This is a genomic window from Methylomusa anaerophila (assembly GCF_003966895.1).
Lineage (GTDB): Bacteria > Bacillota > Negativicutes > Sporomusales > Sporomusaceae > Methylomusa > Methylomusa anaerophila.
Window position 1 is genome coordinate 3,974,625 of the sequence record NZ_AP018449.1, and the last position, 57,671, is coordinate 4,032,295.

Below are 57,671 nucleotides of genomic sequence, written 5' to 3' on the forward strand. Positions count from 1 at the left end.
AATTGCTAAGCTTGATGCCGGCGTTGAAAGCAAGTTATCCAATGCCGCCATGGAAACGCTGGCAATTATTGCATTTAAACAGCCAATAACCAAGTTAGAAATTGAAACTATACGAGGAGTAAAAATTGACAGGGTGCTAAATACATTACTGGACCGCATGCTAATCAAAGAAATAGGACGTAAAGACGCAGTCGGTCGCCCTATATTATACGGAACTACCAGTGAATTCCTGCAATGCTTCGGACTGCGAAAACTTGATGATTTACCGGATCTAGCTGCATTACTGCCCGAAGACAGTCCTTCATAGGACTGTTTTTTTTTTTCGTTCAATGCTGTATATATATCAAAAATTAAAGGAAAATTAAAAATTGACTGCTCGCAAATAAAGAGGTGGGAAAGTATGAACATTTGGCTAATTACCTTAGTATCCTTTGTAATCCTAACGCTAGTGCTTTCCCGCATAAATATCTACATAGACCTTCGCTTTCGGCGCAAGTCTGGTGATGACTATCTGGAAGTTTCTGTTTATTTATTCCGTCGCTTAATTTTATATACTCTTCAGATTCCGTTAATTGAGCTTATTAATCAGCACGATTTATTGTGGCTAAAATCGCAGATACGAGTAAATGACCATAAAGAGGAAAGCATGTCCGACCGTGAGCAGCGCTTTACCAGCAATCTTATTGTGACCTATTTAAAAAATCCTGGCATGTTGCGACGGATATTGCAAACTATCAAACGCTATTCAAAACTATACAATAAATTTATGAATAGACTATTGGAATCCATTTATTGTGAAAAACTTGACCTTCATCTTAAATATGGTCTCGGTGATGCAGCTGCAACAGGAGTAACTCTTGGATTATTCTGGACTTTGGCCTATACGGGCATGGTTGGCTTATATAACCGTATTCATTTAACTCAAAAACCCGTCATCAACATTATTCCTTTCTTTCACAGAGAGTGTCTGGAAGTCGAATTCTGGTGCATATTGCGGCTAAGACTGGGCAATGTTATTAGTGCTACAACAAGTATTCTGAATATATCAAATCGTAAGGAGGTATAGCAATGGCTGAACACCCGATTCAAGGACTGATGAAAACTGCCATGGAAAGTATTAAGGGTATGGTGGACGTTAACACCATTGTCGGTGATGCAGTCGAAACTCCTGATGGGACTGTAATTGTTCCCATTTCACGTGTTGCTTTCGGCTTTGCTGCCGGTGGCGGAGATTACGAGACAGATGATTTAGATGGTCAGCATACTAATAATTTACCATTTGGCGGCGGCAGCGGAGCCGGTGTCAGTGTTAAACCGGTAGGATTTTTAGTATGCTCGCCGACGAATGGGGTTCGTTTCATGTCGGTAGAAAGCAACCTTCTGTATGATCGGATTATCGATATGGTGCCTCAAGTAATGAATAAGTTGCAAGCTTTATTTGAACATAACCATGAGTCATACGAGTCACACGAGTCGCACGAAAACAATTTAAATCAAAATGATAAACTTGACCAACTTGCCCATACAACCCAAACCCAATGATAAGATTAGTGTTTTTCTCCCTGAATCTTTTACTATTAATATATAAAAATAAAAACCGCACCCAACATATCGGTGCGGTTTTTTGCATATAATGCTGATGATACAGCTGACCAGTTAACTTAATTCACCTAATTTATTTTTTATTTGGGTAGCATGAAGAGCCTCTGCTTCGGCAAAATGTTTGAACATTTTAGCTACTTCCGCATCGTTAATGCGATCCGCATAAGACTGATAGTCACGCACCAGCTCCTGTTTTTGCGTCAGAGTAGTTCGCAAAGCGCTTTTTACATCAAATGTTTCCATTTCCATGCCGCTCACCTCCTTAGTATTTATAAAATATTATTTCCTGTTAATCTATAAAACATGTAATACTTTACAAAATATCAACAGTAATTTAGATTAATGGTTTATTATTAAGAGTTATTACTTTTGACGGAAACGAATAATACGATTATAATAGTTTTGGTCGCAAACATTATTCATATAATTAATATAATTAATATAATTAATTATTTACAATATAACTAGGAAAGGAAAAAGGTTAAACGATGGCACGCCAAGTAGCATACCTGGGATTGCTGATTCTGATGCTGGTCTATTTTACACCATCGGCCGGAGCTTCGGCTGCGTCTGAAAAAAAACCTGATGTCACAGCACAATCGGCTATCGTTATAGAAGCGTCAACAGGAAAAGTTTTATATGCGAAAAATGCTGATCAGCGCCGCTATCCGGCAAGCACAACCAAAATAATGACTTTGATAACGGCATTGGAACACAGTCAGCTTGATGAATTGGTGACAACTAGTGAAAATGCAGCAGCTACTGAAGGTTCATGTCTATGGCTGGCTCCTGGCGAACGACTAAAAATGTTGGACATGTTGTACGGAATAATGCTTATATCAGGCAACGATGCTACCGTAGCAGTAGCAGAACATATCTCCGGAAGTGTAGATAAATTTGCCAAATTAATGACAGAAAAGGCAAAAGCTATCGGGGCCAGTAATACGCACTTTACCAACTCAAGTGGTCTCCCTGACAAAGAGCATTACTCTACTGCGCGTGACCTGGCCCGAATAACCGCATATGGATATCGTAATCCAATATTCACGCAAATAGTCTCGACCCGAAATATTGTCATTCCATGGCCAGGCAAAAACCATGACAGAGATTTATATAATGAAAATAAGATGCTTTGGCTGTATGAGGGTGCAAATGGTGTGAAGACCGGATATACTGAAGCTGCCGGACGCTGCTTGGTTTCGGCTGCCAAAAGAGATAACATTCAGTTGATTTCCGTCGTGCTGGATAGCGAACGAATGTGGGATGATTCCATAGCCTTATTGGATTATGGTTTCACCCAATTAAAACTTGTGACCTTAATTCAACAGGGTGACATAATGAAAACCGTAAAAATCAACGATGGAAAAGCGGAAAGCATTAGGCTGGTGGCTAATGCCGACATCATGATACCTATGGCTGAAAATGAGCAAAACCAGTTTTCAACTGTTATCAACGTTCCAAATAAAATTAATGCCCCTATTAACAAAGGACAGAAAATTGGGGTAGCTAAAGTCATGTATAATAATGCGGAAGTGTCCAGTGTCGATCTGGTCGCTGATTATGGAGTTGAAAAAAGAACTTTTTTTGGTTTGCTGTGGGGGTCGGTGTGGAACTTACTAACTTATGTTATCCGAAACTTAGCTTAATAATCTCACCGGAGATTTGGCTTTAGACAGCCAAGTCTTTTTTTGTTCTAGTTCATTTGAATATTTCATACCCTCATAATAGGTGATAATACATGATTAATCTTATTTGGCTGGTAATGATTGCAGGGGGCATTCTTTACGCGGGCTATACGGGAAAAATAGATGTGGTTACGCAAAGTTCAATTAACTCAGCTAAAACAGCGGTAGATTTAGCACTAAATTTAACAGGTGTAATGTGTTTATGGCTGGGGATTCTGAAAATTGCCGAATTATCAGGTATTGTAAAGCTGATATCCCTACTGATGAGCCCTATTATACGGTTGCTATTTCCGGGAGTACCCAAAAAACACGCTGCTTTAGGAGCAATTGTGATGACTATCAGCGCTAACATGCTGGGGCTTGGGAATGCTGCTACACCATTAGGGATTAAAGCCATGCAAGAATTGCAAACACTAAATCCAAAGAAGGATACGGCGACAGCGGAGATGTGCACTTTGCTGGCTTTGTGCACTACCGGTTTTACGCTCATTCCTGCAACTATTATTGCCCTGCGCTCAGCTGCGGGTTCAGTAAATCCGACTGAAATTTTGGCCCCTACTATCCTCGTAAGTTTAATATCTACTGTTGCCGTACTCATCGTCGATCGGATATGCCGCATTCTTTACCGGTAAAAAACGTATACAAGGGGGGTACGTTGTTTGTTCGCGGAAATATGCCAGCAATTATCCAATTGGGCCATACCGGTGGTTCTTTTTCTAATTCCTGTTGCCGGGTATTTGCGTGGGATAAAAGTTTATGAAGCATTTGTGGAGGGGGCGAAAGAAGGATTTCAAACAGCAGTTCGAATCATGCCGTGTCTTGTCGCTATGTTGGTTGCAATCGGTATATTTCGCGCTTCAGGTGCGATGGAGGCTTGCATCGCTCAGTTACAGCCATTGCTGACCACGCTGGGAGTTCCCCCTGACCTCGTGCCAATGGCTGTAATGCGGCCGCTTTCCGGCACCGGATCATTAGGACTGGCAACGGAAATATTGAATACTCACGGTCCGGACTCAATAAACGGCCGAATAGCCTCAACAATATTAGCAAGTACGGATACTACCTTCTACGTTTTAACCGTGTATTTTGGCGCGGTCGGCATCAGTAAGTCCAGGTATGCGATTATTGTGGGACTGACAGGTGATATAGTCAGTTTTCTGGCATCGGTATACATATGTAAATTAGTGTTTTTTTAAAAACACGCTTTAGAACTGGCAGCAATGCGCTGTCAGTTTTTTCCTGCTGCTGCCTGTGTCACTTCTGCTATGAAAGAATAGACTGTATTGTGATTAAGCAGGGAATGGAGGGGACCCCATGATTAAAGTCGTAGTGGTCGGTGGCGGATGGTCCGGCTGTGCAGCCGCCCTGTCGGCGGCAAAAGCAGGCGGGCAGGTAGTTCTGGTGGAACGTACTGACCTATTACTTGGCACCGGGCTGGTCGGTGGAATATTCCGCAATAACGGAAGGTTTACTGCTGCCGAAGAAGCCATTGCAATGGGAGGTGGCGACTTATTCGTCGCTATGGACGCCAACACAAGACATCGCGGCATTAATTTTCCAAGTCACAACCACGCTTCTTTCTATGATGTAACGACTATGGAGCCGTTGGTAAAAAAAATATTGCAAAACTATGGCATTGATATTAAAACCACAACCAGAATTGTTGATATAGTGAAATATGGACGAAAGATTCAGTCAGTAGTAGATGATAAAAATGAAGTTATCAAAGGGGATGTGTTTGTCGACACGACCGGATCAGCAGGGCCCATGGGAAATTGCCTTAAATATGGAAACGGATGCGCAATGTGCATTCTGAGATGTCCTAGTTTCGGGCCGCGTGTCAGCTTGGCTGCTAAAGCGGAAATCAAAGAAATTATGGGGCGTAAAACCGATGGAACTTTCGGAGCTATGAGCGGATCCTGTAAGTTGACAAAAGACTCCTTGAGCAAAGAGCTGAAGGATGATTTGGAAAAACACGGAGCAGTAGTAATCCCGCTGCCTCAACATCTAAGAAAAAATGGGTTGTTGGGTAAAAAAGCTTGTTCTCAATACGCGATTGCGGAATATGCTGAAAATCTTGTATTGCTTGATACCGGTCATGTGAAGCTAATGGCCTCATATTTTCCCCTTGATTCGTTAAGAACTATACCGGGGTTAGAGCGCGCCCGTTATGAGGATCCGTATTCCGGCGGAATTGGTAATTCAGTCCGCTATTTAGGCATGGCGCCTTGTTCAAATTCTCTGCAAGTTGAAGGTATGGACAATTTGTTTTGCGCCGGCGAGAAAGCGGGAATTTTGGTAGGCCATACGGAAGCAGTGATTACCGGTCTGCTGGCGGGCCATAACGCGGTACGATACGGTTTAGACATGCAATATTTGCAACTGCCACGGGAATCAGCCTGCGGCGACTTTATTGCATTCATCCATGAGCAAATGGAAAAGGAAGACGGGCTTACGATGCGATACACCTTTTCAGGTTCAGTATACTTTGAACATATGAAACGCGAGGGCCTTTATTCCGCCAACCGGACGGAGATTACCGAACGGATAAAAAAGACCGGTTTAGCTGATATTTACAACACTTGCCTCATATGAAGGGGGGGCCAAAATGTCTGGAAAATTAAATTTAAGGTGTATTGATATCAACTCGCCTTATTGCCCGTGTCTTTTGGCTGAAACAAATCACTGCGTTTTTTGCAGTCATTTAAAAGGTGAGAACCTGTGCAATTGTAACTGGATGGGCGTCTGCATACTATATGAAAAGCAGTGGCAGTATAAAAATAAAGAATGGTTGTCATTCGAAACTGACAACGGTGTACGCACGGAAATCGAGACTGAGCTTAGTATTGAACAACTATGCGAAAATACCTACCTTTTAGCATTTGATGTTACCTCAGATCTGGCCACAGCAGTCGATAAGCCTGGCGCCTTCGTGTTCTTAAAAAAAATCGGGGATCCGACATTCTGTCATTTTCCGGTAGGAATCATGAAGGTAACTGGCACTACTATCCAGGTTGTGGTAGAGACTATCGGACCAAAATCTGCCCGTCTTTTTCATGACAACAACCGCAAGCTTTTGGTGCGGGGACCCTATTTTAACGGTATTTTTGGTCAGCCATGGATTGACAATATAAATAATGGTAAAATATTATTGGTATCTGGTGGCATGGGCCAACCTCCCGCCATCCCCATAGTCCGCAAATTGACCAGTTCCGCCAATCAGGTCGAAGCTATTTTAGCTCCCGGTAAAATTGGCTGTGTATTTATCGATAACGAACTACGTGACCTGGGGGTGAAGGTTACGGTTGTACCTTCCCTGCGTCATACTGGCATGCAGATTGTAGCGGAACGTCTTTCAAACCGGGGCGTCCTCCCGGACTTAATCGTCAGTTGTGGCCCGGATGATCAGCACTATGGCGTTATTGCCGCCATGCAGACTGCCGGAGTCAATATACCTATGGCAGCTACCAATAATGCCACCATGTGCTGTGGCGAAGGATTATGCGGCAGTTGTGAACGGGGAACTAAAGGCGGCCAGAAGGTTCGGACATGTAAAGTTCAAGCTGATTACACTGAGTTCATACAAGATTAAATTGATATTTAGGAGTTTGATCCGTACATATGTTGGAACGTTTGCAGAAAGTAATTGCCAAAGCCGGCATTGCCTCTCGACGCGATGCGGAAGAATATATTACAACAGGTCGGGTAACAGTGAACGGCAAAATTATCACTGAACTTGGAACTAAAGTCGATCTGCAGCAAGACAGAGTTGCCGTTGACGGGCAGGTGTTGACTGCTGAAAAGTATATTTACATTTTACTAAACAAACCCAAAGGAGTTGTAACAACTCTGGCTGACCCCCAAGGACGGAAAACTGTCATAGATTTAATTACCGGCATAGCGGAAAGAATATATCCGGTGGGACGCTTGGACTACAACACTGAGGGTCTCTTACTCTTGACGAATGATGGGAACTTAACTCATGCCTTAACTCATCCTAGTCATGAAATAACCAAAACTTATATCGCCAAGGTCCATAGAATACCAACTGAGGAGAAATTAGACCTATTGCGCAGCGGAATTCATTTGTCGGATGGATTAACTGCTCCGGCAAAAATTCATCTTCTCGGTGCCGATTTGACAAATGAATTGGCGACCATTGAAATTACTATTTATGAAGGCCGAAACCGGCAAATTCGCAGGATGTTCGAAGCAATCGGCCATCCGGTGAAGAATCTAAAGCGTATACAATACACCTTTTTAGATCTGACAGGTGTTCGCCGGGGGCATTACCGCCATCTGCTCCCGGCTGAAATTGATGAACTCAAGCGAGCTGGCCGAATACCACTGAAATAATGAAATAATAGTCTCAAAAAAGAACAAAAGATAATGAGGGGTAACGGTTTACCACACAGACACAGAGGACGCAGAAGGAATGTAAAGAATGTGGTGAACGTTCCCCATTTTCATTTTACTTTGTGCTACTATATAGTTTTCAAAAATGATTTACAATCGTAATGCTAGGATAAGCGTAGGTTAAGCGGCAGCGTCGAAGCGTTCCTAGCATTAAGATTAATAGAAAATCATTTTTGGATTCCATATAAATCTCTTTTAGATATAAATTGCAATTAGCAAGAAGAAGGTTGATGAAATGGGACAAGTTGTTATCGTTGGGGGAGGAGCAGCAGGGCTAATGGCTGCTGTTAGCGCTGCCAATCAGGGCGCTAAAGTAACTGTACTAGAAAAAATGCCCCAAATAGGCAAAAAGTTGTTAATTACCGGCAAAGGGCGCTGCAATATTACAAATAACTGCGATATTCCCGAACTAATAAAAAATATGCCTGGGAACGGCTTGTTTTTGTATAGTGCTTTTAACATGTTTGATAACCATGACATAGTAGATTTTCTGTCCCAATGGGGACTCGAAACAAAGGTGGAAAGAGGCGGACGGGTCTTCCCGGCAACCGACAGAGCTAAAGATGTTGTAGATACTTTTTCCAACATTTTAAAGACGTTAGCAGTACAAATAATAACCGGTAAAAGAGTGAAAAAGATCATTGCTGCAGACAATACAATTACATCACTAGTTACCTGGCAAGGTGAAGAATATAAGGCAAATGCTGTTATTCTTGCTACCGGTGGAGCGTCTTATCCCGCCACCGGCTCATCAGGCGACGGCTATGATTTTGCACAAAATCTGGGCCATACAATCATACCAATAAAACCCTCCCTTGTCCCTTTGGAAGTTTCCGAAGAATGGGTCAGCGAACTGCAGGGATTATCCCTTAAGAATGTATCGGCTTCTGTGCTATGTAACGGGAAAAACCTGACAACGGAATTTGGTGAAATGCTATTTACGCATTATGGATTGTCCGGTCCAATCATATTATCTTTAAGTAAAAAAGTATCCGAACTGCTTGCCCAGGGAGAAACGGTGTTCATAGATATTAATCTAAAGCCGGCGTTAACGGAAGATGTATTGGACAGGCGTATTCAACGTGATTTTGAAAAGTTTTCCCGCAAACAGATAAAAAACTCCCTACAAGAACTGTTACCAGCAAAATTAATACCGGTCATTATCGATTTAGCCTATATTGACCCGGATAAACCGGTACATCAGATTACAAAACAGGAACGGCAGCGACTCTTGCATGAATTACAGCATTTTACATTTACCATTAGTAATACTCGTCCGGTCAGTGAAGCTATTGTTACCGCCGGTGGCGTAAATACAAAAGAAATAAATACCAAAACAATGGAATCCAAACTGGTGAAAGGTCTGTTTTTTGCTGGTGAAGTTATCGATATTGACGGTTATACCGGCGGATTTAACCTTCAAGCAGCATTTTCAACAGGCTATGTGGCAGGAATGTTCGCAGCAAAATAGGTTAGAAATCTCTTTATTTCGTTGACGAACTATTACTATAGTAGTTGGAGAACTATTACTATGTATATGAAAGAAAGAAAAAATAAAAAAAATAAAGGAAAGCAAAGATCCTATGCAATAATAGACCGGCTTCTTGTCCATTTATGTACCGGTTTAATTGCAGCTTTGTTAGTCTCACAATGTTTGCTGTTGAATCAAGATACGCGGCAGTACCTTTCCCTGGTGGACAAACTGGAAGGCGAGCAAATTGCTGCCGTATTGCCTTCCCAGGCGGAAAACACACCTTATATCAAAGAGGAAGATAAAATCAGCTCATTTGTTTCAAGATCATTACTCTCATTAAGACCTGGTAAAAATCTCGTAATTCGTATGATTAATCCCCCTGCCAATACAGATGTATTTGTTACCATAAATGGTGAAAACGCCGGAAATTTTCATGAAGGCAGTCTTAAGCTAACTGTATTTGAAGGAGATTACGTGGAAATTGACGTTACGGCACTCAAACAGCAGCCCGCAAGGTTCGTTATTGACGCCTCACGGGAGGATGTCATCACGCCTCAACCCGGATTACTGCTGGAAGCAACTGAGCCGATAATCGTAGTTGGCAGGGTAAAGTTAAAATAACAGGAAAGGGTTAACATCTTGCAGGTATGTTAAAAAAAAGTAATAATTTCTGCTCTACCAACCGACATGGAGGAAATTGGTTTAAAAAAGTGAATTATACTGTATGGAACGCATTGCTTCGACGCTGTCGCTTAACCTCAGCTTATCCTAATACCCGGATGTCAATTCTTTAATCGGCATAATATATTATATTTTTGAACTTTGGAGGCTCCAAAGATAATGATTATAGTGATGAATGCTCCTACACCCGATCAGGTTAACCGTGTACTTAACAAGCTAAAACAACATAACCTTGCTACTTATTGCATTTCAAGCGGGGGCAATACAATTGTAACCGCGAAGGGAGACTTGTCTGCCTGCAATCCAGAATTGTACGAGCGAATGCCAGGCGTTGATCGAGTATTAATTGTCAAATCACCCTTTAAATTAGCCAGTCGTGAATTTCAGGCTGATGATACAGTTGTTGCCGTAGCAAATTCTACTGTATCATCTTTCGGCGGTAGCCGTTTGTCTGTCATTGCCGGCCCTTGTGCAATTGAAAGCTACGAGCAACTATATGAGTCGGCAGTAGGCGTCAAAACAGCGGGCGCAACAATGCTGCGAGGCGGGGCCTATAAACCCAGGACTTCACCGTATACCTTTCAAGGTCTGGCCAAAAACGGTTTGGAAATTCTAAAAGCAGTCAAAGATGCGGTAAAACTACCGGTGGTCTCTGAAGTTACCGATCCGCGAAATGTGGATCTCATGGTTCAATATGTAGATGTACTGCAAATCGGAGCACGTAATATGCAAAATTTTATTTTGTTACAAGAGGTCGCGATGGCGAACAAACCTGTCCTTCTTAAGCGAGGTAATTCGGCAACCATTGAAGAATGGCTGATGGCTGCCGAATATCTTATGGCTGGGGGTTGTTCCCAGGTTATACTTTGTGAACGCGGTATACGCACTTTCGAGAATTATACTCGTAACACTTTAGATCTAAATGCTGTGCCGGTCGTTAAACATCTTAGTCATTTACCGGTAATTGTTGACCCTAGCCATGGAACCGGAAGTTGGCGTTGGGTTGGTCCTATGGCCAAGGCGGCAATTGCCTGCGGCGCCGATGGTTTGATTATCGAAGTGCATCCTTGTCCTGAAGAAGCGTTATCTGACGGACCTCAATCCTTAACACTCAATAATTTTACCCAGTTGATGGATGAATTGCGTATATTATCTGCTGCTCTTGGCCGACCAGTGAACACTTAATTTTTACATAAATGGGGTATGATTATGAACAATATTATTGAAATTAAACCCGTAAAAGGGTTAGTGGGGACAATAAGTATTCCTGGGGATAAATCCGTATCGCATCGCAGTGTAATGCTAGCCGGTCTGTCTGAGACACCGGTCACTATCACCAACTTCTTACACGCTCAAGATTGCTGGTCGACAATCAACTGTATGCGGGCTCTGGGAGTATTGGTTGAACAAGACAACAGCGGCGTGTTGACCGTTCAGGGAAAGGGATTACATAATCTTTCCGAGCCGGACAATATATTGGATGCCGGTAATTCCGGCACAACGCTGCGACTACTGACCGGGATACTGGCGGCACAGCCTTTCTTCAGTGTGTTGACCGGTGACTCATCCCTGCGGCGACGCCCGATGAGCCGGGTAATAAGCCCTTTAACCATAATGGGATGTAAAATAATTGGCAGGAGCCAGTCACGGTATGCTCCAGTTGCCATTAGCCCTGCCGAAAAAGTGAGCGGAATTGAATATGATACACCTGTCGCCAGCGCGCAAATTAAGTCGGCTATTATGCTGGCATCACTGTTTGCCAATTCGCCGTCAACGATAACTGAACCTTCTATATCCAGAGACCATACTGAACGTATGATGGCCACGTTTGGAATAACAGTGACCCGCTCCGGATCGTCTGTAACTGTTCAGCCGGCGCAAAAGTTAGCCGCTCCTCAAAAACTTTACGTCCCCGGTGATATAAGTTCAGCGGCATTTTGGCTCGTTGCCGCCTCTATTATTCCTCACAGCCAGTTAACGCTCACTAATGTTGGGATCAATCCGACACGAACCGGTATCTTGGATGTTCTGGTTCGTATGGGAGCTGATATTGCCGTGATTAATGAACACCGGAGCGGCGAGGAACCTGTAGCCGATATTCATGTTAGATCTTCCCAGCTAAAGGGAGTTGAAATAGAACCGGAAATCATTCCCAGGCTGATTGACGAAATTCCCATACTCGCTGTCGCCGCATTATTCGCCGAAGGAAAAACTGTTGTCAGAGGAGCCGAAGAACTTAGGGTTAAGGAAAGTGACCGGTTAGCCGCAATTACAACAGAATTAAGTAAAATGGGGGCGAATATTCAAGAAACTCCCGATGGCTTCAGTATTGTAGGTCCGCAACGTATAACCATGGCGAGCTGTGACTCCCATCATGATCATCGAATGGCTATGGCTGCCGCAATCGCCGGAGCGGCAGGCAACGGGGTGAAAATTTCCAATGCGGAATGTGTCTCCATATCATACCCTTCTTTCTTTAAGATAATAGATGAAATTTCAGTAAACCCACTTAGCTAACTTTATTCTCTCATGGAGGAACCAATGAAGCCAAAGCATTTAGTTATTGCCATTGACGGTCCCGCCGGCGCTGGAAAAAGCACGGTTGCTCAGATTGTTGCTCAACGTCTCGGCTATACCTATATTGATACCGGCGCCATGTACCGCGCGGTCGCCTGGGAATCCATACATCGCGGATTATCGTCCTGTGACTCTGGCGGTATTGCTAGTATTGCCAAAAATATCAATTTAAAGTTATCTTATGTCAATGGAATGACAAATGTAACTATCAACGGATTAGATGTAACAGACGCCATCCGTACACCCGAAGTTTCCAAAACGGTTTCATCCGTCGCCCAAATTCCTGCTTTACGCCAGGTCATGCTAAAAATGCAACGTGATATGGCCAGCTCCGGCGGAGTCGTAATGGATGGAAGAGATATTGGAACCCATGTGTTGCCGGGAGCTGATATCAAAGTATTTTTAACCGCTTCCATTAAAGAACGAGCCAAACGCAGATGGGAAGAACTTAGTGATAAAGGATTCGATGTTGACTTGTCGCAATTGGAATCTGAGATCGCCTCCAGAGATAAACAAGATTGTGAAAGAGAAGCGGCGCCATTGGTTAAAGCCCCGGATGCTATTCCTATTGATACTACAAACTTATCGATAGACGAAGCCGTACAACAAATATTGTGTTTATGTGAGGAGAAGATGAATGTTTCTTAGTCTGGCCCGTATTTTGTTTACTGCTGTTTTTACCATATTTTTTCGCTGGCGAGTATATGGAACGGAAAACATTCCCACAACTGGCGGGGTGGTAATCGCCTCTAATCATATTAGTCTGTTTGACCCGCCTGTAATTGGCACAGCTGTTCCGAGACTCATTCATTTCATGGCCAAGGAAGAACTCTTTCAAATACCGGTTTTCGGTTGGCTCATTAAGAAATTTAATGCTTTTCCCGTTCGTCGCAGTACTGCAGACCGGACCGCCATACGCACCGCTCTGTCTCTTCTTGCAACCGGCAACATCGTAGGTATTTTTCCCGAAGGAACACGCAGTAAAACCGGGAAATTAGGTTCGCCGGAACCGGGAATAGCAATGATAGTTGCGAAGGCCGGCGTTCCGGTGGTTCCTGCCGCAGTGATCGGGACAAACAGAGTATTTCGTAACGGTTGTTTATTTCCCCAATTTATCGTGAAATTCGGGCCGCCTATCATGGTTACAAAAGGTAAGACTGACAAGGAATCAATGGAATTTATCACTACCCGCATTATGTCGGAAATATCCTGCCTGCTTGAAAATCAGCCAATGTATCAATAATATATATCGCATAAGAGAAGTTCAAAAAAACCTGGGTAATTTTACCTGGGTTTTTGTCTTTTTTACGCGGTTGTATTGCCATTCAGTACAATTTGATATATTCTAAATATATAAACTTCCAAAATAGGTAAATTTAGTAAAAATACCTACCTGTCGATTCCAATATGAAAAGGGGGAGAAACGTTAAAGTGAATTCAATTAGTCTTCTTGTAATTGCAATATGTGTGTTTGTACTTGCATACCGTTATTATTCATCGTTTATTGCCACGAAAGTATTAATGCTCAACGACGCGAATGTCACGCCGGCGCATCATTGCAACGACGGCCGGGAGTATGTTCCTACCAACAAATGGGTGCTGTTCGGCCACCATTTTGCGGCAATTGCCGGCGCCGGTCCGCTGGTAGGTCCGGTTCTGGCTGCTCAATACGGCTGGGGTCCCGGCTTTGTCTGGATTTTATTAGGTTCTGTTTTCGCCGGGGCGGTCCACGACTTTATTATTTTATTTGCATCTACCCGTCATAACGGTCAATCACTGGCGGTCATTGCCCGCCGTGAAGTCGGTCCCGTCACTGGTATTGCCAGTTCGCTGTCCATCTTGTTCATCATCATTGTCGCTCTGGCCGGCTTAGCTATCGTTGTTGTGAACGCCTTGTTCAAGAACTCCTGGGGTGTTTATACTCTGTCCATGACTATTCCCATTGCTATTGCCGTGGGTTTGTATATGTTCAAGATTGTTCCCGGTGCAGTTCGTTCCGGTTCAATTGCCGGATTCTTATTAGTAATAGCAGCCGTAATTACAGGACACTGGCTAAATCCGGGACAGCCATGGGCCGGCATCGCCGGCATCTTCGATCTGACAAAACAGCAGTTGTCCATAGCACTGCCGCTTTACGGCTTTTTCGCCGCCATATTGCCCGTTTGGCTGCTGCTGGCTCCCCGTGATTATTTGAGTTCTTATATGAAAATTGGCACTGTGCTCGCGTTAGCTCTTGGCATCCTGATTGTTCAACCGGCGGTGAATATGCCTGTTACTACCCGGTTTCTCGATGGTGGCGGACCGGTAATTCCCGGTCCCTGGTGGCCGTACGTGTTTATTACCATTGCCTGTGGCGCTATTTCCGGCTTCCATGCCTTGATTAGTTCCGGCACCACCCCTAAAATGATGGAACTTGAGTCTCATGCTCGTCCAATTGCCTTTGGCGGCATGCTCACGGAAGGATTTATCGCCGTCATGGCCCTCATTTCGGCAATAGTGCTGATGCCCGGCGACTATTTTGCCATTAATACCTCTCAAGCTATTTTCGCGAAACTTAACATGCCTACGGTTGAGTTAACAGAACTTTCCCGCCTGGTAAATATTGATGTTTCCCATCGGCCGGGCGGCGCGGTTTCACTGGCGGTTGGCATGGCTCATATTTTTTCAAGTATTGGCGGCATGAAATACTTAATGAATTATTGGTACCAATTTGCCATTATGTTTGAGGCGCTGTTTATTTTAACAACTATTGATGCCGGTACCCGGGTGGCAAGGTATATTTTGCAGGATATCGCCGGTGAATACCTGTATGCGCCGCTGAAACAAGCCAACTGGTGGCCGGGAATTCTGATTACCAGCGCTATTGTAACTTGCAGTTGGGGTTATCTGCTGTATAGCGGTGATGTTGCCACAATTTGGCCGCTGTTTGGAGTGGCTAACCAGCTATTGGCGGTTGTCGCACTGGCTATCGGCACCACGATTGTTTTGAAGATTGCGGCAAAGAAAGCCTACGTCTGGATAACGCTGGCGCCGCTGTCTTTTCTGTCGGTTACAGTCCTTGCGGCTGGAATTATGAATGCGCAAATGTTCCTTAAACGCGGTGACGCTTTAGGTATCGCTAATGGTACTATAAGCATCATTCTTATTGTCTTGGTCATCGTTACCTTGCTCGACTCCATCAGGGTTTGGCTTAGTTTGCTAAAAAGCGATAAACCTGTTGGTTTGAACACTGAAGTGGGTGTATCCTGTGAATATGGCAATACCAAGCCGAATCTTCCAGGTTAATTTATCGAATCGACACTACAGCAATACAGACAGACCTTATTTTAAAGATAGGGGGGCGAAAAAGCCCCTCTTTATTTTGAAATCATCAATCAAAAGAGTATAATATATATTGGCGATTGTCCCAGAAGCTACCCGACAGGAGGGAGTCAAGCCGTTATGGATATATTCTTAGCAAAGCATCGGGGATTTTGCTATGGTGTAAAAAGGGCAATTGATCTAGCGATAAAATCTCTTGAAAATGCTGAGCCGGTTTATACATTAGGACCAATCATACATAACCCTCAGATGGTGAGACATCTTAAAGACAAGGGGATTGAAGTGGCAGATACGGTTGAAGAAATAGCAAAAGGAACGATAATTATCCGTTCCCATGGTGTTGGTCCCGATATTTTTGCGAAAGCAAAAGAAAAGCAACTAACTATCGTTGACGCGACATGCCCTCATGTAAAAAAAGCGCAACAGGCAGCCAGCAGACTGACGCAGAATGGGTATCAAGTTGTTGTGGTTGGCGAACGAAACCATCCGGAAGTACAGAGTATTCTTGAGTGGACGCATAATAAAGCGCTGGTGATTGAGAATTCTGCTGAGGCCCGAAATATTGCCTTTTTTCCGCGATTGGGGGTTGTGGCGCAAACAACCTTTTCTGCTGGTGAATTTAATACCATTATTGATATATTAGAGACTAAATGTGATGAGCTAAATGTGGAGCGCACAATATGTATGGCTACAGACCAGCGGCAGCAAGCAGCAATACAACTTGCGGGTGAAATTGATGTTATGGTAGTAGTTGGCGGACGAAATAGCGCTAATACATCCAGACTGGCTGAAATATGCGAATCTGCCGGCTGCAAAGCATATCATGTGGAAACAGCTGAAGAACTCAGGCCAGAATGGTTTCATGGGGTAAAAAAAGCCGGGATCACGGCTGGCGCTTCTACCCCCGACTGGATAATCGAGGAGGTAAACAATCAAATGACCCAATTTCAAAATGATTCTCAGTTTGAACAACTTGAACAACAATTGCAGGAAAGTGATACAATTACATTAGAACCCGGAAGCATCATTAAGGGAAAAATAATTGGGGTACGCCGCGAGGAGGTATTTGTAGATATTGGCTACAAATCCGAAGGGATAATTCCGCTAAGCGAATTGGCTTATCCTACACCCGAACAAGCATCTGAAGTGGTTGCCGAAGGAGACATTATTAACGTTTACGTCATTAACGCGGATAGTACCGATGGAACAATTAAACTTTCCAAGATCCAAGCAGACAAATTAACGGCATGGAAAAAATTAGAAACCTCCATGGCTGAAATGACACCCCTTACAGGTAAAGTGGTGGATGCAGTAAAAGGGGGGCTGCTTGTTGCAGTTGAGGGAATCCGCGGCTTTGTGCCGGCTTCGCAAATGGAACTTAAGTTTGTTGAGGACCTCTCATCCTATGTGGGTCAAACAATTACTTTACTCCCCCTAGAGATAGACCCCTCGAAACAAAAAGCAGTCTTTTCCCGGAAGCGGTTGTTGCTGGAAGAACGGGAAAAGCTGGCAGGGGAACTTGTAGCAAAACTAACACCAGGGCAAATTGTTAGCGGTACTGTTCGCCGTTTAACTAATTTTGGCGCCTTTGTGGATATTGGTGGCATTGACGGACTTATACATATTTCCGATCTTTCCTGGCAGAGAGTAAAATCACCGCAAGAAGTGGTGAATGTTGGTGATGAGGTAAAAGTAGTAGTATTAAAAGTTGACCCGGCAACAAAAAAGATTTCATTGAGTCTTAAACAAGCTACCCGTGATCCTTGGCTTGACGTCGCCGACCAATTACTTGAAGGTACGGTAATTACCGGCACAGTATCCAAGATTGCAAAATTTGGGGTCTTTGTTGAAATAGCGCCAGGGGTGGAGGGACTGGTTCATCTCTCGGAACTCTCTGACCGGAGAGTGGCAAACGCAGAAGAAGTAGTGAAAACAGGCCAGTCTGTTTCTGTAAAAATACTAAGCATAAATAGAGAAAGTAAAAAGATTTCTCTTAGTATGGCCAAGGCACAACAGGACAAGGAAAAAGCCGAGTACCAAACCTATTTAACCAACCGGCCGGATAAAAATAAAATTACACTGGGTGATAAATTCGGACATTTATTTACCAGCCGTGAAGACTAAGGAGTGAAATAGTGCGTCAATCGCGCAAGCTGGAACATCTGAAATATTCTGTGCTATTAGCAGACGGACCAACAAAAACAGGGTTTGAAGATTTTACACTTATCCATAATTGCCTTCCTGAACTTGAGTGGAAGGAAATCAATACCGCATGCAGTTTAGCTGACATATCATTACAGCATCCCATCATTATTAATGCGATCACAGGCGGCTCCAAAGACGTAACGTCAGTTAATACCGAACTTGCCGAGTTTGCCGGGCTAACTGGTTTAGCTATGGCTGTCGGATCGCAATACTCTGCCTTGGAAGATTCAGAGGTTTTGGAGTCATATCAAATTGTCCGGGAAAAAAATCCTAATGGAATAATATTGGCAAATCTCGGAGCTCACGCGTCTGCCGAAGAGGCAGTCCGAGCCGTTGAAATGATTAATGCCCAAGCAATACAAATCCACCTTAATGCCGGACAGGAAATCATTATGGATGAAGGTGACCGATCTTTTAAGGACTACATACATAACATTCAAAGAATCGTTGCCAAAGTCTCCGTCCCGGTCATTGTAAAAGAAATTGGCTGTGGAATTGCGCGTGAACAAGCTAAGATTCTAATTGGTATTGGGGTAAAAGTAATTGATGTTGGCGGCAGCGGCGGTACCAATTTCTTAGCCATAGAAGCCGCTCGCAGTCATCTAAGTTTGGACCCGGAGCTAGTTTCCTGGGGCATACCTACTGCAGTAGCGGCAGTTGAGACTCTGTCCTTAAAGGAGCCGAATATCGATATCATTGTGTCCGGAGGAATACGAACTCCGCTGGATGCCCTGAAAGCTTTAGCATTAGGTGCTGCGGCAGTAGGAATTGCAGGCCCTGTCGTTAAAGTCATCCGCAACAAGGGTGTGGAAGGTGCAATTAAGTGGTTTAACAAATTTATGGTCGATTTTAAGCGCTATATGTTACTTACCGGAACACAAAATCTAGAGAAAATTAAGACTGTTCCGGTGGTAATATCCGGCTTTAGCCGGGAGTGGCTCACTGCCCGCGGCATCGATATAACCCAATATGCCCGAAGGAAATATTAAAGCATGGCAAGCGCCATGCTTTTTTTGCATTAATATTGGCTTATCCGTGCAAACTACATCTGAAATTCAAAGTGAGTCATGAGGTGAAAAAATATGATGAATTTGCCTTTGGGAATGATTTTGTTGTTAGTTGTCAGCGTCCTGATCTATTTTGGTCTGGCCCAGCGCATTCTGGACCGCATGCGTATGACCGATAAACAAGCGTTATTGTTTATTGCGGGTATTATCGTCGGTAGTTTTATTGACATTCCTTTAATGAGAACACCGGTAGACGTCAGCATCAACGTTGGTGGCGCCTTACTGCCGGCGTTACTATGTTTCTGGCTGATATATAAAGCGGATGAAACAGCCGAACGTGTGCGGGCGGTACTTGCCGCTGTTCTAGTTGCCGCAGCGGTATTCCTTGGTTCCCGCTACCTGCCGTACGAACCTGAAAATATGTTCCTTGATCCTAAACTCATTTATGGATTGGCTGCCGGTATAATTGCCTATATTGCCGGACGTTCGCGAAGAAGTGCTTTCATTGGCGGGGTTTTAGGCATAATCTTAAGCGATATTGTTCACATGGTCACCCTAACCGGGCTTGGAATACCCGGAACTACCGCCATTGGCGGAGCCGGTGCGTTTGATGTGGTTATTATCGCCGGCACTGTAGCAGTTATGATTGCGGAACTGGTAGGAGAAACGCGGGAAAAGCTCCAAGGAGGTCCGGTTCTCGGCCCCAACCGCCCTGAAGGTTTATACGAGTTTAGCAAGGAGATTCAGCCAACTTCTAAAAAAGACAATGAAAAGAATGCGGATGGAAACGCAAGCGAAAATACGTCGGAAAGTACCTCTGGCAGTAGAGGTGAAAAAAGTGAATAAATTATATAAATTTGTATTTATCTCATCTCTCTCATCTTTTCTCTCATCTTTGCTGATTTTATTTCTAACAGTTACAATTACACTTTCGGTCCATGCCAACGAAAGGAACGATGGAAAATACTCAACAATAGTAGATGAATCAGGTAACACAGTTTACATTACCGCTTGGAAAATTGACGTTGGCGATCAAGTTCTAACGGAAACCAACCGTAGGTATGAAGTTGTATCAGTTGATGGGGATGTTGCCAATGCGAAATTTATTGGCGAAGTTAATTTATCTCAATACTTAGATACTGATAAAGGCATACTGAGCCGGGCAAAAACATTTTTGCACCCAGCAATAGCCGGGGCGCAAGGAAAAGGAAAAGTGGCAATTTACCACACTCATTCTGATGAATCTTATGTGCCGACAGACGGGAAAGAAAGCATTTTAGGAGCAGGCGGTGTATACAAAGTTGGCGACTCATTTTCGGAAGCACTAAAAGCCAAAGGGATAGATGTACTTCATTCCGATGCCAAACATGATCCTCATGATGATATGGCTTATGAACGCTCGCGCCGGACTGCTCTTGATATGATCAAAAGTTTTCAGCCAGACGCTATTTTTGATGTTCATCGTGATGCTGTCCCGCCGCAAGTTTACCAGGCGAACGTTAACGGCCAAAACGTAACAAAAGTACAATTGGTTGTCGGCAAATATGGTCCCACCGGCAAACAGATCGAAGATTACGCGCTTCAGCTTAAGGCAGCGGCTGACCAACAACATCCCGGGCTGGTTAAGGGAATTTTTTTCGCCAAGGGTGGTGACTATAATCAAGATCTCCATCCCCGTTCCATGCTATTAGAAGTCGGATCCCATACTAATGACCGCACGTCAGCTGAAAAAGGGATTGCTTTATTCGCTGACGTGGTGCCTACCGTCATTGGCCAAACAAGCGGGGGCGGAGGTGCTGCTGCGGGCACAACGGGTACCGGTGGAACCACCGGCCTCGGCAGCGCCGCAAGTGGCCTATCAGGCGCTGCAAAATCTATCGGGTGGATAATTGGCATAGTTATTGTTGGGGGAGCCGCTTTCTTGCTCTTAAGCACCGGGAGTCTAAAAGAAGCCGGATCCAAGCTGAAACAGTTTACAACTACTGAATTTGCCAACTTTTTCGGTCCGCGTGTGAAGAAAAAAGATAAACTGCAATCTGATGATAGGGAATCTGACGATAAACATTAGATGTTAAAAGAGTGGGAGATCGATTCTCCACACTCTTTTCTTATGTTGCCGGCAAAGTTTTATGTCTTAAACCATATAAATTTCTATCGTAATGAGGTAAAATAAAGGAAAAAATAAAGCAAGAACGGAATACTATGTAGAAAGGGGAAGAAGTTTTGCCATATAAAGGTATTATCGCAGGAGTCGTACCCCACAGCATTGCTGCTGAAACCGGTCTCTTGCCGGGAGATAGGTTAATTGCTGTTAATCACCGGAATGTCAGAGACCTAATTGATTTGAGCTTTGCCTTATCAGACCAAAGGGTAGAACTACTGGTTGAAAAACAGAATGGACAACAGCAGCTAATTACTATTGAAAAAGATTATGATCAAGACTTAGGCATCGAATTTGAAAGTGCCGTGTTTGATAAAATACGTCAATGCGTGAATCATTGTATATTTTGCTTTGTCGACCAGATGCCCCCAGGAATGCGAGAAAGCCTGTATATTAAAGATGATGATTACCGCTTGTCATTTTTATATGGAAACTTTATAACCCTGACCAATCTTAGGCTTAGTGACATGAGGCGCATTCGGCAATTACACTTGTCACCATTATATATTTCAGTGCATACGACCAACGGTCCGCTCCGAGCTAAAATGCTGGGAAATGAGCGGGCCGCTTCGATTATGGAACAAATTAACATTCTTGCTGCCAACGGCGTGGAAATGCACACGCAAATCGTATTATGTCCGGGAATAAATAATACCAACGAACTCGACAAAACAATTGGCGATTTATTCAATATTTACCCTTCCGTACTGTCCATAGCTATTGTTCCGGTTGGGTTAACTAAATTCAGAAAAAACTGTTATCCCCTACACTGTTTTACGGCAGAGCAAGCACGATCAACTATCTCTCAGGTAAACCAATGGCAGGAAAAAAGCCGTAATACCTTTGGCAATACTTTTGTTTATTTAGCCGACGAGTTCTATATACAGGCAGGCTGTCCAATACCGGCTTATGAATATTATGACGGGTTCCCGCAACTGGAAAACGGCGTAGGAATTGTACGTAATTTTATTGAGGATTGGAAACAAAGTCCTGGGAATTCCACTCTATATGCCAAGCCGCTTTATATAGATGTGGTGTGCGGGAAATCAGCAGAAAAAATTATTAAACCGCTTTTGGCTGAATTAACCATTCCTAATCTGTATACGCGTTTAATTGCCGTTGAAAACGAATTTTTCGGCAACAATGTTACGGTAACCGGACTTCTGACGGGCGGGGATATTCTAGAGCAACTTCAGCAATTGGCCGGTCCCAGAACCGGGGTTATCATTCCCGGAATAGCATTCCGCAGGGGCGAACACGTTTTCCTTGACGGCATGACATTGGATGAACTTTACCGTAATCTGGGAAATGAACTCCGCATTGCCTATAACGGCTCTGATTTGAAAGAGCTTTTATGCAACTGGCATTAATTAATTCTTGTATTGCTTAGCTTATCAAATGCACGAACTGCTTAGAAATCGTCAGATACCGTTGCATATGAAAAAAACTTATTGTAATGATATTTGCTAATTAGACTTCGAACTATCATAGTCAGACCGTAGGCGCGACGAGGACCGCAGCGGAGGCGTACTGGCGGTACGTTGGAGCGAGGACCACAGAAGCAACGACGCAGATGGCGGTTTATAAGCAGTTCCCCACTTAAAGCGAATGGTATAAGGAGAGGACGGACACATGACTACCCTTGACAAATTTGGGCTCATTCAAGTATATACGGGTAATGGAAAAGGAAAAACTACTGCTAGTCTGGGGCTGGCTTTTAGAGCTGCGGGGCATGGCTTCAAAGTATGCATGATTCAGTTTATGAAAAAAGGCTCACAATATGGCGAAGCAAAAGCCGCTCAGCTCATTCCCGGATTTAATTTGATCCAGGTGGGACGGGAGGAGTTTGTTAACCTGAACAACCCAGACAGCATTGATTGTAAGCTGGCCCGTGATGGTTGGGAATTGGCGAAAGCCAAAATTGATTCCGGTGAGTACGCAATCGTCATATTGGATGAGATTAATGTGGCCATGAACTATGGATTACTGGAAACCAAAGGGGTGGTAACCTATTTAAACAACCATAAAAACCAAAACGTAAATACCGAAATTATATTGACCGGCCGTTACGCGCCGACCGAAATATTGGAAATTGCCGATCTCGTAACAGAAATGCGGGAAATCAGGCATCCGGCCCAAAACGGCGTGCCGGCACGTAAGGGTATCGATTATTAATAGGATTGGTGGTCTTATCAGTGAGCAAACCGATTGTGGCAATTGTCGGCCGGCCGAATGTCGGCAAATCAACCTTATTTAATTATATCGGGAAAAAACGCGTTTCCATCGTTGAAGATACGCCGGGAGTAACCAGAGACCGGATCTACATGGATGCCGAATGGCTGGGCCGTCAGTTTACAATGATAGATACCGGGGGCATAGAGTTTGAAACAAATGATAAGATTCTTACGGCCATGCGACATCAAGCCCAGCTGGCTATAGACGAAGCAGATGCCATACTATTTATGGTAGACGGCAAAACAGGAATTACTTCCTCTGACCATGAAGTTGCAGCCGTTTTACGCAATACACGTAAACCGGTATTATTAGTGGCTAACAAAATCGATACCATAAAAAACGTTCATGAAACCTATGAATTTTATAATCTCGGGTTAGGAGAACCAATTCCTATTTCGGCCGCCAACGCTCTTAATATTGGGGATATGTTGGATGCGTTAGTTGCTTGTCTGCCGGAAGAACAAACTGATCAAACAGAGAATGACGAGATTAAAGTCGCGGTAATTGGACGACCCAATGTGGGCAAATCTTCCTTAGTAAATGCTATAATCGGCGAAGAACGGGTTATTGTCAGCGACATCCCGGGGACTACCCGGGATGCGATTGATACTCATTTTACCAAGGATGGCCAGTATTTTGTGCTTATTGATACCGCCGGCATGCGGCGTAAAGCCAAAATAGCCATGCCTGTGGAACGCTACAGTGTTATTCGTTCGCTGCGGGCGGTAGACCGGGCTGATGTCGTTCTAATGGTTATTGATGCCATAGACGGAGTTACCGAGCAGGATAAAAAAATTGCCGGTTATGCCCATGAAGCAGGCAAAGGAAATATAATTGTAGTCAACAAATGGGACTTGGTTGAAAAAGACAGTAAGACATCTCTACGGTTTACGGAAACTATTCGTCATGAACTTGGATTCTTGCAATATTCGCCGGTTTTATTTGCGTCAGCACTGACAAAACAGCGGGTACAGCGGGTTTCGGAATTAATTAAATATGTGGCCGACCAGCACTCTATGCGGGTGGCTACAAGCGTCCTAAACCAGGTAATTGAAGATGCGACGGCGGTAAATCCCCCCCCTTCTGATCGTGGCAAGCGGCTTAAAATATATTATACAACCCAGCCGGATGTAAAGCCGCCCACATTTGTTTTCTTCGTAAATGAGCCGGAAATTATGCATTTTTCCTATTTGCGATATTTGGAAAACAAATTAAGGGAATCATTCGGGTTTGAAGGGACACCTTTGAAACTGGTAGTGCGGGGACGAAAAGAGAAAGAGGCGGGGAGCTGAGGAGGTCAGAAAACCTAATTTTTTTTTTTGAATACTGAATACTGTGTAGCAGGAGAGTAGGAAAATGGACTATTTGCTAATTATAATTGCCAGCTACCTGGTTGGTTCGATTCCCAATGGGTTAATCGTCGGAAAACTTATGCGAGGAGTTGACTTACGGCAGTTTGGCAGCAAAAATATTGGTGCAACCAATGCTTATCGCGTGCTGGGACCCTGGCCGGCGTTTTGGGTATTTCTTACCGATGCGTTGAAGGGGATAGTGGGAGTCTTATTAGGTCAGTTGCTTTCAGGTACGGCATTGGCCCAACTAGCAGGCGGAATGGCCGCTATTGCGGGACACAACTGGTCAATTTATTTAAAGTTTAAAGGTGGCAGAGGAGTAGCGACCAGTCTTGGCGTAATTGCGGTTATCACTCCCCAGGCAACTTTAATTGTGTTTATAGTTTGGATGTTGATCGTCTATTTTACCCGTTACGTGTCCTTGGCTTCCATAGTTGCGGCCGCGCTGGCCCCAGTTTGCATATGGCTGCTGGGAGGACAGCAGGAATTTTTTTATTTTGCGGTTGTGGCAGCCTTGTTTGTAATAATAAGACATCGGCCGAATGTTGAACGGCTGCTGAAGGGAGAGGAACCCAAAATAAAAGCGGCCGGCAGTACCAAAGATCATGAAGATAATATTAAGGAGAAGTGATCAACTCGATGCATATTGCTGTAATCGGCGCCGGAAGTTGGGGGACGGCCCTCGCTGGAATGCTGGGACAAAAGTACAATAACGTTATTCTCTGGGTAAGGTCAGAGGCTTTGGCGCAGGAATTAGCTAGAACAAGGCAAAATAGCCGTTATCTTCCCGGTTATCTTCTTCCATCTGCTGTAGAAGTCACATACAATCTTAATCGTGCGGTGACAGGAGCACAGGTCATTGTAATTGTAACCCCGTCACATTCAGTGCGACAATTGGCAGCGCAGATTGGTTCCATCGTCTTAAGAGAACCTGTCCAACCTTTTATTGTCTCTGCGGCCAAGGGGTTTGAATTAAACACTCTCAAACGGATGTCGGAAGTAATCCAGGAGGAAATCCCCGTTTCGACCGATAAAATAGTGGCTTTATCCGGACCTAACCACGCTGAAGAAGTAGCTGCATCCCAACCTACAGCCACCGTTGTCGCTTCCATATCGCGTAAATCTTGTGAATATATTCAGAACGTTTTCATGTCACCGCAATTCCGGGTGTATACCAATCCTGACATTATCGGGGTGGAACTAGGAGGATCCCTAAAAAACATCATTGCTCTTGGTTGTGGAGTTGCTGACGGGCTTGGTTTAGGAGATAATGCCAAGGCGGCCTTGATGACCCGCGGATTGGCGGAAATAACCCGCCTGGGAACTGCTATGGGGGCCAGTCCGCATACTTTTGCCGGTCTGTCCGGATTGGGGGATTTAATCGCTACTTGTACCAGCCGTCATAGTCGCAACCGGCGGGCCGGTGTTCTGCTGGCCAGCGGCAAAACCAAAGATGAAATATTAACTGAGACCTCGATGGTGGTTGAAGGAATACGGGCAACTTCAGCGGCTTTCCAAATAGCGCAAAAATTACACGTTGAAATGCCAATTACCAAGCAAATCTATCAAGCTTTATATGATGAAAAATCGCCTAAGGACGCTGTTATGGAACTAATGACCCGGGGGAAAACTCATGAAATAGAGGATGTTGCGGCAGATAACACCTTTAGCAAAGAATAAAAGAATAAGGAAAAAAATAGTAATAAAAGAGTATGGGGACTAATAAGTTATTGTATAGTTACTTTTTAGTTACCATACTCTTTTTACTCTTTTTAATTTGTAATATTTTAAGCAGCCTGTCATATATTTATATTGATGAATTACCGTAATCAGGGAGGGAGAAAACCAGATGGAAAAGTTCGACCTATTTCGAGATATTGCCGAACGCACTGGTGGAGATATTTATATTGGCGTTGTCGGCCCGGTCCGCACTGGTAAATCGACTTTTATTAAACGCTTTATGGAAACCATGGTATTACCCAATATAGTTGATCCATATGATAAAGAGCGAGCAAAAGATGAGCTGCCCCAAAGCGCCGCCGGTAAAACAATCATGACGACGGAACCGAAGTTCATACCCAATGAAGCTGTCGAAATCACTGTAAGGGACAACGTTTCAGTTCGGGTTAGGGTTGTCGACTGCGTAGGATACACAGTAGAGGGAGCCCTTGGCTATGAAGAGGAAGACGGTCCAAGGATGGTTTTAACGCCGTGGTTCGAAAATGAAATCCCTTTCCAAGAGGCGGCTGAAGTAGGCACAAGAAAAGTAATAGCCGAGCATTCTACTATCGGTTTAGTAATTACCACTGATGGTACCGTTACTGATTTAACCCGGGAAAAATATGTACTCGCCGAAGAACGGGTAATCAATGAACTCAAAGAGTTGCAAAAACCTTTCCTTGTCATTTTAAATACTAATAGGCCTAACTCCAAAGACACCAGAGAGCTAGTTGCAAAGATGGAAGGAAATTATGATGTTCCGGTAATTCCCGTTGATTGTGCTCAGCTTAACCATGATGACGTATATGGAATTTTACAGGAAGTTTTGTATGAATTCCCGGTGAAAGAAGTCAATATTTCGCTGCCGAAATGGGTGGAAGAGCTGGAGAGTGAACACTGGCTGCGTCAAAAATTTGAAGGAGCAGTTAACGACGTTGTTCAGTATATCAAAAGACTTAGAGATATTGACAGAGCTATAGATGATTTATCCGGCTATGATTTTGTCGCTGACGTAATTCTTCACGATATGGATCTTGGCAATGGTATTGCAGTTATTGAAATGACAGCCCGCGTCGACCTTTTTTACCAAGTGCTTGAAGAATTAACAGGATTCACCATTAGCGGTGAACATCATTTATTACGTTTGATGAAAGATTTGGCTATAGCCAAGAGCGAGTATGACAAAATGGCCGGTGCGTTAGAAGATGTTCAGCTAACCGGTTATGGAATTGTTCCGCCGCAACTGGATGAAATGATCCTGGAAGAGCCTGAGATTATCCGGACTGGAAATCGTTTCGGGGTAAAACTTAAGGCATCCGCTCCATCGTTACATATAATTAGAACGGATGTTCAAGCAGAAATCTCACCTATAATAGGTACGGAAAAGCAAAGTGAAGAATTAATCCAGTATTTAATGCGGGAGTTTGAAGGAGAACCGGAAAAAATTTGGCGGACCAATCTTTTTGGCAAATCCCTGAATGAATTAGTACGTGAAGGAATTCAAAACAAACTTTCCGGCATGCCGGAAAATACCCAGTTGAAACTCCGTGACACTCTGCAAAAAATCGTAAACGAAGGCAGTGGTGGACTAATATGTATTATTTTTTAATACATATTAAAATTCAATACCATTCTAGAAGTCAGTCTGTAAGGCTGACTAATTTTTTTTAGCCTAAATTACTTGTGCTATGTGATAAAATGATGATATAATGTCTACTGTATAAAGATAACTATCCGCAACAGTTGTACCGAAGGAGGAGGAGCATGGTTACAGGTCAAAAGGCTGTTTTTTATCTTGTTCGCGAAGAGATTTTACCGGAAGCTATAAAAAAAACTATTAAAGTAAAAGAATTATTAAAGCGCGGCGAAGCGCGCACCATCAATGAAGCAGTTGAAAAAATGGAATTAAGCCGCAGTGCCTATTATAAATATAAGGATTATGTTTTTCCTTTTTATGAAGCTAGTAAAGAGAAGATAGTGACCTTAGCACTGCTGTTAGAGCATAAACCCGGCGTTCTGTCACGTGTTCTCAATACAATAGCGAACGAAAGAGGCAGCGTTTTGACCATTAATCAAGGGATTCCCTTACAAGGAGTGGCAAATGCAACTATTTCTCTGGAAACCGCAGATTTGGCAATAGATTTAGAAGCTATGCTTGATAAACTCAGAATGGTAGATGGAGTAAAAAGATTGGAAATATTGGGCCAAGCATAGCTGAAAGGAGAATAATATTATGGACAAAGCCATTCAGATCGCCCTCCTTGGCTTTGGCACAGTCGGCACTGGCGTCGTCAAAGTATTGGAAAGCAATGCTGACGACATAATGAAGAAAGTTGGCGCGGCAATTGTTCTTAAAAAAATTTTGGTACAAAGCGCTAATAAAGCTAGGAAGGTAGCTACAGGGGCCAAAATCGTAACTGATATAGAGTCAATTGTAAACGATCAAGATATTCAAATTGTGGTAGAAGTCATGGGAGGGGAGAAACCTGCTAAGGATTATATCCTTCAAGCCTTAAGGGCTGGAAAACATGTCGTAACCGCCAATAAGGACGTGGTAGCGAAACATGGCAAGGAATTATTTGAAGCTGCTGAAGCCAGTCATGTAGATTTTTTGTTTGAGGCCAGCGTAGGTGGCGGTATTCCTATCATCAGGCCGCTTAAGCAGTGTTTGGCTGCCAACCGAATTAGTGAAATCATGGGTATTGTCAACGGTACAACAAACTACATGCTGACCAAAATGACTAAGGAACACATGGACTTTGCCACAGTTCTCGCCGAAGCCCAGGCAAAAGGGTACGCCGAAGCCGATCCAACTGCTGATGTCGGCGGTTTTGATGCCGCCCGAAAAATTGCTATTTTAGCCTCTATCGCCTTCGGTGCCCGGGTTACCTTAGACGATGTCTATGTTGAAGGCATTACGAATATTGCGATTCAAGATATTGAATACGCCAGGGAACTTGGTTATGTTGTAAAATTATTGGCCATTGGCAAACAGGATGACCAAGGCATTAACGTCCGTGTTCACCCTGCGCTGTTGCCTAACAGCCATCCGTTGGCGGCGGTTAACGATGTTTTTAACGCGATATTTGTCAAGGGAGACGCAGTAGGAGAAACTATGTTCTACGGACGCGGCGCCGGCGAACTGCCGACAGCTAGCGCGGTAACTGCCGATATCATCGACGTGGCCCGTGATATTCGCCATGGAGTTAGCAGTCGAATTCTATGCACCTGTTTTGAAAAAAAGGCTATTTGTCCGGTTGGTACGACAGAGTCCCCGTATTATATTCGTCTCTTAGTTGAAGATAAGCCGGGAGTACTGGCAGCCATTGCCGGCGCCTTCGGTGCGCAGCAAGTAAGCCTGCATTCGGTTATTCAGAAAAGAAAAGTCAATGGCCGTACCGAAATTGTACTGATTACTTACCGGGTAACCGATGAAAGCATACGTCTGGCTATGAGCACTTTAGCCGGCATGTCTGTTGTAAATAAAGTAGGCAATATAATTAGAGTGGAAGCCGAAGAAATTATTTCATAAAAACTGTTAATATTAGTTTTCTATTTTCTATTTTCTATTTTTCTATTTTCTATGGTGTATGGTGGAGACAAAGATGAAAAAAACTATAAAGATCCGGGTACCAGGTACCACGGCCAACTGTGGGCCAGGGTTTGACTCAATTGGAATAGCTTGTACCATTTATAATGAAATAGAATTTACGTTCACGCCGGCAGGACCTATCGAAATCGTCATCGAAGGAGAAGGCGCCGGGCTTCTGCCTGAGACAGCGGATAATGTTATCATTAAGGCCGTGCAAATGGTTTTTGATAGAATATACAGCCGATATCCACATTGTCAGCAATCCCGGTGGCAGGGAATTCGCCTTCATATGAATAATGCCATTCCACTCTCCCGGGGGCTGGGAAGTAGTGCCGCCGCAATAGTGGCCGGTCTGGTTGCCGCAAATGAATTATGTGGAAATAATCTTAATAAGGAAGAAATCCTGGAAATTGCCTCGGCGATGGAAGGCCATCCCGATAACGTAGCTCCTGCAGTATACGGCGGCATTACCGTAAGTGTAGCGGAAGCATCTCAGGTTCATTGCATCCGGTTTATTCCAAAGGCTGACTTTTCCATGGTTGTGGCTATTCCGGAATTTAATTTGTCAACCAAACTTGCCCGAAAAGTTCTTCCCGACTCAGTACCCTTCCAGGATGCTGTTTTCAATATTGGTAGAACAGCGTTGCTGGTGAGCTCGTTGTATGAGGGAAAACTGGATTTTCTGCAATATGCACTGATCGATAAAATTCATCAACCTTATAGAAGTAAGCTGATACCTGGCATGCCGGAAGTTTTTACGGCTGCGCGAAAAGCTGGCGCGCTGGGAGCAGCACTAAGTGGAGCCGGGCCTTGTCTGATCGCCTTTGCGTTATCCGACTTGAATAAAATAGGAAAAGCAATGGTAAATACGTTTAGTCAGCATAATGTTAAAGCGTATTATAAAGTGTTGGGAATTGATCAGGAAGGCGCAAAAATAATATAATAATGCAGACTGCTTAAATCTGAATTTGAACCTTTTTCGCAATATGGCGAAAAGGGTTCTTTTTTTACATATTTATTGCATTTCACGGTAAAATATTAAAGAATTTAGTACCAGATATGCAGTGAAATAGTGAAACTAATTGAAATCACCCGCCGGCACGCTGGAATTGAGTGACAGCGCTAGGGAGGAATACTAATTGCCTACAGTAGTTGTAATCGGCGGTGGCTGGGCAGGTTGCGGCGCCGCCGTCGCCGCCAAAAAAGCCGGTGCGGAAAAAGTAGTGTTGCTTGAACGTACCGACATGTTATTGGGTACCGGACTTGTGGGGGGAATTATGAGAAATAACGGTCGCTTCACCGCCACTGAGGAAGCCTATGCCCTAGGTGGCGGCGACCTATTTGACGCAGTGGAAGAAGCTGCACGGCACCGTAACATTGAATTTCCCGGTCATCTGCATGTTACCTTATATGATGTCGCCAGAATTGAACCTGCTGTCAGGAAAGTACTCGATAAATACGGCATAATTTACAATACCCAAGTCCGGGTCCGGGATATTACTATGAATGGAGCGCAGATAAAATCAGTTATTACTGATAGTGACGCCGAAATATACGGCGACGTATTTGTCGAAGCTACCGGCACTGCCGGTCCACAAGGTCATTGCAGCAAATACGGCAATGGCTGCGTAATGTGCATCATCCGCTGTCCCGCCTTTGGTCCCCGCATCAGCGTGGCGTCACGGGCAGGAGTCACAGAAATGATTGGTAGGAAAGGGGACGGGTCGTATGGCGCTATGAGCGGTTCCTGCAAGCTGCATAAAGAATCTCTCAGCCAATCCTTGGTTAAGGAATTAAATACCAAGGGTGTCGTTATCGTTCCCATACCGGCAGAGTTGCGAAAGAGTGAATCCTTAACTATTAAAGCCTGTCAACAGTATGCATTGAAAGAATTCGCTGAAAATATCATTCTCTTGGATACAGGTCACGCCAAACTGATGTCGCCCTATTACCCGCTCAATAAGCTGCGTAAAATTCCCGGGTTTGAAAATGCCAGATTTGAAGATCCCTATGCTGGCAGCACAGGTAATTCCATACGGTTTACGGCATTGTCACCGCGGGATAACGCCTTAAAAGTAAAGGGAGTAGACAATCTATTCTGCGGCGGTGAAAAGGCCGGACTGCTGGTGGGACATACGGAAGCCATTGTTACAGGCACATTAGCCGGTCATAACTCGGTTCGCCAAGTTCATGGCAAAAATCTCCTGGTATTGCCTGAATCTTTGGCAATCGGTGATGCCATTGCCCACGTCAATGAACGTATGCAAACGGAAGAAGGATTAAAACTCAAGTATACTTTCTCCGGCGCTAACTACTTTCAGCGCATGCAGGAAAAAGGCCTGTATACAACCGATGTTAATGTCATTAAAGAACGCGTCGAAAAAACCGGACTGACAGATATATTTGCCAAACCTGTCAAGATTTTTTAAAAGCCATCCACAAGGAGTGCTGGGCAGCCGAAGGCACCTATCCAGGTAGGACAGGCAAAAATACAGTAGAGATTATTAAGTAAAACGACTCAATCAAAAAATTTAACCTGTGCAAAATTTAACCTGTGCTATTGACATTAACTATAAAAATAAGTAAAATAACATTTGTCAGCTAAGAGCTTTGTAATAATGGTTGCCAAATGAATGCCGGGGCGTAGCTCAGTTTGGTAGAGCGCTACCTTGGGGTGGTAGAGGCCGCACGTTCAAGTCGTGTCGCTCCGACCAGAAGAATCAAAGTAATCCGGAGACTCAACAGTCTCCGGATTTTTATTATGGCTTCAGCCAATGGAGCGCGTGAATTTTGCGCTCCACAATAAACCACCCGCTACGCGGGTGCGGAAACGAAAGTTATACAAAAAACTACCTTACCGTTAGGTATCGTCCCCAAATGTGGGGACAATGCACTGATAATGGGATCTATTTTGTATATACCCTTTGGCCTAATGCGTTTTGAAAACGTAAAGTTCCGTTCTCAGTCCAGCAGATAAAAATAAAACCTGGCGGGATGGCCGGGAGCTACTTGACTGCTTTCAGTTGATGGATGGCCGCTTCCTGATGGAATAGACGGGAATTAAGCACTTCAAATTTGGCGTTCAACTCGGATACATCTTCTTTGGTAGCGGCTTTGCCGGTAAGAACATCAAGATTGTGGCCGATATTGTGAAGCTGGGCGTTAACTTCCTCAGAGTTATGCCGGAGGGCATGAATAATGCGGCTGTTTTCTATTTGTTGGCCTTCGATATTGCTGACGGTGGTTTTTAAGTCGGTAATGTCGGACTTGATGCCGGTAATGTCGGACTTGATACCGGTAATATCGGACTTGATACCGGTAATATCGGACTCAATACGGTCAAAACGTTGATTGGTCTGCTGCTGACCGACGAATAGCTGCTGCTGGCCTTGTTCCATCTGGTCAAGCCGGGAGAGTATCTGCCTTAATAATTCTTCCATATTGATACCTGCCTTTCGGTTACTATTTGTGAGTTTCAGCATGCAACTCACAAGTTAGGTACTTTATTACTATTCTACACTGTAGCCGGGAAAAGGGACAGCCCCAAACTATTGTTTGATGGTGGTTATCGGACATTCTGCCTCGACCTGGTGGCAGCTTCGCTGGTACTGGGGGGGCTTAAAACCAGAAGGAAATTTCCCTATAGCGCGACTCCTGGAGAGCGTTACTGTCGATCTGGAAGTGGCGCAAAAAAATGTAGTCATTGTGTACACGGTGACTACATTTTTTTGCGCTATAATAATAGTGTAGCAGCTTTAATATAAAATTACATTTGAATCCCCATGTTTAAAAGAAGCTTTTAATTAACACCGGTAAAGGAGGAGGTGTATTTAGAGATTGAAAGGGGATAAATAATATATATCTTGAACAAGGTAGACTTTCAAGATATTTCTGCGGAGTAATTTCTCCGCTTACTAAAAGGAAATATATACCAAATGAAAATTTTAAATGTACGGGATACAAGGCAGCATTACAGCGAGGTCAACCAAAAAGTATTAGCGGGGTTGGAAATTACCACCGTTATGGGTCGATCAAATGAAAACGCTGTAAGCCATATTAGGAGGGAGTATCTCGACTACTTGCTGACTAAAATTAAATTATCCGCATATGCGGTTAAAGATACTCAAATTGGTGGTTTCACTGTAGTGTGTGAGACAATTGATATGTATAGAGAAGGAGATACCTTAGAATCAGCTATCGACAAACCTAGTTGCTGCTGTCGCCAGTTATGCTCCTTTGGATTTTTTTAGATACTCTCTTCTAATCAGCACCACCCGTCTAACGGGTGGTGCTGATTTTCTAGTTTTAATGTTTGTAGTATACCTTTATACCTTGCGTGACCTTGGCTGAGTGTTCCTCTGAACTTTGTAGCTTGTGAATATACTTTTTAAGACCAGCTATAAAAAAGCCGCCCGCAAAGGACAGCTTAAAAACGCTTAAATCTCATCCGCATAGGCCTATATGCTGGTTTACTTGCTCTCCGGACCGCTAATAATGCCCGGTCTACAACTTTTTCAACCTGACGTTTGCCTAATCCCAAAGGGCGGACCATATTTTTAATTTCACTTATATAGATTTGTTCATCAAAGTCAATAAGCAAATTATCACCACCTAATACTGCTTACTTTATTATATGGATTATGTTGATAGAAGGTGACTATCATGTATGACAATCCCCGCACCATTTATCTTTTTTATAAATTTTATAAATTATGAATAAAAAGGAATTATTTTGTCATCAATAGAAAATAATACCATATATTGAATTGTGTATTCAAATTGTCAGCTGACTTAGCTGACACTGATAGTCGGGAGGTATGACCTTGCGGGAAAATCGCGATGTAATTGCAGATACAATTACTAAATACGAACAGTTTATTAATCCGGCAATAGCCAGGTTGTTTCGATTTATGGGACTGTCTACTGTGGAGTGGGAGGCAGAAGGATCTGTAATCCGGGATATCGATGGTAAAGAATATATAGATTGTTTGGGTGGATATGGCGTTTTTAATCTAGGCCACAGACATGCCAAGGTTGTAGCTGCCGTAAAACAACAACTGGATAAAATGCCTCTATCCAGTAAAGTATTGTTTGATAAACCTACTGCTGATCTAGCCGCTCTTTTGGCAGAAATATCACCCGGCGATTTGCAATATAGCTTTTTTACCAACAGCGGCACGGAATCGGTGGAAGGCAGCCTCAAATTGGCCCGCATTCACACCGGGAGAGATAAGATTATTGCAGCTGCCAACGCTTTTCATGGTAAAACTTTCGGGGCTTTAAGCGCAACCGGCAGGGAAATGTTCCGGACACCCTTTCAACCTTTGTTACCCGGCTTTTCCCATGTTCCGTTCGGTAATATTGATGCAATGCATAAGGCAGTTGACGCCGATACGGCTGCTGTTATCTTAGAACCGATTCAAGGGGAAGGAGGCATTATTATACCGCCGGCTGAATACTTGCCTGCGGTCCGCGAGATATGTGACAAACGAGGAGCATTGCTTATCTGTGATGAGGTACAGACAGGTTTAGGCCGTACAGGGAAAATGTTTGCTGTAGATCACTACCAGGTAGTACCGGATATAATGGCTACAGCCAAAGCTCTCGGTGGCGGTGTCATGCCAATCGGTGCTTTCACTGCCAGACCCCATATTTGGGACAAATATATGACCAGTCCGTTTTTACACACTTCTACTTTCGGTGGTAATCCATTGGCTTGTGCAGCGGCAGTTGCAGCCATCCATACCATCCGCGAAGAAGGTTTGGTTGATAAAGCTGCGGCTATGGGTGATTACCTTTTCTCAGGACTGTTTCATTTATACAAAACCTTCCCGGATGTCATCCAGGAAGTTCGCGGCAAAGGACTGTTGATTGGTATTGATTTAACCAAAGAAGGAATAGGGGGATTTCTTATGGCGGAATTGATTGGCAAAGGCGTGTTAGCCGCCTACACCTTGAATAACCCGAAAGTCATTCGTATTGAACCTCCGCTCATTATTACCAGAGAACAAGTAGATAAAGTGGTGCATATTTTTGCCGGCGCTTTGGAAAAAGCAAACGAAGTGCTTGACGACCTATAGTCCTTCCATGTTATCATATTTGAATAGGAGTGAATGAACAGTGCCGTACGTTGAAGTCACAATGCCGGTTAATTGTAACCGGTCAGAAATATATCCCATATTAAAAGGAATGGAAAAATACCCCGAATTTATGACTGATCTTATTAGCGTCGAAATTATAGAACAACAAGACAATACAACGATTACCCAATGGGTATCCAATGTAGATGGACGCATCATCAAGTGGACTGAACTTGACACCTTTGATGATGCTAATATGCATATTTCTTATAGACAAATTGATGGTGATTTAAAAAAATTTGAAGGTGAATGGATACTCACAACCATTCCCTGCGGTACCGAAATCAAACTTACTGTTGACTTTGAGTTTGGCATCCCGATGATTGCCGGTCTCCTAAACCCGATACTCAAAAAGAAAGTTCGTGACAACAGCTTGAGCATGCTGACCGCAATTAAAGATAAAATGGAAGGCTAATAGCCCTTGCCTGGCAGCCATACTGCCGCCCAATTGCTAATAGTTGTCGAATCGGAATGGAAACAATTATTTCAGGGTATACTAAAATTTGCCAAAATTATATGATTTGAATTTCAGGATGGGTGATTTATAGTCATGGAAACAACATTGGTCTTGCTCAAACCCGATGCTGTATCCCGGGGACTATGCGGGGAAGTTATACGTCGCTTTGAACAGCGCGGTTTAATAATTGCGGGAATGAAAATGCTGAAAGTATCGCCACAGCAGGCCAAAAGGCATTACCAGGAACATGTAGGAAAACCGTTTTACCCGGATTTAATTGACTACATTACTTCCGGTCCGGTTGTTGCCCTGGCCGTGAAAGGCAATCAGGCTGTTAAAGTTCTTCGGACGATGATGGGAGCAACGAATCCGGTTGATGCTTTGCCGGGAACAATAAGAGGAGATTTCGCGACCCAAATGGAAAATAACATCATTCACGGATCAGACAGCCTTAATAACGCAACCAGAGAGCTGGACATATTTTTCTCTAAGGAAGAAATATATGAATAAATACAGTATTTAGAGGTGAGAGGCATGAAAATTTATACAAAAACCGGTGATAAGGGAACTACCAGTTTACTCACCGGTGAAAGAATCAATAAGGTCAGCATCCGGGTTGAAAGTTACGGAACAATTGACGAGATCAACTCTGCTCTCGGGCTGGCCCGAGCCCTAAGTTCCTCCGTTGAACTCAAAGAGACAATCTGTAATTTACAAAAATTGCTGGTCATGCTCATGGCGGAGCTTGCCAGCGCAAATTTAGAAAAACCCTATATCACTGCCGAACATGTGCAACAATTGGAAGAATTGATTGATAAGTACGACGCTAAATTGCCGCCTTTGAAAGACTTTATTGTCCCAGGGGATACTCCCGGCGCCGCTGCCCTTGATTTAGCCCGTACAGTGGCAAGGAGAGCCGAACGGCAGGTATGGCGGCTGCGTGACAGTGAAGAATCCACAGTAAGTGAAAATACATTAATTGCGCTAAATCGTTTATCAGACTTGTGTTTTACCCTGTCCCGTTTTGAAACACAAGAATCTATTCGATAGTTTGGATGGCAGGTGATTTTGAGATGCCGATTTATGAATTTCAATGCAATCAATGTGGTATGACTTTTGATCAACTCTGCCGGATAAACTGGCAGGGCTCGGTAAAATGCCCTTCCTGTGGCAAGGAAGATTTAACGAAAATAATCTCACAGGTTAGTGGGCTTGGCCGAGGCGCAGGTGATCATTGCAGTTCCTGTTCAGGAAAAAGTTGTAACGGCTGCAACTAGTACCTCATCTGCATTAAAATCTCTGCTAATTTAGCGGTCTTTTTCCGTCCTGCTTCGTTATCGTTGCCTTGCATATTCCCGATATGCAAGGCTCCTCCGCCTTGCAGGCCAGAAAAATCCCTGCTAAATTAGCTATCGTTTTAACACAGATGAGGTACTAGCATGGTTTGTTAACTTTTTCTCAGCACAACTTTGTTTGGCCCGCATACAATATATAAAACGACTAACGACTAACGACTAACGACTTAGGATGTCTAATTGACTAGAAAAGGGCAAAATAAGGGGGCGATCACCGTGAAATTTAGATTTTACGTTGTGTCAGTGCCAGGACCACTGCGAAAAATAATGCGCTTATTTTGGAAAGGATAATATATAAACCCTAACAAAAAGAAGAGCTGTTACCATATAAAAAAGGTATACAGCTCTTTTTTTTGTATTAATGTTCCGAACTGATTATTACACTTATTAATGATTTACTGCTTACCCCGTACACTTGTTTTGTGCCGGCTTGCGGCTATTTTCCTGTCACATGAACGTTTCACTCTATATACACATAATTGTTTATAAATGGGAATAAATAATAATACTGGAATATTTTATCCGAGAATCAGTTCAACGCAAATAATAGAATATACTGAAAAGAAGGAAAATTTATATTTAACAGAGAATTGATTAAGTAATTTTCACACATTATGGATTATCTGTGTGGGACAGGAATTACACTTTATAGGAGGGACTGAACATGAAAGAGTACAAGAGTGACAAGCTAAGAAACGTTGGAATTGTATCTCATGGGGGAGCTGGGAAGACCTCGCTGACTGAAGCGTTGCTTTTTAATTCCGGCGCAGTAAGTCGCCTAGGACGAGTTGATGACGGTTCCACAACAACTGATTTCGAACCGGAAGAAGTGAAGAGGAAGGTTACTATTAGCACGGCTTTGGCTCCTTGTGAATGGCATGAAAATAAAATCAATTTTTTAGATACACCGGGCTATGCCGATTTTGCTGCCGAAGTAAAAAGCTCATTACAGGCGGCGGACAGTGCGCTGGTAGTACTGTGCGCTGCTGCCGGCGTCGAAGTTGAAACGGAAAAAGTTTGGCAATATGCCGCTGATTTAAACTTGCCGCGTATTGCGTTTATTAATAAAATGGATCGTGAAAATGCTGACTTTTATAGTGTTGTAGACACAATGAAAGAGAAATTTGGCAATGGGATTGTTCCTATTCAACTGCCAATTGGCGCCCAAGACACATTTAAAGGCATCATTGACTTAATTAAGATGAAAGCCCTAATTCCCGCAAACAATCAGGGTGCTCAATATAGCGAAACTGACATTCCCGCCGATATGGAAGCTAAGGCGGGCGAGGCCCGTACGGCCCTGATCGAAGCCGCCGCTGAATCTGACGATGATCTTCTCACCAAATACTTGGATAGCGGTGAGTTGACGGATGAAGAGATAAAGACCGGTCTTATCACCGGTATTTATCAGGCCAAAGTATTCCCTGTTCTTTGCGGTTCCGCTTATAAAAACATTGGAGCAGTTCAGGTGCTGGACGCAATAGTATCCTATCTGCCGGCTCCCGGCTTCAGAACATTTACCGGTTTCCACCCATCAACCAAGGACCCGGTGGAAAGAAAAATTTCTGATCCATTTTCAGCCATGGTATTTAAAACAACAGCTGATCCATTTGTCGGGCGTCTTAGCTTTATTCGCGTGTTCTCCGGAACCCTGAAGCCGGATAGTACACTATACAACATAAGCAAAGACAAATCTGAGCGTATCGGTAATATTTTCAGCATGAAAGGCAAAAACCAAGATCCTATGGCAATCGCCCATGCCGGCGATATTGTAGTAGTAGCTAAAATGCAGGAAACCGGTACCGGCGAATCTTTGTGCGATAGGGAAAAACCGGTAATGTTTGAGCCGGTTGCCTTCCCTAAGCCAATGTTTACCAGAGCGATTGAGGCTAAAAATAAGGGTGACGAAGATAAAATTGGTAATGCTCTGACCCGTTTGATGGATGAGGATCCTACTTTTAAAACCCGGAAAGATGTAGAGACGCATCAGCTATTGATCAGTGGTATGGGGGAACTTCATCTGGATATCATGGTTGAAAGAATGAAGCGAAAATTCAGTGTTGACGCCCTTCTTCATGCTCCTAAAGTACCGTACCGGGAAACAATACGCAGTTCCGTTAAAGTAGAAGGAAAACACAAAAAGCAAAGCGGTGGTCACGGTCAATACGGACATGTATGGCTGCAGCTTGATCCCTTGGCGCCGGGTGCTGAATTTGAATTTGTTGACTCTATCTTTGGCGGCGCAGTACCGCGTCAGTATATCCCGGCGGTAGAAAAAGGAGTACGTGATGCCATGGCCGGAGGCATCTTAGCCGGTTATCCTATGGTGGATGTTAAAGTTACCCTTTGCGACGGCTCCTACCATACTGTAGACTCTTCTGAGATGGCCTTCAAAATTGCCAGTGCCATGGCATTAAAGAAAGGTGTACTCCAAGCTAAGCCGGTATTGCTTGAGCCTATCTATTCAGTTGAAGTAATTGTGCCCGAATCTTACATGGGTGACGTAATAGGCGACCTCAACACCAAACGTGGTCGTATTCAGGGTATGGAACCGCTGGAACGGGGTCTGGGCCGTGTAAAAGCGCAAGTGCCATTGTCAGAATTATTCCGCTATAGCATTGATTTACGTTCCATCACGCAAGGACGCGGTAATTTTGATATGAATTTTTCCCATTATGAGGAAGTCCCCCAGAAAATTGCCGAAAATATTATTGTCAACGCCAAGAAAGATAAAGTAGAAGAAGCTTAATATTTTGTGCATAGCAGTTTAAAAAAATCAAAATCCTCATTATAATTAAGTATTATTATAATGGGGAGTTATTTTTATGGAGTATGGAGGTTAAGCTATGGAAGAATTTTTGCTGCGGCAGGCAAAAAATAGTGTTTGGTATGGTTTTTTCACCCATCTCACACGCAAGGGAGTAGTGCACGGCATATCCACCCGTTTAGGCGGTGTCAGTCAACTTCCTTATGCTTCCTTGAATCTAGGCCTGCATACAGGTGATTGCCGGGAAGATGTTTGGACTAACCGCAGTTTATTCTGTAAATCCCTTGGTCTTAACGCGTCCGACGCGGTGACTGCCGAGCAGACACACGGCGACCAAGTATGGGTCGTGAACAACGAAGATAAAGGAAAAGGAGCACGAAATTATTCTGACTCTATTCGGGGAACAGATGCCCTGATAACCAATGTTTCCCATCTTCCGCTTATGTTATTTTATGCCGATTGTGTACCGGTGATCATTTACGATCCGGTAAAAAAAGCCATTGGCGTGAGCCATGCCGGTTGGAAAGGGAGCGTAGCGAAAATAGCACAAAAAACTATTTTGGCCATGGCAAATAATTATGACTCCAAGCCATCGGACTGCCTGGTAGGCATCGGCCCCTCAATTGGACCATGCTGCTATGAAGTTGATCAAATAGTAGTTGAAAAACTTAGGAGCAATTTTTCAGATTGGAATGATTTTGTAACGGCACATAACGATAGGTGGAAACTTAACCTTTGGGCAGTGAACCAACGGCAATTAGAACAAATTGGTGTAAAATCAGAGAACATTGTTGTCAGCGGTATTTGCACATCCTGTAATACAGCAGTTTATTTTTCCCATAGGGCAGAGCTTGGGACTACCGGTAGATTAGCAGCGGTAGTATCCCTGTCCTTGTAAATTTGTTTGCAAGCGAAAGAATGTTAGACTATAATTAAATCATACCTGTCAAATATTTGACACCAAAAAGACGCCATTAGTATCCAATTAATATTCACGGGGATATGGCGTCTTATTTGTTTACCGAGGGAGAGAAGGGCTATGTCGTCATTAACTGTTGCCGATTTTTTATGTGATAAATTCGTTCAAATGTCACCAGATACACCTGCATCAGACGCTATTATCGTTTTGGAGCCTGATAAAATTGAAGCAGTAATAACCAATAATGGCGGTAACTGGGGAATTGTGACCAATGACAACCAATTCAAAGGAAATAAGTTGGGCGACGCCGCCGATTATTCTGTAAAAACTGTCACTATAACAGCTTTGGATAAACCAGTCGTCTCCCTGTTAAAAATACTTTCCTCCGTAACGGTTTTCGTGCTGGATAATGCGACTGTCATCGGAGTATGTACGCCGGACATGTTTGTTAAAAAACTATTTCACTATTACCAGTTACAGCAAGCAATGTTTGACGCCGTACTGGGTACGGTAGGGGAAGCTGTATGCGGTATCAATGACCGGGATCAAGTCGTCCTATGGAATAAGAGCGCCGAAAAACTGTATGGTATTGTTGCCGAAGAAATTATCGGCAATCCAATTGATAACTTTTTCTCCAACTTATTGTTACGCAAAGTAATAACTGAAAAACGGGCAGTTAAAGATCAATATCACAATCCTTGTTTACATAAACATGTATTAATTAATGCGGCGCCAATTCAATTAAACAGCCGTTTCGTCGGGGGAATATCCGCTGAACGGGATATAACCGATATTGTTCAGTTAAACCAGGAATTGTCGAAGACAAGTAACAAAATAAAGTCTTTGGAAAATGAAATCGATAAAATCAGTAGTAATACCGATGTCTTTGCCGTCATCTCGGGACACAGTCCCCAGATTGCCAATGCTATCGGCATGGCCCGCAGAGTGGCATCTGCCAATGTACCGCTCCTGCTTCGCGGCGAAAGCGGCACCGGTAAAGAAATATTCGCCCGGGCGATCCATGCGGCAAGTGGACGCCGAGGCAAATTTATTGAAATTAACTGTGGTGCCATACCGGCCAGTTTATTTGAAAGCGAGCTATTCGGCTATCAGCCTGGAGCTTTTACCGGCGCCGACCGTAAAGGAAAACCGGGTCTCTTCGAACTTGCTGATACCGGTACTTTGTTTTTAGATGAAATCGGGGAATTGCCAAAAGATATGCAGGTTAAACTTCTTCGTGTTTTGCAGGAAAAAAACTTTTACAGAATTGGCGGTGACAAGCCGGTTCAGGTAGATGTCAGAATTATTGCGGCAACTCACCGGAATTTAGAGGAAATGATAGGCCGTAATGAGTTTCGGGATGATTTATATTACCGCCTTAATGTAGTGACAATCAATCTTCCCCCCTTAAGGGACAGACGTGAAGACATTCCCGAACTTGTCTACAAAGGCATAAAACGTTTCACTGCTATGCATAGTTCCGGCACCGTCATAAATAAAGTTGAACCGGAGCTTATGGCTTTGTTCCTTGAATGTGATTGGCCGGGAAACGTGCGTGAGCTAAACAATACCTTAGAGCGACTAGTTCTTTTGGCCGATGGTGAAATGCTGAGCACTACCAATTTACCGGCAAACTTCCGGGGCAATATCGCAAAAAAACAAGAATCCATCCCCAATAGTACTGGAAGGCAATTAACGATATCCGAACTTGCCAAAATTGAACAGTCGCTAATTGAACAGGTCCTAAAAAAGGAAAATTATAATAAAACTGCCGCCGCTAAGCGGTTAGGTATTCCCCGCAGCACGTTGTATTACAAAATGAAGCTGTTTAATATCCGTTGTTCTTGTCAATAAATTGACATATTGTCAGTTTATTGACATATTACTTACTTACCATTTAATCTCCAATAAGAGGGGCATATGAAGTAGGAAGACAGTGAGACAAATAAATGAGTAGATAAAATGTTTAAGACTCGCTTCCGCGGGTCTTTATTATTTATTCGCTGGCATGAAATATGCATTATCAGTTTATGGGGGTGTGGGAATGCGTATTACAAATCATCCGATATTAACATTCGCCCAAGGTAATTTTGTTAAATTTACTTTCAATGGGCAAGAACTGGAAGGTATTGCCGGCGAACCAATTGCTGCCTCACTTCATGCTGCCGGCATCAAGGTCTTTAGGCATAGTCATGAACGTAGTCGCCCGCGTGGATTGTTCTGCGCTATTGGCAACTGTTCATCATGCCTTATGGTGGTTAATGGGGTGCCCAATGTGAGAGTATGTGTGGCGCCTCTGGAATCAGGCATGAAGATTGAGACGCAAACAGGGAGAGGAATACTGCTATGACTGAAATAGATATTGCAGTTATCGGTTCAGGCCCTGCAGGATTAATGGCAGCCATTAATGCAGCTAAAGCGGGTGCCCAAGTCCTGATAATTGAAAGAGCCAATTATCAGGGTGGGCAGTTGATAAAGCAGACCCATAAGTTCTTTGGCTCTAAAAATGAATATGCCGGGGAACGGGGGATTGATATTGCAAACCTTCTTGCGCGGGAAACAGGCAACACGCCAAATATTACTTCCTGGCTGAGCGCTACAGCTTTAGGCTATTATCCGGATAGTGGTATATTAACCATTAATCACAACGAAAAATTTGAGACGATTAAAGCTGGAAAAATAGTAGTGGCTACCGGCGCAGCCGAAAAGACTTTGCTGTTCCCTAATAATGACTTGCCTGGTATTTCAGGCGCCGGCGCAGTGCAAACTTTGATGAATGTTCACGGGGTTCTGCCAGGCAAACGTATGCTGATGGTCGGGGCGGGCAATATCGGCTTAATTGTTGCTTATCAATTGCTGCAAGCCGGCGTGGAGGTGGCCGGCATCGTTGAAGCTGCGCCAACCGTAGGCGGTTATTGGGTTCATGCTGCCAAAATCCGTCGGGCAGGTGTGCCAATTTTTACCTCTCATACGGTAAAATCTGCCCATGGGAAAAATGCTTTGGAAAAAGTCACCATTTGGCGTTTGGATTCTAAATGGCAACCGGTAGCCGGCAGCGAAAAGGATATCGAAATAGACGGCTTGTGCCTTGCAGTAGGCTTGTCGCCACTCACCGAATTATTGTGGCAAGCAGGATGCAAGCTCTCCCATGTGCCCGCGCTGGGAGGATACGTTCCATGGCGCGATTATAATATGCTTACCAGTCACCCCGATATTTACGTTGCCGGAGACGTGGCGGCAGTTGAGGAAGCATCGGTTGCCATGGTAGAGGGTAAAATCGCCGGCATCGCCGCAGCCCTTGCCTTAGGTTTTAATGATCTCTCTTCTGGGCAAGAATTACAAGCGGCCCACCTGCAATTAACAGCTCTGCGTTCTGGTCAAGTAAGCGCAAAAATTCGATCCGGTTTGGCTAAGGTCACTGTTTCGTCTGAGCGGAGCTTTTGGGAGAAGGTGATATAAATGCTGGCACAAACAGGTGTACCAACAGTAGAAGACATTGCTTCGATTACGCCCAACGGTGAAAGATTAAAAAAAGGACCGATTGCTGTTTTGGAATGCTTTCAAAATATACCTTGCAACCCCTGTGTCGACGCTTGCTCCCGGAAAGCTATCCGGATGGAAAGTGATATAAACCAATGTCCGCAACTTGACGATTCACTCTGTAATGGCTGTGGTATATGTTTGGTCCATTGTCCCGGTCTGTCCGTTTTTATTATTGATCAGTCCTATAGTGATACCGAAGCCGTAATAAAAATCCCTTTCGAGTTTTACCCGCTCCCGGCAATAGGCCAGTGTGTAGACGCGGTAAACCGGGCGGGTCAGGTTATCGGCAGCGCCAAAGTTCTAAAAGTGCAAACCACTAATAACAAGACCAATATATTATGGCTGGCGGTTCCTAAAGAATTGTCCATGGAAGTGCGAAACATTGCCTGGCGGAAGGAAGGAGAAGATGAATGACAGACTCGATTATTGTTTGCCGTTGTGAAGACATTACACTAGCTGAGATTCGGGCAGCAATAGAAGATGGCAAGCACTCTATTGATGAAATCAAACGTACTTGCCGCTGCGGTATGGGCCCCTGTCAAGGCCGAAACTGTATTCCTTTAATTGTTGAGGAAATCGCCAGGCAACTAAATAAACCGGTTGGTGAAGTGGAGTTACCCACCTTCCGCCCACCCGCGTCACCAATCAAGTTAGGAGTATTGGCCGGAGGTGCGGAAAATGATTGATCATGCCGATATAGTAGTAATTGGCGGCGGAGTTGTGGGCTGCTCAATCGCTTATAATCTGGCCAGGCAGGGAGTTAAAGGAATTGCCGTTATTGAGAAGGGATATCTTGCCAGCGGCGCAACCGGCCGTTGCGGGGCGGGAGTAAGAACGCAATGGGGGACAGAAACCAATTGCATTCTGTCCCGCGAAAGTATAAGAATGTATGAAAACCTGCCTGAAATATTAGATGTAGCTGGAGATATTGAATTTAAGCAAGGCGGTTACCTGCTTCTTGCCTACACTGACAAAATGGTAGATCAATTCCAAAAAAATTTAGAACTGCAGAACTCTTTGCATATACCTTCCTTCTGGGTTTCCCCCCCTGAGGCGAAGGAAATTGTGCCGCATTTAAATATTGAAGGTCTGTTAGGGGCAACATTCTGCCCGCAGGACGGTCACTGCAATCCCTTTAAAGTCAGCGAGTTATATGCCCAAGCTGCTAAAAATTTAGGAGTTGCAATTTATACTTATACCGAGGTAACCGGAATTGACAGTGTTTCAGATAGAATTACTGCGGTTAAGACGACGAAAGGAGATATTAAAACAGGTATTGTGGTCAATGCCGCCGGGAGTCATGCCGGGTTAATTGGCCGGATGATTGGGGTTAATCTGCCAATTTCCCCTGAGAGGCATGAAATTTTGGTGACTGAACCGGTAGAACCAATCCAAAAGCCAATGGTAATGAGTTTCTATCATAATCTTTATTGTCAGCAAACACCTCATGGCAGTTTCATCATGGGTATCGGACATCCTGATGAGCCGGAAAGCTTTAATATTAAATCAAGCTGGGAATTTTTAATAGAAATGGCTAAAAAAATCACCAATCTGCTCCCGCCATTAGCCAGCCTGAATGTGGTCAGACAATGGTCAGGGCTTTATGATATGTCGCCTGATCGCCAGCCAATTCTAGGCGAAGACCGCAGCATTAAAGGATTTTTCACCGCCGCTGGCTTTAGCGGGCACGGTTTCATGATTGCGCCGGCAGTTGGCAAACTGATGTCAGAAGTCATCGTTGGCAAACCGGCATCGCTGTCTATCGATATCAATGTATTTCACGCTGAGCGCTTTGAACGCGGCGAATTGTATATTGAGCCTTCCGTTGTTTAATGGCGGATTAACAATTTATTGTACAGGAGGAATATTATGTATATTGAATTCAAAAATGAACCTTTTACCAATTTTGCTTTACCGGAAAACAAGCTTGCTATGGAACAGGCTTTAAAAAGTGTTGCCGTACAAAAAGGAAAACATTACCCGCTGGTAATTGGCAATGCAAAAGTTGATACCGAAGCCCGGATTACTTCGGTAAACCCTTCAAATTTCCAAGAAATAATCGGCACTACCGCCAGGGCCAATGTCGAACTGGCCGAACAAGCTGTTCAAAGTGCCTTAAAAGCTTATGAATCTTGGCAATATGAAAGTCCCGAAGTACGGTCCCGCTATCTATTCAAAGCGGCGGCTATTATGCGGCGACGTAAATTTGAGTTTTCTGCCTGGCTGGTTGAAGAAGCCGGCAAGAACTGGGCCGAAGCCGATGCCGATACAGCGGAAGCCATCGACTTTTTGGAGTACTACGCGCAGCAAATGCTTAAATATGCGCAAGGCATGCCGATTATTTCGATTCCCGGGGAGCAAAACGATTGCTTTTACATCCCTCTGGGTGTAGGGTTGATTATACCGCCTTGGAACTTTCCACTGGCTATTTTGACAGGTATGACGGCGGCAGCAGTGGTTGCAGGTAACACTGTAATTATGAAACCTGCCAGTTCCACTCCCGTAATTGCCGCCAAATTCATGGAGCTATGGGAAGAAGTAGGGTTGCCTGCCGGAGTAGTAAATTATCTTCCTGGCAGTGGCGGAGCCATCGGGGACTATTTGGTAAGCCATACTCAAATCAGATTTATCAATTTCACCGGCTCAAAAGAGGTAGGGTTACGTATCAATGAACTGGCAGCCAAAACCTCTCCCGGCCAAAAATGGATTAAACGTGTTATTGCCGAGATGGGAGGAAAGGACGCCATTGTTGTTGACAGTGAGGCCGACCTGGATGAAGCTGCAGCCGGCATCATAACCTCCGCTTTTGGATTTCAGGGACAAAAGTGTTCAGCCTGTTCCCGCGCCATCGTCGTCGCCGATGTTTATGACGAGGTTGTATCTAAAGTGGCTGCCAAAGCATCTCAGTTGAAACTGGGTTCTGCCAGTGATCCCACAGTGAATCTCGGACCGGTTATTGATAAAAATGCCTATAGCAAAATACTTGAATATATTGAGATCGGTAAATCGGAGGGACGTCTGGTTACAGGCGGAGAAAAAGGAGCAACTGAAGGTTACTTTATTCAGCCTACCGTATTTGCCGAGATAGATCCGCAGGCCAAAATTGCTCAGGAGGAAATCTTCGGTCCGGTTGTCGCGATTATTAAAGCAAAGGATTATGACGACGCCATTCGCATTGCCAATGACACCGAGTACGGTCTTACAGGCGCTGTGTATTCAAAAAACAGAGTAAAACTCGAGAAAGCGCGCCGCGAATTCCACGTGGGTAACTTGTATTTTAACCGGAAATGCACCGGAGCGCTGGTAGGTGTTCATCCTTTTGGCGGCTTTAATATGTCCGGAACCGACTCCAAAGCCGGCGGAGCGGATTATTTGCTACTTTTCCTACAGGCCAAGTCAGTTTGTGAAAAGTTGTAAGAAAAAATACTGAGGATGCTTGTAAGATTATTCAAAAAAATGCTTGCCAAAATTATTAAAACATACTAGAATGTATAATCATAGGAGACAATAGTCTCTGATATACCTTAAGGCAATGATGCTTTTTGGAGAATTAAGTTGTATTTTTAATTCTCCAAGAAGCTTTGTTTTTAAGGTAATACATAGGTTTATCTATCTTTATCTATTCATGTTGCTATTGTGGAGGTGATTTGAATCAAATTTTAGGATAACCACGGATTATACATATCTAAATGACGGATAGGAGAGGGGACTTATGAGTAAAGTTAGTTTCAAAATCACCTGTTTAGTAATGATGCTCACTTTGGTCGCAGGTATGATAGCAGGCTGTGGTGATACCGGCAGCAAAGACATAAAAATCGGGGTCGTCTACGAACTGACCGGAAATACCGCTTCCTTCGGAACGGCTGCCGCTAACGGCACCAAACTTGCTATTAAGGAAATTAACGCCAAAGGTGGCGTACTAGGCAAGCAAATTCAAATTGTGGTAGCGGATAACAAAGGTGAACCTTCTGAATCCACTAACGCTATGACTAAAGTTATTACTCAAGATAAGGTAATAGCTGTTGCTGGCTTCACTGTCAGTTCCAACGGAATTGCCGGATCGACGGTTGCTGAAGTCAATAAAATTCCTTTTGTAGCGACAGCTACTACTAACCCCAAAGTCACTCTTGACGAAAAAACCGGTAAAACGAAAGACTACGTATTCCGCGCCTGCTTCATTGACCCGTTTCAAGGTACAGTTGGCGCTAACTTTGCACTGAACGCTCTGAAAGTGAAAAAAGCCGCCATTATGGTTGACAACTCCAGCGACTACAGCAAAGGCTTGACTCAATTCTTCAAAGACGCCTTTACTAAAGGGGGAGGCCAAATCTTGGCTGAAGAAGCATTCCTCCAAAAAGATCAGGATTTCAAGGCTATCTTGACCAAGATTAAAGCCCAAAATCCGGATTTGATATACCTTCCCGCTTATTATGAAGAAGTCGGCAAGATTGTAAAACAAGCTCGTGAAATGGGTATCAACGTACCAATTCTCGGCAGTGACGGCTGGGATTCTCCTAAACTGGTAGAAATCGGCGGTAAGGAAGCCATGAACAATACCTATTTTACCAATCTTTATTCAGTAGAAGATACTAATCCTGCGTCCAAGGCTTTTGTTGAAGCTTACAAGAAAGAATATGGTCAAATACCTGACGCGATGTCTGCTATGGGATATGATGCCGCCTATTTGCTGGTGGACGCCATCAAGCGGGCTAACAGCACAGAAGCAGCCAAAATCCGCGAAGCTCTTGCCGCAACCAAAGGATTTAAAAGCTTAAGCGGTGATATGGATTTAAGCGCTACCCACGATGCTATTAGAAGCGCAGCCATTATTGAAATGAAAGATGGAAAGCAAGTTTACAAGGATACAGTTAAACCTTAATAAAGTTACTGAAATGCACCGCCGAAAAATTAACGGCGGTGCATTTTTATTTTAAAACCATATTTATAGTTTTATGTAAAAACGATAAAATAATATATATATCACTGAAAGGAAAATTCTGTTTATGAGCGAATAAACTAAATATAAATGGAGGGTTTGTTTTGTCTGTTAAACAAAATATAATAGAAATTACCAATAAGATTAATGAATCACTGAATAGGCGTACTGCCGCTAATATAACTGATAGCGTCAAAATTATTGCCGTAACTAAGAATCAGACCGTGACAGCCATGCTGGAGGCAATTGACGCCGGAATAACCGCCGTCGGGGAAAACCGTATACAAGAAGCGCTGACAAAATATCCTGAAATAACCGGAACAGCCAATTGCAAGGTTGAATGGCACCTTATCGGTCATCTGCAAACCAATAAAGCCCGTTTAGCCGTACAGTATTTTGACATGATTCATTCTGTTGACAGTGAACGATTAGTTACTGATATTGACCGCGCCGCAGCTAAACTATCGAAACGGCAAGACATTCTGATTCAAGTAAATGTGGCTGGTGAAGACACAAAGTATGGCATACCGCCTAAAATCAGGGATCTGCTTGCCTTGGTCCGGGCCGTTAGCGAACTGGAAAATGTCCGTTTATGCGGCTTGATGACCGTCGCTCCTTATTGCGATGACCCTGAAGCTGTAAGACCCTTCTTCCGGGAACTGTATTATCTTTATAATGAAATTGTTTCTTTAAATATTGCCCGTGTTGAAATGAAATGGCTCTCGATGGGAATGACAAATGATTATTGTGTCGCCATTGAAGAAGGGGCTAATATTGTCCGAATCGGTACGGGAATCTTCGGAACTCGATATTATTGAGGAGGTATTCATATGAAATTCATGGAAAAAGTGTGGGGCAGCTTGGGCCTGTTTGAATCCGTGGAGGGGGATGACCAGCGTCCCAAAAACGAAGAATCAGAAACAAAGGCCAAGAAGAATAATAATGTAGTTTCATTGCCTATGCCTCATCAACAGCAACAAAGTCCCGCAGCAAAGCAGGTAAAAGTAATGGTAGTAGAGCCGTTCTCTTTCGATGATGCTCAACACGTGGCCGATTTCCTGAAAAATAGAAAACCGGTTGTTGTTAATCTGGAAAATACTGATGTCGATATTGCCAAACGCATGATTGATTTCATTAGTGGTACAACTTATGCATTAAGCGGTTCAATTCAAAAAGTGGGGAATAATATTTTCCTGTGTGCACCGGCAAATGTAGATGTAGCGTATAGTTCCCGCGAAGAAAATATGGACAAGGCTTTCCTGCCTTGGAATAAACAGAGTTAAGACCGAAGTAAAATCGGAGGTAATATGCTATTAAATAAAACAATAGGATTTATTGGCGGTGGAGCCATGGCCGAAGCGCTCATTCGCGGTATTCTAAAATCGGGAATGATTGAAGCATCCCAGTTAATTGTAAATGACATCTCATCTGAGCGTCTTCGATATCTAACTAATCTATTTTCTGTAGAGACTACGAGTGACAGTCAGGAATTGGCTAAAAAAGCCGATGTGTTGTTTTTGACTGTGAAACCCCAAGTCATGAACCATGTTGTCGACCAAATTACCCCGGTGGTTTCAAAGTCCACGATAATTGTTTCCGTGGCAGCCGGTGTAACATTATCCACTTTACAAAATAAAATGCCGGGAGTACCCGTAGTTCGGGTAATGCCCAACACCGCTGTTGCCGTAGGCGAAGGTATGTCGGCCATTGCCCTCGGCAAATATGCGACAAGTTCCATTGGTGAAATGGTATCCTCTGTTTTCGCTTCGGTTGGTAAGGTTGTTACAGTGGGCGAGGACTTAATGGATGCGGTAACCGGTTTGTCCGGTAGTGGGCCGGGATATGTCTATGTTCTGATTGACGCGCTTACTGACGCCGGGGTTCGAGTAGGATTTTCCCGCCAAACAGCTTTGTTACTGTCAGCTCAAACATTACTGGGTGCGGCAAAGATGGTCCTGGAAACGGGGGAACATCCCGCCAAATTGCGCGACATGGTTACTTCTCCCGGCGGTACCTCTATCACCGGCATTCACGTTTTGGAGCAGAAAGGCGTAAGAGCGGCTTTGATTGACGCCGTGGTAGCGGCAACGGAAAGGTCCAAGGAAATGGGGCGGAAGTAAATGAGCGAACGAGATAAGATTCTTCGCTATTACAGTGCTTCCGGTGAAGGGGAACTCGCCGCTAAACTTCTTGATTTGGCCGAGTGGGTTTTAAAAAATCACAAATATAAAATCAGTGAATTTTTAGACCCCCATAGTCAGACTATCGCGGAAACCATTGCAGCTCATTATAATCGCCTGACATTACTTAGTAATGGTGGGTATACGGGAGCAGAAAGACGAAAAGTCGCCTTTGCCGATAATGATTTTTTGGCTATTACAGAAGATGTGGATTTTTCAATTAATGCCCTCAGTATCAACTGGGATATCCGCTATTACAGCTTATCTCATCGCGACGTACTGGGCGCCGTTTTAGGGCTGGGAATTAAACGTGAAGTCACTGGCGATATTATTATGCTGAAAGACCATTGTCATATTATCGTGGATAATATGATGACGGAATATATCATCAACAACCTGACTACTGTCGGTCAGGCTCCGGTGACAATAGAAAAAATTATGCTAAATGAAATTGCGCCCCGGGAAGAGAAAGTGAAAGAGATAAGATCGACGGTGGCTTCCTTGCGGCTTGACGCGGTGGCTGCAGCCGGTTTTGGCACATCCCGTACCAGGATGGCGGAAGAAATTGCGGCCCTGAAGGTCAAAGTGAACTGGCAAGAGGCAAAAAGTTCTTCTCAAACCGTGAAAATAGGTGATGTAATCTCTATGCGAGGACGCGGTCGGGTAGAAGTGTGTGAAATTCCTGGACAAACTAAAAAAGGGCGCTTCAGCGTCGTATTACGACGCTTCATATAAATATCTATTCAGATTATAAATGCCACGAACTATCCTGAAAATCTAAAACGTCGTAAGATAAAGGAACCGGAACCACAGAGACACAGAGAACGCAGAGGGACACGGAGAAAGGATAACGAAGAGTGTTGAAAAAACATAAATAATTAAACCCTCTGCGTTTCTCTGCGCCCTCTGCTCCTCTGTGGTAAAACGTTCTCCATTTTTATAAGCAGTTCCCTATTTAAAGACGAATAGTTACTAAAATAAATTATGGGAGTGTATGTAAGTATGCTGACGCCGTTGGATATTCATAACAAAGAGTTTAAGCATGGTTTTCGGGGCTACAATGAAGAAGAAGTTGACGAATTTCTTGACCAGGTAGTAAAGGATTATGAAACTTTATACCGGGAAAATATTGATCTAAAAGAAACAGTTGAACGGCTCAACGGAAAATTGGAACATTATCAACATATGGAAAATACACTTCACAGTACACTGGTCATTGCCCAAGAAACAGCCGAAGAAGTGAAACTCAATGCCAAAAAGGAAACCGAGCTGATTATTAAAGAAGCGGAGATTCGCGCCCAGGGAATGGTTGATGAAGCTTTTGCAAAAGTTCGTAGGTTAACAGGTGAATATGAAGATTTGCAAAAACAGTCCCAAATTTTCCGTACAAGGCTGCGTACCTTATTGCAGGCTCAAATGGATATGCTTAATAACGCCAAGGAAGAGGATGAAAACTAATATTGAATATTCAAAACCTGAATATCAAGGAATTTGCTGACGGCATCGCTTTTAAGGTGAAGGTGCAGCCGCGAGCCAGCAAAAATTGCGTTGCCGGGATTGTAGAAGATTCCCTAAAAATCAGTTTGACTTCACCGCCGGTTGATGGCGAAGCAAATATTGCTTGCATAGCTTATATTGCCGAATTGTTTAATGTATCCAAAAGTCAGGTGCGTATTACCACTGGGGAAAAAAGCCGCACTAAGATTATTAAAATTGAGACAATCGACAAAAACCAATTTACAGCCATATTATCCCGCTATTTAGCCTGAATATAGATATAATGCATTAAAGAATTGACATCCGGGTATTAGGATAAGCGGAGGTTAAGCGGCAGCGTCGAAGCGTTCCTAATATCCGGATATAATTTCAATTCTTTAATACGTTCCATATAGATATTATAATTTGACTTTATCCCCCAATGTTAATATAATATTGTATGCATATATCCTTATATTGTTATGGTAATGACGGAGACATTAGCCTCAGATTTATAGGTTACAGCGAGCCGGCGGAATGGTGGAAGCCCGGTTATACCTTGTCTTTGGTGAAAATCACTCCTGAACTGCGAACCGAATTTTTCAGGTAGGCTTCGCCGTTTGACGCCCGTTAGCGCGTTGAAAGAGCTGCAATACTGTAGCAAATAGGGTGGTACCACGGGATTGACCTCTCGTCCCTTGCGGGATGCGGGGTTTTTATTTTTGGAGGTGTACAGATTGGACTACAGCAAATCCCTTAACTTACCGCAGACTGAATTTCCTATGCGGGGAAACTTGCCGGAACGGGAGCCAAAATTACTAGAATACTGGCATAACGAAGCCATATACCAAAAGAAGATTAAACGGAATCAAGGTAATCCGAAATTTATTTTGCATGACGGTCCTCCGTACGCAAATGGAAACATCCATATTGGTACGGCATTAAATAAAATTTTAAAGGATATTATCGTAAAATATAAATCATTGCACGGTTTTGCAGCTCCTTATGTTCCCGGTTGGGATACTCACGGCTTGCCTATTGAACATGCAGCCATTAAAATTCTTGGTCTTAACAGACATGAACTAAATCCCCTGGATTTAAGACGCGAATGCAGACAGTACGCGTTTAAATGCCTTGATATGCAGCGTGAAGACTTTAAACGTCTGGGAATTACCGGTGATTGGGAGAACCCCTATGTAACTCTTTATCCGGAATACGAGGCCAAACAGATTGAAGTATTTGGCGAAATGGCGAAAAAAAATTATATATACAAAGGTCTGAAATCGGTATACTGGTGTACCTCTTGCGAAACAGCCCTGGCGGAAGCTGAAATTGAATATGCAGAAAAAAAGTCCCATTCAATCTTTGTTAAATTTCTGTTAGTTGACGACAAAGGCAATTTACCTGTTGGCGTTGATCGTGAACGGGTCTTTGCCGTGATTTGGACGACCACTCCCTGGACGATGCCAGCTAACGTAGCCATTGCTGTAAACCCTGACCTGGAATACGCCTGGGTAGAAGTCAACGACGAAATATATCTGTTGGCGAAAGAATTGGTTGAAACGGTTACCAAAGCCAACGGCTTGGAAAACTATACAATATTGTCCACGCTGAAAGGCTCAGCCACCGAAGGAATGCTTTTTCATCATCCGTTCTTTGACCGTGAGGCACCGGTCATTTTAGGTGACCATGTTACTTTAGAGCAAGGCACAGGCTGTGTCCACACCGCTCCCGGACACGGCCAGGAGGACTTTGAGGTTGGCGCCAAGTATGGATTACCGGTAATTAGTCCGGTAGATCCAACAGGCCACTTTACAGCCGAAGCCGGTAAATTTCAGGGTATGTCAGTAAACGATGCCAACGTTCCTATCATCAAAGAATTGGCTGAGCGCAGCATGCTTCTCGGTAAAAGCTCAATTAAGCACCAGTATGCGCACTGCTGGCGGTGCAAAAATCCAATTATCTATCGGGCAACGGAACAGTGGTTTGCTTCGGTAGAAGGTTTTCGACAAGAAGCTTTGAATGCAATCAAAGACGTAACCTGGATTCCTTCCTGGGGCGAGGACCGCATTCACAACATGGTTGCCGACCGTCAGGACTGGTGCATCTCGCGGCAAAGAGTCTGGGGGGTGCCTATACCAATTTTTTACTGCACCGAATGTAACACTCACATTATCAACGACACTACCATTACTGCAGTTGCCGATCTCTTCCGCCGGGAGGGGTCAGATGCCTGGTGGGCAAGAACAGCTGCCGAAATTTTACCTGACGGATTTATATGTCCGCACTGCGGTCATAATACTTTCCGGAAGGAAACAGATATCATGGACGTTTGGTTTGACAGCGGGTCCAGTCATGCCGCTGTTTTAAAGCAACGAGACGAACTTGTCTGGCCGGCGGACCTGTACCTGGAAGGCAGTGATCAACATCGTGGCTGGTTCCAGTCGTCTCTCCTTACTTCGGTGGCAACTACCCATACCGCTCCGTACAAGGCTGTATTGACCCATGGCTTTGTGGTTGACGGTGAAGGTCGCAAGATGTCCAAGTCTATCGGCAATGTAATTTATCCGCAAGAAGTTATCAAGCAGTATGGCGCTGATATATTGCGTCTATGGGTTGCCTCAGCGGATTACAAGGCGGATATCCGCATATCCAATGATATACTAAAGCAAATGGCTGAGGTATACCGTAAAATCCGCAATACTTTTCGTTATATTCTTGGCAACTTACAAGATTTCGACCCCAATACCTGCAAAGTTGAATATGGAGATTTGCTTGAAATCGACCGCTGGGCTCTTCTTCGTCTTGAGCAGGTTCGCTCCAAAATTACTCAGGCCTATGAAGATTACGAATTCCATCTCTTATACCACAGCGTGCACAATTTCTGCGCCATTGACTTAAGCTCCATTTATCTTGATATATTAAAAGACCGGGTCTATACGGAACTGCCGAATTCGCTGGAACGTCGGGCCGCTCAAACGGCTATGTATGAAATTTTAACTACGCTGGTAACCTTGGTCAGCCCAGTACTGACTTTTACGGCGGAAGAAGTTTGGCAGCATATGCCCAAAGAAGCAGGTATGCCGGAAAGTGTCCAGCTAACCACTTGGCCCAAAGTCCGTAAGGAATACCTGGATGCCGAATTAGAAATAAAATGGGATACCCTGTTGACCATTCGCAGTGAAATAACCAAAGCACTGGAAAATGCGCGCCGCAACAAGGTAATCGGCCATTCTTTGGATGCATCTGTGGCCTTATACGCTACGGGAGATGTATTTGCCGCTTTAGCCGCAGTAAAGGATGACCTGGCTACGTTATTAATCGTATCCGGGGTGGAGTTATTTGAAAATCTCGCAGCGGCTCCTTCCGAAAGCTACAAAGCTGAAGATATGAACTTGGCGATTGCCGTTTTACCTGCACAAGGTCAAAAATGCGAGCGTTGCTGGATTTATAATGACACAGTTACACAAAATTCCGAACACCCGACACTGTGCCATAGATGCGCCACTGTAATAAAACAGCTATAGCCATTTGTATTATTATATTTATATATATTTACAAACCGGGGACTCCCCGGTTTATTTTTTCCTCATTGGGAATAATAATTATAGTGGGTGAGTATTGGCATGGATTTGAATAATAAAAAAATAGATAAAATAAAGGAAACTCACGGTAAGGCCCCGGAATTGATAGCAACCCAATTGAATAAATTGGTTCAGCATTTGGAAGCTCTGCGCATTGCGGAATATCTCGAATTGCTGGAACGTCCGGGACGTCTAATTTTTACCAACTTTGTTGCCGGGATTGCAAGAGGTTTAGGTATCGCAATAGGAGCCAGCTTAGTATTCGCTTTACTTTTATCCTTTTTAAA

At 43.8% G+C, this 57,671-nt stretch carries 56 protein-coding genes, 1 tRNA gene and 1 other annotated feature (2 of these 58 cut by a window edge); of the genes, 55 read left to right on the forward strand and 2 right to left on the reverse strand.

Annotated features, from left to right (window positions below; all coding sequences use genetic code 11):
* The 3 genes from scpB to ytfJ all read left to right on the forward strand — a co-directional run.
* On the forward strand, positions 1–307 hold the 3' portion of the coding sequence (gene scpB / locus MAMMFC1_RS18055) for an SMC-Scp complex subunit ScpB (protein ID WP_232035527.1). Its footprint begins 209 nt before the window's first position; 307 of the gene's 516 nt are visible here — the last part of the coding sequence; its start codon lies off the left edge, out of view; its stop codon occupies positions 305–307.
* Positions 308–400: 93 nt separating this feature from the next.
* Positions 401–1,066 (forward strand): DUF2953 domain-containing protein, encoded by a 666-nt coding sequence (locus MAMMFC1_RS18060; RefSeq protein WP_126309843.1) that lies wholly within the window; start codon positions 401–403, stop codon positions 1,064–1,066.
* 2 nt (positions 1,067–1,068) lie between these two features.
* Entirely contained in the window at positions 1,069–1,542 is a 474-nt protein-coding gene (ytfJ, locus tag MAMMFC1_RS18065) for a GerW family sporulation protein (RefSeq protein ID WP_126309844.1), read from the forward strand.
* Between the two features lie 114 nt (positions 1,543–1,656).
* Here the strand turns inward: ytfJ and MAMMFC1_RS18070 are convergent, their stop codons facing one another.
* Positions 1,657–1,851, reverse strand: coding sequence for a rubrerythrin family protein (locus tag MAMMFC1_RS18070; RefSeq protein WP_232035528.1), 195 nt, complete (start codon positions 1,849–1,851; stop codon positions 1,657–1,659).
* Between the two features lie 239 nt (positions 1,852–2,090).
* On the opposite strand from MAMMFC1_RS18070, the gene MAMMFC1_RS18075 reads away from it, so the two are divergent.
* The 28 genes from MAMMFC1_RS18075 to MAMMFC1_RS18210 all read left to right on the forward strand — a co-directional run bounded on the left by MAMMFC1_RS18075 (position 2,091) and on the right by MAMMFC1_RS18210 (position 32,741).
* Positions 2,091–3,248 (forward strand): D-alanyl-D-alanine carboxypeptidase family protein, encoded by a 1,158-nt coding sequence (locus tag MAMMFC1_RS18075; protein WP_126309845.1) that lies wholly within the window; start codon positions 2,091–2,093, stop codon positions 3,246–3,248.
* Positions 3,249–3,340: 92 nt separating this feature from the next.
* Entirely contained in the window at positions 3,341–3,919 is a 579-nt protein-coding gene (locus MAMMFC1_RS18080) for a nucleoside recognition domain-containing protein (protein WP_126309846.1), read from the forward strand.
* A gap of 27 nt (positions 3,920–3,946) precedes the next feature.
* On the forward strand, positions 3,947–4,483 hold the full coding sequence (locus MAMMFC1_RS18085) for a spore maturation protein (RefSeq protein WP_126309847.1): 537 nt from the start codon (positions 3,947–3,949) through the stop codon (positions 4,481–4,483).
* Between the two features lie 118 nt (positions 4,484–4,601).
* Positions 4,602–5,882 (forward strand): FAD-dependent oxidoreductase, encoded by a 1,281-nt coding sequence (locus MAMMFC1_RS18090; RefSeq protein WP_126309848.1) that lies wholly within the window; start codon positions 4,602–4,604, stop codon positions 5,880–5,882.
* A gap of 13 nt (positions 5,883–5,895) precedes the next feature.
* The gene (locus MAMMFC1_RS18095) at positions 5,896–6,879 is read left to right on the forward strand and encodes a hypothetical protein (protein WP_126309849.1); all 984 of its coding nucleotides are present in this window, start codon (positions 5,896–5,898) and stop codon (positions 6,877–6,879) included.
* 29 nt (positions 6,880–6,908) lie between these two features.
* Positions 6,909–7,643, forward strand: coding sequence for a pseudouridine synthase (locus MAMMFC1_RS18100; protein WP_126309850.1), 735 nt, complete (start codon positions 6,909–6,911; stop codon positions 7,641–7,643).
* Between the two features lie 295 nt (positions 7,644–7,938).
* Positions 7,939–9,174: a BaiN/RdsA family NAD(P)/FAD-dependent oxidoreductase gene (locus tag MAMMFC1_RS18105; protein WP_126309851.1), complete on the forward strand. Its 1,236-nt coding sequence runs from the start codon at positions 7,939–7,941 to the stop codon at positions 9,172–9,174.
* 183 nt (positions 9,175–9,357) lie between these two features.
* Positions 9,358–9,798 (forward strand): hypothetical protein, encoded by a 441-nt coding sequence (locus MAMMFC1_RS18110; RefSeq protein WP_145987654.1) that lies wholly within the window; start codon positions 9,358–9,360, stop codon positions 9,796–9,798.
* 219 nt (positions 9,799–10,017) lie between these two features.
* Positions 10,018–11,043 carry a 3-deoxy-7-phosphoheptulonate synthase gene (gene aroF, locus MAMMFC1_RS18115; RefSeq protein WP_126309853.1) on the forward strand — a complete coding sequence of 342 codons (1,026 nt, stop codon included), beginning with the start codon at positions 10,018–10,020 and terminating at the stop codon, positions 11,041–11,043.
* Positions 11,044–11,067: 24 nt separating this feature from the next.
* Positions 11,068–12,375, forward strand: a complete 1,308-nt coding sequence (gene aroA / locus MAMMFC1_RS18120; RefSeq protein WP_126309854.1) for a 3-phosphoshikimate 1-carboxyvinyltransferase — start codon at positions 11,068–11,070, stop codon at positions 12,373–12,375.
* A gap of 24 nt (positions 12,376–12,399) precedes the next feature.
* On the forward strand, positions 12,400–13,083 hold the full coding sequence (cmk, locus tag MAMMFC1_RS18125; RefSeq protein ID WP_126309855.1) for a (d)CMP kinase: 684 nt from the start codon (positions 12,400–12,402) through the stop codon (positions 13,081–13,083).
* Positions 13,073–13,678: a lysophospholipid acyltransferase family protein gene (locus MAMMFC1_RS18130; RefSeq protein WP_126309856.1), complete on the forward strand. Its 606-nt coding sequence runs from the start codon at positions 13,073–13,075 to the stop codon at positions 13,676–13,678. Before cmk ends, MAMMFC1_RS18130 begins: the two co-directional genes overlap by 11 nt.
* Before the next feature lie 188 nt (positions 13,679–13,866).
* On the forward strand, positions 13,867–15,720 hold the full coding sequence (locus MAMMFC1_RS18135) for a carbon starvation CstA family protein (RefSeq protein ID WP_126309857.1): 1,854 nt from the start codon (positions 13,867–13,869) through the stop codon (positions 15,718–15,720).
* Positions 15,721–15,876: 156 nt separating this feature from the next.
* Entirely contained in the window at positions 15,877–17,880 is a 2,004-nt protein-coding gene (locus MAMMFC1_RS18140) for a bifunctional 4-hydroxy-3-methylbut-2-enyl diphosphate reductase/30S ribosomal protein S1 (RefSeq protein WP_126309858.1), read from the forward strand.
* 11 nt (positions 17,881–17,891) lie between these two features.
* Positions 17,892–18,950, forward strand: coding sequence for a type 2 isopentenyl-diphosphate Delta-isomerase (gene fni / locus MAMMFC1_RS18145; protein ID WP_126309859.1), 1,059 nt, complete (start codon positions 17,892–17,894; stop codon positions 18,948–18,950).
* Between the two features lie 93 nt (positions 18,951–19,043).
* Complete coding sequence (locus tag MAMMFC1_RS18150) at positions 19,044–19,814, forward strand: DUF1614 domain-containing protein (RefSeq protein ID WP_232035529.1); 771 nt, start codon at positions 19,044–19,046, stop codon at positions 19,812–19,814.
* The gene (gene spoIIP, locus MAMMFC1_RS18155; RefSeq protein ID WP_232035530.1) at positions 19,807–21,036 is read left to right on the forward strand and encodes a stage II sporulation protein P; all 1,230 of its coding nucleotides are present in this window, start codon (positions 19,807–19,809) and stop codon (positions 21,034–21,036) included. The genes MAMMFC1_RS18150 and spoIIP overlap by 8 nt, the downstream gene beginning before the upstream one ends.
* A 155-nt stretch (positions 21,037–21,191) precedes the next feature.
* Complete coding sequence (locus tag MAMMFC1_RS18160) at positions 21,192–22,499, forward strand: DUF512 domain-containing protein (RefSeq protein ID WP_126309861.1); 1,308 nt, start codon at positions 21,192–21,194, stop codon at positions 22,497–22,499.
* 262 nt (positions 22,500–22,761) lie between these two features.
* Entirely contained in the window at positions 22,762–23,304 is a 543-nt protein-coding gene (gene cobO, locus MAMMFC1_RS18165; RefSeq protein ID WP_126309862.1) for a cob(I)yrinic acid a,c-diamide adenosyltransferase, read from the forward strand.
* A 20-nt stretch (positions 23,305–23,324) separates the two neighbouring features.
* On the forward strand, positions 23,325–24,656 hold the full coding sequence (gene der / locus MAMMFC1_RS18170) for a ribosome biogenesis GTPase Der (protein ID WP_126309863.1): 1,332 nt from the start codon (positions 23,325–23,327) through the stop codon (positions 24,654–24,656).
* A 64-nt stretch (positions 24,657–24,720) separates the two neighbouring features.
* Entirely contained in the window at positions 24,721–25,347 is a 627-nt protein-coding gene (gene plsY, locus MAMMFC1_RS18175; RefSeq protein ID WP_126309864.1) for a glycerol-3-phosphate 1-O-acyltransferase PlsY, read from the forward strand.
* Between the two features lie 8 nt (positions 25,348–25,355).
* On the forward strand, positions 25,356–26,396 hold the full coding sequence (locus tag MAMMFC1_RS18180; protein ID WP_126309865.1) for an NAD(P)H-dependent glycerol-3-phosphate dehydrogenase: 1,041 nt from the start codon (positions 25,356–25,358) through the stop codon (positions 26,394–26,396).
* A gap of 169 nt (positions 26,397–26,565) precedes the next feature.
* Positions 26,566–28,044 (forward strand): stage IV sporulation protein A, encoded by a 1,479-nt coding sequence (gene spoIVA / locus MAMMFC1_RS18185; RefSeq protein WP_126309866.1) that lies wholly within the window; start codon positions 26,566–26,568, stop codon positions 28,042–28,044.
* A gap of 155 nt (positions 28,045–28,199) precedes the next feature.
* Positions 28,200–28,649: an ACT domain-containing protein gene (locus MAMMFC1_RS18190; protein WP_126309867.1), complete on the forward strand. Its 450-nt coding sequence runs from the start codon at positions 28,200–28,202 to the stop codon at positions 28,647–28,649.
* A 19-nt stretch (positions 28,650–28,668) separates the two neighbouring features.
* Complete coding sequence (locus MAMMFC1_RS18195) at positions 28,669–29,967, forward strand: homoserine dehydrogenase (RefSeq protein WP_126309868.1); 1,299 nt, start codon at positions 28,669–28,671, stop codon at positions 29,965–29,967.
* A 73-nt stretch (positions 29,968–30,040) separates the two neighbouring features.
* Positions 30,041–30,970, forward strand: coding sequence for a homoserine kinase (gene thrB, locus MAMMFC1_RS18200; RefSeq protein ID WP_126309869.1), 930 nt, complete (start codon positions 30,041–30,043; stop codon positions 30,968–30,970).
* Positions 30,971–31,166: 196 nt separating this feature from the next.
* On the forward strand, positions 31,167–32,456 hold the full coding sequence (locus MAMMFC1_RS18205) for an FAD-dependent oxidoreductase (RefSeq protein ID WP_126309870.1): 1,290 nt from the start codon (positions 31,167–31,169) through the stop codon (positions 32,454–32,456).
* A 208-nt stretch (positions 32,457–32,664) separates the two neighbouring features.
* Positions 32,665–32,741: transfer RNA gene (locus MAMMFC1_RS18210), tRNA-Pro, on the forward strand.
* A gap of 291 nt (positions 32,742–33,032) precedes the next feature.
* Here the strand turns inward: MAMMFC1_RS18210 and MAMMFC1_RS18215 are convergent.
* The gene (locus MAMMFC1_RS18215; RefSeq protein WP_126309871.1) at positions 33,033–33,467 is read right to left on the reverse strand and encodes a hypothetical protein; all 435 of its coding nucleotides are present in this window, start codon (positions 33,465–33,467) and stop codon (positions 33,033–33,035) included.
* A 495-nt stretch (positions 33,468–33,962) separates the two neighbouring features.
* Between MAMMFC1_RS18215 and MAMMFC1_RS18220 the strand changes: the two genes are divergently transcribed.
* From MAMMFC1_RS18220 to MAMMFC1_RS18335, 24 genes are all read left to right on the forward strand, one after another.
* Positions 33,963–34,277 carry a hypothetical protein gene (locus MAMMFC1_RS18220; protein WP_126309872.1) on the forward strand — a complete coding sequence of 105 codons (315 nt, stop codon included), beginning with the start codon at positions 33,963–33,965 and terminating at the stop codon, positions 34,275–34,277.
* A gap of 573 nt (positions 34,278–34,850) precedes the next feature.
* Positions 34,851–36,107 (forward strand): aminotransferase class III-fold pyridoxal phosphate-dependent enzyme, encoded by a 1,257-nt coding sequence (locus MAMMFC1_RS18225; RefSeq protein WP_232035531.1) that lies wholly within the window; start codon positions 34,851–34,853, stop codon positions 36,105–36,107.
* Positions 36,108–36,147: 40 nt separating this feature from the next.
* The gene (locus MAMMFC1_RS18230; RefSeq protein WP_126309874.1) at positions 36,148–36,582 is read left to right on the forward strand and encodes a type II toxin-antitoxin system RatA family toxin; all 435 of its coding nucleotides are present in this window, start codon (positions 36,148–36,150) and stop codon (positions 36,580–36,582) included.
* 135 nt (positions 36,583–36,717) lie between these two features.
* Complete coding sequence (gene ndk, locus MAMMFC1_RS18235; protein WP_126309875.1) at positions 36,718–37,134, forward strand: nucleoside-diphosphate kinase; 417 nt, start codon at positions 36,718–36,720, stop codon at positions 37,132–37,134.
* A gap of 24 nt (positions 37,135–37,158) precedes the next feature.
* Positions 37,159–37,674 carry a cob(I)yrinic acid a,c-diamide adenosyltransferase gene (locus MAMMFC1_RS18240; RefSeq protein ID WP_126309876.1) on the forward strand — a complete coding sequence of 172 codons (516 nt, stop codon included), beginning with the start codon at positions 37,159–37,161 and terminating at the stop codon, positions 37,672–37,674.
* A gap of 23 nt (positions 37,675–37,697) precedes the next feature.
* Positions 37,698–37,901 (forward strand): FmdB family zinc ribbon protein, encoded by a 204-nt coding sequence (locus tag MAMMFC1_RS22980; protein ID WP_158618815.1) that lies wholly within the window; start codon positions 37,698–37,700, stop codon positions 37,899–37,901.
* 742 nt (positions 37,902–38,643) lie between these two features.
* Positions 38,644–40,728, forward strand: coding sequence for an elongation factor G (fusA, locus tag MAMMFC1_RS18250; protein WP_126309878.1), 2,085 nt, complete (start codon positions 38,644–38,646; stop codon positions 40,726–40,728).
* Positions 40,729–40,825: 97 nt separating this feature from the next.
* Positions 40,826–41,644: a peptidoglycan editing factor PgeF gene (gene pgeF / locus MAMMFC1_RS18255; protein ID WP_126309879.1), complete on the forward strand. Its 819-nt coding sequence runs from the start codon at positions 40,826–40,828 to the stop codon at positions 41,642–41,644.
* A 141-nt stretch (positions 41,645–41,785) separates the two neighbouring features.
* On the forward strand, positions 41,786–43,519 hold the full coding sequence (locus MAMMFC1_RS18260) for a sigma-54 interaction domain-containing protein (protein WP_126309880.1): 1,734 nt from the start codon (positions 41,786–41,788) through the stop codon (positions 43,517–43,519).
* Positions 43,520–43,709: 190 nt separating this feature from the next.
* Positions 43,710–44,015, forward strand: a complete 306-nt coding sequence (locus MAMMFC1_RS18265; RefSeq protein ID WP_126309881.1) for a (2Fe-2S)-binding protein — start codon at positions 43,710–43,712, stop codon at positions 44,013–44,015.
* A complete protein-coding gene (locus MAMMFC1_RS18270; protein WP_126309882.1) occupies positions 44,012–45,124 on the forward strand; it encodes an NAD(P)/FAD-dependent oxidoreductase in 1,113 nt (370 codons plus the stop codon). Before MAMMFC1_RS18265 ends, MAMMFC1_RS18270 begins: the two co-directional genes overlap by 4 nt.
* A complete protein-coding gene (locus MAMMFC1_RS18275; protein WP_126309883.1) occupies positions 45,125–45,622 on the forward strand; it encodes a 4Fe-4S ferredoxin in 498 nt (165 codons plus the stop codon).
* Positions 45,619–45,894, forward strand: a complete 276-nt coding sequence (locus MAMMFC1_RS18280; RefSeq protein ID WP_126309884.1) for a (2Fe-2S)-binding protein — start codon at positions 45,619–45,621, stop codon at positions 45,892–45,894. The genes MAMMFC1_RS18275 and MAMMFC1_RS18280 overlap by 4 nt, the downstream gene beginning before the upstream one ends.
* The gene (locus MAMMFC1_RS18285; protein ID WP_126309885.1) at positions 45,887–47,041 is read left to right on the forward strand and encodes an NAD(P)/FAD-dependent oxidoreductase; all 1,155 of its coding nucleotides are present in this window, start codon (positions 45,887–45,889) and stop codon (positions 47,039–47,041) included. Before MAMMFC1_RS18280 ends, MAMMFC1_RS18285 begins: the two co-directional genes overlap by 8 nt.
* Before the next feature lie 36 nt (positions 47,042–47,077).
* A complete protein-coding gene (gene pruA / locus MAMMFC1_RS18290) occupies positions 47,078–48,625 on the forward strand; it encodes an L-glutamate gamma-semialdehyde dehydrogenase (protein ID WP_126309886.1) in 1,548 nt (515 codons plus the stop codon).
* A gap of 295 nt (positions 48,626–48,920) precedes the next feature.
* Positions 48,921–50,087, forward strand: coding sequence for an ABC transporter substrate-binding protein (locus MAMMFC1_RS18295; protein ID WP_126309887.1), 1,167 nt, complete (start codon positions 48,921–48,923; stop codon positions 50,085–50,087).
* Between the two features lie 161 nt (positions 50,088–50,248).
* On the forward strand, positions 50,249–50,962 hold the full coding sequence (locus tag MAMMFC1_RS18300) for a YggS family pyridoxal phosphate-dependent enzyme (protein WP_126309888.1): 714 nt from the start codon (positions 50,249–50,251) through the stop codon (positions 50,960–50,962).
* 12 nt (positions 50,963–50,974) lie between these two features.
* Positions 50,975–51,427 (forward strand): cell division protein SepF, encoded by a 453-nt coding sequence (locus tag MAMMFC1_RS18305; RefSeq protein WP_126309889.1) that lies wholly within the window; start codon positions 50,975–50,977, stop codon positions 51,425–51,427.
* A gap of 24 nt (positions 51,428–51,451) precedes the next feature.
* A complete protein-coding gene (gene proC, locus MAMMFC1_RS18310) occupies positions 51,452–52,264 on the forward strand; it encodes a pyrroline-5-carboxylate reductase (protein WP_126309890.1) in 813 nt (270 codons plus the stop codon).
* The gene (locus tag MAMMFC1_RS18315; RefSeq protein WP_126309891.1) at positions 52,265–53,059 is read left to right on the forward strand and encodes a YlmH family RNA-binding protein; all 795 of its coding nucleotides are present in this window, start codon (positions 52,265–52,267) and stop codon (positions 53,057–53,059) included.
* 267 nt (positions 53,060–53,326) lie between these two features.
* Entirely contained in the window at positions 53,327–53,782 is a 456-nt protein-coding gene (locus tag MAMMFC1_RS18320; RefSeq protein WP_126309892.1) for a DivIVA domain-containing protein, read from the forward strand.
* Between the two features lie 2 nt (positions 53,783–53,784).
* Entirely contained in the window at positions 53,785–54,093 is a 309-nt protein-coding gene (locus MAMMFC1_RS18325; RefSeq protein ID WP_126309893.1) for a DUF167 domain-containing protein, read from the forward strand.
* A 186-nt stretch (positions 54,094–54,279) separates the two neighbouring features.
* Positions 54,280–54,502: a binding site (T-box leader), on the forward strand.
* A gap of 26 nt (positions 54,503–54,528) precedes the next feature.
* Positions 54,529–57,327, forward strand: coding sequence for an isoleucine--tRNA ligase (gene ileS, locus MAMMFC1_RS18330; protein ID WP_269471897.1), 2,799 nt, complete (start codon positions 54,529–54,531; stop codon positions 57,325–57,327).
* 99 nt (positions 57,328–57,426) lie between these two features.
* Positions 57,427–57,671, forward strand: partial view of a DUF5665 domain-containing protein gene (locus MAMMFC1_RS18335; protein WP_126309895.1) — the 5' portion only. 85 nt of this gene lie beyond the right edge of the window; the window shows 245 of its 330 coding nt (coding positions 1–245); its start codon is at positions 57,427–57,429; its stop codon lies off the right edge, out of view.

Bases quoted from the DNA above. Each gene is read 5' to 3' on its own strand.
- MAMMFC1_RS18260 (WP_126309880.1), top strand. From the start codon at position 41,786: ATGTCGTCATTAACTGTTGCCGATTTTTTATGTGATAAATTCGTTCAA.
- pgeF (WP_126309879.1), top strand. From the start codon at position 40,826: ATGGAAGAATTTTTGCTGCGGCAGGCAAAAAATAGTGTTTGGTATGGT.
- MAMMFC1_RS18105 (WP_126309851.1), top strand. From the start codon at position 7,939: ATGGGACAAGTTGTTATCGTTGGGGGAGGAGCAGCAGGGCTAATGGCT.
- ytfJ (WP_126309844.1), top strand. From the start codon at position 1,069: ATGGCTGAACACCCGATTCAAGGACTGATGAAAACTGCCATGGAAAGT.
- fusA (WP_126309878.1), top strand. From the start codon at position 38,644: ATGAAAGAGTACAAGAGTGACAAGCTAAGAAACGTTGGAATTGTATCT.
- spoIVA (WP_126309866.1), top strand. From the start codon at position 26,566: ATGGAAAAGTTCGACCTATTTCGAGATATTGCCGAACGCACTGGTGGA.
- MAMMFC1_RS18275 (WP_126309883.1), top strand. From the start codon at position 45,125: ATGCTGGCACAAACAGGTGTACCAACAGTAGAAGACATTGCTTCGATT.
- MAMMFC1_RS18215 (WP_126309871.1), bottom strand. From the start codon at position 33,467: ATGGAAGAATTATTAAGGCAGATACTCTCCCGGCTTGACCAGATGGAA.
- cobO (WP_126309862.1), top strand. From the start codon at position 22,762: ATGACTACCCTTGACAAATTTGGGCTCATTCAAGTATATACGGGTAAT.
- cmk (WP_126309855.1), top strand. From the start codon at position 12,400: ATGAAGCCAAAGCATTTAGTTATTGCCATTGACGGTCCCGCCGGCGCT.
- plsY (WP_126309864.1), top strand. From the start codon at position 24,721: ATGGACTATTTGCTAATTATAATTGCCAGCTACCTGGTTGGTTCGATT.
- MAMMFC1_RS18095 (WP_126309849.1), top strand. From the start codon at position 5,896: ATGTCTGGAAAATTAAATTTAAGGTGTATTGATATCAACTCGCCTTAT.
- MAMMFC1_RS18075 (WP_126309845.1), top strand. From the start codon at position 2,091: ATGGCACGCCAAGTAGCATACCTGGGATTGCTGATTCTGATGCTGGTC.
- MAMMFC1_RS18315 (WP_126309891.1), top strand. From the start codon at position 52,265: ATGAGCGAACGAGATAAGATTCTTCGCTATTACAGTGCTTCCGGTGAA.
- MAMMFC1_RS22980 (WP_158618815.1), top strand. From the start codon at position 37,698: ATGCCGATTTATGAATTTCAATGCAATCAATGTGGTATGACTTTTGAT.
- MAMMFC1_RS18285 (WP_126309885.1), top strand. From the start codon at position 45,887: ATGATTGATCATGCCGATATAGTAGTAATTGGCGGCGGAGTTGTGGGC.
- MAMMFC1_RS18270 (WP_126309882.1), top strand. From the start codon at position 44,012: ATGACTGAAATAGATATTGCAGTTATCGGTTCAGGCCCTGCAGGATTA.
- MAMMFC1_RS18320 (WP_126309892.1), top strand. From the start codon at position 53,327: ATGCTGACGCCGTTGGATATTCATAACAAAGAGTTTAAGCATGGTTTT.
- MAMMFC1_RS18080 (WP_126309846.1), top strand. From the start codon at position 3,341: ATGATTAATCTTATTTGGCTGGTAATGATTGCAGGGGGCATTCTTTAC.
- MAMMFC1_RS18195 (WP_126309868.1), top strand. From the start codon at position 28,669: ATGGACAAAGCCATTCAGATCGCCCTCCTTGGCTTTGGCACAGTCGGC.
- ndk (WP_126309875.1), top strand. From the start codon at position 36,718: ATGGAAACAACATTGGTCTTGCTCAAACCCGATGCTGTATCCCGGGGA.
- MAMMFC1_RS18240 (WP_126309876.1), top strand. From the start codon at position 37,159: ATGAAAATTTATACAAAAACCGGTGATAAGGGAACTACCAGTTTACTC.
- aroF (WP_126309853.1), top strand. From the start codon at position 10,018: ATGATTATAGTGATGAATGCTCCTACACCCGATCAGGTTAACCGTGTA.
- thrB (WP_126309869.1), top strand. From the start codon at position 30,041: ATGAAAAAAACTATAAAGATCCGGGTACCAGGTACCACGGCCAACTGT.
- MAMMFC1_RS18140 (WP_126309858.1), top strand. From the start codon at position 15,877: ATGGATATATTCTTAGCAAAGCATCGGGGATTTTGCTATGGTGTAAAA.
- MAMMFC1_RS18265 (WP_126309881.1), top strand. From the start codon at position 43,710: ATGCGTATTACAAATCATCCGATATTAACATTCGCCCAAGGTAATTTT.
- aroA (WP_126309854.1), top strand. From the start codon at position 11,068: ATGAACAATATTATTGAAATTAAACCCGTAAAAGGGTTAGTGGGGACA.
- MAMMFC1_RS18190 (WP_126309867.1), top strand. From the start codon at position 28,200: ATGGTTACAGGTCAAAAGGCTGTTTTTTATCTTGTTCGCGAAGAGATT.
- pruA (WP_126309886.1), top strand. From the start codon at position 47,078: ATGTATATTGAATTCAAAAATGAACCTTTTACCAATTTTGCTTTACCG.
- MAMMFC1_RS18180 (WP_126309865.1), top strand. From the start codon at position 25,356: ATGCATATTGCTGTAATCGGCGCCGGAAGTTGGGGGACGGCCCTCGCT.
- MAMMFC1_RS18070 (WP_232035528.1), bottom strand. From the start codon at position 1,851: ATGGAAATGGAAACATTTGATGTAAAAAGCGCTTTGCGAACTACTCTG.
- MAMMFC1_RS18295 (WP_126309887.1), top strand. From the start codon at position 48,921: ATGAGTAAAGTTAGTTTCAAAATCACCTGTTTAGTAATGATGCTCACT.
- MAMMFC1_RS18130 (WP_126309856.1), top strand. From the start codon at position 13,073: ATGTTTCTTAGTCTGGCCCGTATTTTGTTTACTGCTGTTTTTACCATA.
- proC (WP_126309890.1), top strand. From the start codon at position 51,452: ATGCTATTAAATAAAACAATAGGATTTATTGGCGGTGGAGCCATGGCC.
- MAMMFC1_RS18100 (WP_126309850.1), top strand. From the start codon at position 6,909: ATGTTGGAACGTTTGCAGAAAGTAATTGCCAAAGCCGGCATTGCCTCT.
- MAMMFC1_RS18220 (WP_126309872.1), top strand. From the start codon at position 33,963: ATGAAAATTTTAAATGTACGGGATACAAGGCAGCATTACAGCGAGGTC.
- MAMMFC1_RS18060 (WP_126309843.1), top strand. From the start codon at position 401: ATGAACATTTGGCTAATTACCTTAGTATCCTTTGTAATCCTAACGCTA.
- MAMMFC1_RS18090 (WP_126309848.1), top strand. From the start codon at position 4,602: ATGATTAAAGTCGTAGTGGTCGGTGGCGGATGGTCCGGCTGTGCAGCC.
- MAMMFC1_RS18280 (WP_126309884.1), top strand. From the start codon at position 45,619: ATGACAGACTCGATTATTGTTTGCCGTTGTGAAGACATTACACTAGCT.
- MAMMFC1_RS18305 (WP_126309889.1), top strand. From the start codon at position 50,975: ATGAAATTCATGGAAAAAGTGTGGGGCAGCTTGGGCCTGTTTGAATCC.
- MAMMFC1_RS18150 (WP_232035529.1), top strand. From the start codon at position 19,044: ATGATGAATTTGCCTTTGGGAATGATTTTGTTGTTAGTTGTCAGCGTC.